53 protein-coding genes and 1 riboswitch (2 of these 54 cut by a window edge) are annotated in these 55,776 nt (G+C 65.5%); of the genes, 41 read left to right on the top strand and 12 right to left on the bottom strand.

The window, feature by feature from the left end:
* Both ACODSM_RS15235 and ACODSM_RS15240 read right to left on the bottom strand, forming a co-directional pair.
* Positions 1-28 carry the start of a dioxygenase family protein gene (locus ACODSM_RS15235; RefSeq protein ID WP_488805868.1) on the bottom strand. 887 nt of this gene lie to the left of the window's left edge, so 28 of the gene's 915 nt are visible here — the first part of the coding sequence; it begins with the start codon at positions 26-28; the stop codon falls past the left edge of the window.
* 211 nt (positions 29-239) lie between these two features.
* Positions 240-839, bottom strand: coding sequence for a TIGR00645 family protein (locus ACODSM_RS15240; RefSeq protein ID WP_060984978.1), 600 nt, complete (start codon positions 837-839; stop codon positions 240-242).
* 258 nt (positions 840-1,097) lie between these two features.
* On the opposite strand from ACODSM_RS15240, the gene acs reads away from it, so the two are divergent.
* Together acs and ACODSM_RS15250 are read left to right on the top strand one after the other, a co-directional pair.
* Entirely contained in the window at positions 1,098-3,092 is a 1,995-nt protein-coding gene (gene acs, locus ACODSM_RS15245; RefSeq protein ID WP_488805869.1) for an acetate--CoA ligase, read from the top strand.
* A 279-nt stretch (positions 3,093-3,371) separates the two neighbouring features.
* Positions 3,372-3,845, top strand: coding sequence for a LapA family protein (locus tag ACODSM_RS15250; RefSeq protein ID WP_488805870.1), 474 nt, complete (start codon positions 3,372-3,374; stop codon positions 3,843-3,845).
* 138 nt (positions 3,846-3,983) lie between these two features.
* On the opposite strand, the gene ACODSM_RS15255 is transcribed toward ACODSM_RS15250, so the two are convergent.
* A complete protein-coding gene (locus ACODSM_RS15255; protein ID WP_015014827.1) occupies positions 3,984-4,289 on the bottom strand; it encodes a c-type cytochrome in 306 nt (101 codons plus the stop codon).
* Positions 4,290-4,404: 115 nt separating this feature from the next.
* Here ACODSM_RS15255 and ACODSM_RS15260 point away from each other — a divergent pair, with 115 nt between their 5' ends.
* Positions 4,405-4,647 carry a TIGR04438 family Trp-rich protein gene (locus ACODSM_RS15260; RefSeq protein ID WP_488805871.1) on the top strand — a complete coding sequence of 81 codons (243 nt, stop codon included), beginning with the start codon at positions 4,405-4,407 and terminating at the stop codon, positions 4,645-4,647.
* A gap of 194 nt (positions 4,648-4,841) precedes the next feature.
* On the opposite strand, the gene ilvD (ACODSM_RS15265) is transcribed toward ACODSM_RS15260, so the two are convergent.
* Entirely contained in the window at positions 4,842-6,545 is a 1,704-nt protein-coding gene (gene ilvD, locus ACODSM_RS15265; protein WP_015014825.1) for a dihydroxy-acid dehydratase, read from the bottom strand.
* Positions 6,546-6,956: 411 nt separating this feature from the next.
* Between ilvD (ACODSM_RS15265) and ilvD (ACODSM_RS15270) the strand changes: the two genes are divergently transcribed.
* Both ilvD (ACODSM_RS15270) and lgt read left to right on the top strand, forming a co-directional pair.
* Positions 6,957-8,816 carry a dihydroxy-acid dehydratase gene (gene ilvD, locus ACODSM_RS15270; RefSeq protein ID WP_488805872.1) on the top strand — a complete coding sequence of 620 codons (1,860 nt, stop codon included), beginning with the start codon at positions 6,957-6,959 and terminating at the stop codon, positions 8,814-8,816.
* Between the two features lie 256 nt (positions 8,817-9,072).
* The gene (gene lgt / locus ACODSM_RS15275) at positions 9,073-9,900 is read left to right on the top strand and encodes a prolipoprotein diacylglyceryl transferase (RefSeq protein WP_488805873.1); all 828 of its coding nucleotides are present in this window, start codon (positions 9,073-9,075) and stop codon (positions 9,898-9,900) included.
* 81 nt (positions 9,901-9,981) lie between these two features.
* On the opposite strand, the gene ACODSM_RS15280 is transcribed toward lgt, so the two are convergent.
* On the bottom strand, positions 9,982-10,899 hold the full coding sequence (locus tag ACODSM_RS15280) for a DMT family transporter (RefSeq protein WP_343734290.1): 918 nt from the start codon (positions 10,897-10,899) through the stop codon (positions 9,982-9,984).
* Positions 10,900-11,018: 119 nt separating this feature from the next.
* Between ACODSM_RS15280 and ACODSM_RS15285 the strand changes: the two genes are divergently transcribed.
* The 6 genes from ACODSM_RS15285 to ACODSM_RS15310 all read left to right on the top strand — a co-directional run bounded on the left by ACODSM_RS15285 (position 11,019) and on the right by ACODSM_RS15310 (position 18,127).
* Entirely contained in the window at positions 11,019-11,936 is a 918-nt protein-coding gene (locus tag ACODSM_RS15285; protein ID WP_488805874.1) for a LysR family transcriptional regulator, read from the top strand.
* A 371-nt stretch (positions 11,937-12,307) separates the two neighbouring features.
* Complete coding sequence (locus tag ACODSM_RS15290) at positions 12,308-12,976, top strand: GntR family transcriptional regulator (protein ID WP_110961114.1); 669 nt, start codon at positions 12,308-12,310, stop codon at positions 12,974-12,976.
* Positions 12,973-14,460 carry a malonyl-CoA decarboxylase gene (locus ACODSM_RS15295; RefSeq protein WP_488805875.1) on the top strand — a complete coding sequence of 496 codons (1,488 nt, stop codon included), beginning with the start codon at positions 12,973-12,975 and terminating at the stop codon, positions 14,458-14,460. Before ACODSM_RS15290 ends, ACODSM_RS15295 begins: the two co-directional genes overlap by 4 nt.
* A 67-nt stretch (positions 14,461-14,527) precedes the next feature.
* Positions 14,528-15,517 carry a Bug family tripartite tricarboxylate transporter substrate binding protein gene (locus ACODSM_RS15300; protein ID WP_108625126.1) on the top strand — a complete coding sequence of 330 codons (990 nt, stop codon included), beginning with the start codon at positions 14,528-14,530 and terminating at the stop codon, positions 15,515-15,517.
* Between the two features lie 149 nt (positions 15,518-15,666).
* Positions 15,667-16,470, top strand: coding sequence for an enoyl-CoA hydratase/isomerase family protein (locus ACODSM_RS15305; protein ID WP_488805876.1), 804 nt, complete (start codon positions 15,667-15,669; stop codon positions 16,468-16,470).
* 82 nt (positions 16,471-16,552) lie between these two features.
* Complete coding sequence (locus ACODSM_RS15310) at positions 16,553-18,127, top strand: malonate--CoA ligase (protein WP_488805877.1); 1,575 nt, start codon at positions 16,553-16,555, stop codon at positions 18,125-18,127.
* Positions 18,128-18,299: 172 nt separating this feature from the next.
* Here the strand turns inward: ACODSM_RS15310 and ACODSM_RS15315 are convergent, their stop codons facing one another.
* On the bottom strand, positions 18,300-18,743 hold the full coding sequence (locus ACODSM_RS15315; RefSeq protein WP_015014815.1) for a universal stress protein: 444 nt from the start codon (positions 18,741-18,743) through the stop codon (positions 18,300-18,302).
* A 108-nt stretch (positions 18,744-18,851) separates the two neighbouring features.
* On the opposite strand from ACODSM_RS15315, the gene ACODSM_RS15320 reads away from it, so the two are divergent.
* The 9 genes from ACODSM_RS15320 (at position 18,852) to ACODSM_RS15360 (ending at position 26,977) form a co-directional block, all read left to right on the top strand.
* Positions 18,852-21,359 (top strand): heavy metal translocating P-type ATPase, encoded by a 2,508-nt coding sequence (locus tag ACODSM_RS15320; RefSeq protein WP_488805930.1) that lies wholly within the window; start codon positions 18,852-18,854, stop codon positions 21,357-21,359.
* Positions 21,359-21,496: a cbb3-type cytochrome oxidase assembly protein CcoS gene (gene ccoS, locus ACODSM_RS15325; RefSeq protein ID WP_010460651.1), complete on the top strand. Its 138-nt coding sequence runs from the start codon at positions 21,359-21,361 to the stop codon at positions 21,494-21,496. The genes ACODSM_RS15320 and ccoS overlap by 1 nt, the downstream gene beginning before the upstream one ends.
* A gap of 64 nt (positions 21,497-21,560) precedes the next feature.
* Entirely contained in the window at positions 21,561-23,000 is a 1,440-nt protein-coding gene (gene ccoN / locus ACODSM_RS15330) for a cytochrome-c oxidase, cbb3-type subunit I (RefSeq protein WP_110961118.1), read from the top strand.
* An 18-nt stretch (positions 23,001-23,018) separates the two neighbouring features.
* On the top strand, positions 23,019-23,651 hold the full coding sequence (ccoO, locus tag ACODSM_RS15335) for a cytochrome-c oxidase, cbb3-type subunit II (RefSeq protein ID WP_060987389.1): 633 nt from the start codon (positions 23,019-23,021) through the stop codon (positions 23,649-23,651).
* Between the two features lie 16 nt (positions 23,652-23,667).
* The gene (locus ACODSM_RS15340) at positions 23,668-23,805 is read left to right on the top strand and encodes a CcoQ/FixQ family Cbb3-type cytochrome c oxidase assembly chaperone (RefSeq protein WP_015014811.1); all 138 of its coding nucleotides are present in this window, start codon (positions 23,668-23,670) and stop codon (positions 23,803-23,805) included.
* Between the two features lie 24 nt (positions 23,806-23,829).
* On the top strand, positions 23,830-24,744 hold the full coding sequence (gene ccoP / locus ACODSM_RS15345) for a cytochrome-c oxidase, cbb3-type subunit III (RefSeq protein WP_015014810.1): 915 nt from the start codon (positions 23,830-23,832) through the stop codon (positions 24,742-24,744).
* A gap of 92 nt (positions 24,745-24,836) precedes the next feature.
* Complete coding sequence (gene ccoG, locus ACODSM_RS15350) at positions 24,837-26,282, top strand: cytochrome c oxidase accessory protein CcoG (protein ID WP_488805878.1); 1,446 nt, start codon at positions 24,837-24,839, stop codon at positions 26,280-26,282.
* Between the two features lie 64 nt (positions 26,283-26,346).
* Positions 26,347-26,625 carry a FixH family protein gene (locus tag ACODSM_RS15355; RefSeq protein ID WP_488805879.1) on the top strand — a complete coding sequence of 93 codons (279 nt, stop codon included), beginning with the start codon at positions 26,347-26,349 and terminating at the stop codon, positions 26,623-26,625.
* Between the two features lie 55 nt (positions 26,626-26,680).
* Positions 26,681-26,977, top strand: coding sequence for a hypothetical protein (locus ACODSM_RS15360; protein WP_015014807.1), 297 nt, complete (start codon positions 26,681-26,683; stop codon positions 26,975-26,977).
* 101 nt (positions 26,978-27,078) lie between these two features.
* On the opposite strand, the gene fnr is transcribed toward ACODSM_RS15360, so the two are convergent.
* A complete protein-coding gene (fnr, locus tag ACODSM_RS15365; protein ID WP_015014806.1) occupies positions 27,079-27,801 on the bottom strand; it encodes a fumarate/nitrate reduction transcriptional regulator Fnr in 723 nt (240 codons plus the stop codon).
* Between the two features lie 189 nt (positions 27,802-27,990).
* Between fnr and hemN the strand changes: the two genes are divergently transcribed.
* The 4 genes from hemN (at position 27,991) to ACODSM_RS15385 (ending at position 34,071) form a co-directional block, all read left to right on the top strand.
* A complete protein-coding gene (gene hemN, locus ACODSM_RS15370; protein WP_488805880.1) occupies positions 27,991-29,373 on the top strand; it encodes an oxygen-independent coproporphyrinogen III oxidase in 1,383 nt (460 codons plus the stop codon).
* A 5-nt stretch (positions 29,374-29,378) separates the two neighbouring features.
* Positions 29,379-30,104, top strand: a complete 726-nt coding sequence (locus ACODSM_RS15375; RefSeq protein WP_488805881.1) for a sulfite exporter TauE/SafE family protein — start codon at positions 29,379-29,381, stop codon at positions 30,102-30,104.
* A 221-nt stretch (positions 30,105-30,325) separates the two neighbouring features.
* Positions 30,326-31,630 (top strand): cyclic di-GMP phosphodiesterase, encoded by a 1,305-nt coding sequence (locus ACODSM_RS15380; RefSeq protein ID WP_488805882.1) that lies wholly within the window; start codon positions 30,326-30,328, stop codon positions 31,628-31,630.
* Entirely contained in the window at positions 31,627-34,071 is a 2,445-nt protein-coding gene (locus ACODSM_RS15385; RefSeq protein WP_488805883.1) for an EAL domain-containing protein, read from the top strand. Before ACODSM_RS15380 ends, ACODSM_RS15385 begins: the two co-directional genes overlap by 4 nt.
* A gap of 60 nt (positions 34,072-34,131) precedes the next feature.
* Here ACODSM_RS15385 and ACODSM_RS15390 read toward each other — a convergent pair whose 3' ends face one another.
* The 3 genes from ACODSM_RS15390 to ACODSM_RS15400 form a co-directional block, all read right to left on the bottom strand.
* Positions 34,132-34,947: a sulfite exporter TauE/SafE family protein gene (locus ACODSM_RS15390; protein WP_015014801.1), complete on the bottom strand. Its 816-nt coding sequence runs from the start codon at positions 34,945-34,947 to the stop codon at positions 34,132-34,134.
* A 405-nt stretch (positions 34,948-35,352) separates the two neighbouring features.
* The gene (locus ACODSM_RS15395; RefSeq protein WP_488805884.1) at positions 35,353-35,730 is read right to left on the bottom strand and encodes a cell division protein ZapA; all 378 of its coding nucleotides are present in this window, start codon (positions 35,728-35,730) and stop codon (positions 35,353-35,355) included.
* Positions 35,727-35,951 carry a hypothetical protein gene (locus tag ACODSM_RS15400; protein WP_015014799.1) on the bottom strand — a complete coding sequence of 75 codons (225 nt, stop codon included), beginning with the start codon at positions 35,949-35,951 and terminating at the stop codon, positions 35,727-35,729. The genes ACODSM_RS15395 and ACODSM_RS15400 overlap by 4 nt, the downstream gene beginning before the upstream one ends.
* Positions 35,952-36,114: 163 nt before the next feature.
* Positions 36,115-36,353, top strand: a riboswitch (cobalamin riboswitch).
* An 82-nt stretch (positions 36,354-36,435) separates the two neighbouring features.
* Between ACODSM_RS15400 and ACODSM_RS15405 the strand changes: the two genes are divergently transcribed.
* The 12 genes from ACODSM_RS15405 (at position 36,436) to ACODSM_RS15460 (ending at position 48,604) form a co-directional block, all read left to right on the top strand.
* Positions 36,436-38,319, top strand: coding sequence for a TonB-dependent receptor domain-containing protein (locus ACODSM_RS15405; protein ID WP_488805885.1), 1,884 nt, complete (start codon positions 36,436-36,438; stop codon positions 38,317-38,319).
* On the top strand, positions 38,316-39,698 hold the full coding sequence (locus ACODSM_RS15410) for a cobyrinic acid a,c-diamide synthase CobB (RefSeq protein ID WP_488805886.1): 1,383 nt from the start codon (positions 38,316-38,318) through the stop codon (positions 39,696-39,698). Before ACODSM_RS15405 ends, ACODSM_RS15410 begins: the two co-directional genes overlap by 4 nt.
* Positions 39,695-40,288: a bifunctional adenosylcobinamide kinase/adenosylcobinamide-phosphate guanylyltransferase gene (locus ACODSM_RS15415; RefSeq protein WP_488805887.1), complete on the top strand. Its 594-nt coding sequence runs from the start codon at positions 39,695-39,697 to the stop codon at positions 40,286-40,288. Before ACODSM_RS15410 ends, ACODSM_RS15415 begins: the two co-directional genes overlap by 4 nt.
* A 165-nt stretch (positions 40,289-40,453) precedes the next feature.
* Positions 40,454-41,377: an ABC transporter substrate-binding protein gene (locus ACODSM_RS15420; RefSeq protein ID WP_015014795.1), complete on the top strand. Its 924-nt coding sequence runs from the start codon at positions 40,454-40,456 to the stop codon at positions 41,375-41,377.
* A complete protein-coding gene (locus tag ACODSM_RS15425) occupies positions 41,377-42,459 on the top strand; it encodes a FecCD family ABC transporter permease (protein WP_015014794.1) in 1,083 nt (360 codons plus the stop codon). The genes ACODSM_RS15420 and ACODSM_RS15425 overlap by 1 nt, the downstream gene beginning before the upstream one ends.
* Positions 42,460-43,266 (top strand): ABC transporter ATP-binding protein, encoded by an 807-nt coding sequence (locus ACODSM_RS15430; protein ID WP_015014793.1) that lies wholly within the window; start codon positions 42,460-42,462, stop codon positions 43,264-43,266.
* 21 nt (positions 43,267-43,287) lie between these two features.
* Entirely contained in the window at positions 43,288-43,857 is a 570-nt protein-coding gene (gene cobO / locus ACODSM_RS15435; RefSeq protein ID WP_015014792.1) for a cob(I)yrinic acid a,c-diamide adenosyltransferase, read from the top strand.
* A gap of 39 nt (positions 43,858-43,896) precedes the next feature.
* Entirely contained in the window at positions 43,897-44,874 is a 978-nt protein-coding gene (gene cbiB / locus ACODSM_RS15440; RefSeq protein ID WP_043566670.1) for an adenosylcobinamide-phosphate synthase CbiB, read from the top strand.
* On the top strand, positions 44,871-45,944 hold the full coding sequence (locus ACODSM_RS15445; RefSeq protein ID WP_488805888.1) for an aminotransferase class I/II-fold pyridoxal phosphate-dependent enzyme: 1,074 nt from the start codon (positions 44,871-44,873) through the stop codon (positions 45,942-45,944). Before cbiB ends, ACODSM_RS15445 begins: the two co-directional genes overlap by 4 nt.
* A complete protein-coding gene (locus ACODSM_RS15450) occupies positions 45,941-46,735 on the top strand; it encodes a HipA family kinase (protein WP_488805889.1) in 795 nt (264 codons plus the stop codon). The genes ACODSM_RS15445 and ACODSM_RS15450 overlap by 4 nt, the downstream gene beginning before the upstream one ends.
* The gene (locus ACODSM_RS15455; protein ID WP_488805890.1) at positions 46,722-47,114 is read left to right on the top strand and encodes a DUF3037 domain-containing protein; all 393 of its coding nucleotides are present in this window, start codon (positions 46,722-46,724) and stop codon (positions 47,112-47,114) included. The genes ACODSM_RS15450 and ACODSM_RS15455 overlap by 14 nt, the downstream gene beginning before the upstream one ends.
* A 35-nt stretch (positions 47,115-47,149) precedes the next feature.
* On the top strand, positions 47,150-48,604 hold the full coding sequence (locus tag ACODSM_RS15460; protein WP_488805933.1) for a cobyric acid synthase: 1,455 nt from the start codon (positions 47,150-47,152) through the stop codon (positions 48,602-48,604).
* 28 nt (positions 48,605-48,632) lie between these two features.
* On the opposite strand, the gene ACODSM_RS15465 is transcribed toward ACODSM_RS15460, so the two are convergent.
* A complete protein-coding gene (locus ACODSM_RS15465) occupies positions 48,633-49,421 on the bottom strand; it encodes a class I SAM-dependent methyltransferase (protein ID WP_488805891.1) in 789 nt (262 codons plus the stop codon).
* Here ACODSM_RS15465 and cobT point away from each other — a divergent pair.
* Positions 49,420-50,484, top strand: coding sequence for a nicotinate-nucleotide--dimethylbenzimidazole phosphoribosyltransferase (gene cobT, locus ACODSM_RS15470; protein WP_137748490.1), 1,065 nt, complete (start codon positions 49,420-49,422; stop codon positions 50,482-50,484). The genes ACODSM_RS15465 and cobT overlap by 2 nt on opposite strands.
* A 21-nt stretch (positions 50,485-50,505) precedes the next feature.
* Here the strand turns inward: cobT and ACODSM_RS15475 are convergent, their stop codons facing one another.
* Positions 50,506-51,639: a GGDEF domain-containing protein gene (locus ACODSM_RS15475; RefSeq protein ID WP_043565505.1), complete on the bottom strand. Its 1,134-nt coding sequence runs from the start codon at positions 51,637-51,639 to the stop codon at positions 50,506-50,508.
* 249 nt (positions 51,640-51,888) lie between these two features.
* On the opposite strand from ACODSM_RS15475, the gene ACODSM_RS15480 reads away from it, so the two are divergent.
* The 4 genes from ACODSM_RS15480 to ACODSM_RS15495 all read left to right on the top strand — a co-directional run.
* Positions 51,889-52,959: an ABC transporter ATP-binding protein gene (locus tag ACODSM_RS15480; protein ID WP_488805892.1), complete on the top strand. Its 1,071-nt coding sequence runs from the start codon at positions 51,889-51,891 to the stop codon at positions 52,957-52,959.
* 61 nt (positions 52,960-53,020) lie between these two features.
* The gene (locus tag ACODSM_RS15485; protein ID WP_176885539.1) at positions 53,021-54,313 is read left to right on the top strand and encodes an ABC transporter substrate-binding protein; all 1,293 of its coding nucleotides are present in this window, start codon (positions 53,021-53,023) and stop codon (positions 54,311-54,313) included.
* Between the two features lie 179 nt (positions 54,314-54,492).
* Positions 54,493-55,404, top strand: coding sequence for an ABC transporter permease (locus tag ACODSM_RS15490; protein ID WP_055395265.1), 912 nt, complete (start codon positions 54,493-54,495; stop codon positions 55,402-55,404).
* Position 55,405: 1 nt separating this feature from the next.
* Positions 55,406-55,776, top strand: the beginning of a protein-coding gene (locus tag ACODSM_RS15495) for an ABC transporter permease (RefSeq protein WP_488805893.1). Its footprint extends 517 nt past the window's final position; the window shows 371 of its 888 coding nt (coding positions 1-371); the start codon lies at positions 55,406-55,408; its stop codon lies beyond the right edge, outside the window.

Here is a 55,776-nt window from a genome sequence, read left to right on the forward strand (position 1 = left end):
TTGGGACCAGAGAGTGCAGAGGGGGCATGGATTTCTCCTTCGGGTGGGTCTGCACCGCACTGTGCCTACCGATTGAGGAGAAATCTGGGAGCGCCGCCGGGCGCTGCCTGCTGAAGTGTGTCTACTTCAAATTTAATAGCTGCCAGCGCATATTCCACTAGCGCTATGGGCAGTTTTGACTGATATTTTGCCCTGGGCAGGCGCAGCGGCGCCGGGCCGCCCAGGGACTCCCGCCGTGCTCAGTGGCTGTCGGACGAGTGCGACATCAGCCGGTCGGTCAGCGCAATCGCCAGGGCGCTGAGCAGGAACACCACATGGATGATGGTCTGCCACATCAGCACCTTGAGGTCGTAGTTGGCGGCGTTGATGAAGGTCTTGAGCAGGTGGATGGAGCTGATGCCGATGATGGCGGTGGCCAGCTTGACCTTGAGCACCGAGGCGTTTACGTGGCTCAGCCACTCGGGCTGGTCGGGGTGGTCTTCGAGGTGCAGGCGTGAGACAAAGGTCTCGTAGCCGCCCACGATCACCATGATCAGCAGGTTGGAGATCATCACCACGTCGATCAGCGCCAGCACCACCAGCATGATGATGGTCTCGTTGAGCGCGGTGACCTGGAAATCACTCTTGTAACCAATGCTGGACACCAGGCTTTGCAGGGCCGTCGTGTTGCCAAAGGCGGCTTCGATCAGGTGCACCAGCTCCACCCAGAAATGGAACACATACACCGCCTGCGCCAGGATCAGGCCCAGATACAGCGGCAATTGCAGCCACCGGCTGGCGAAGATCATCGAAGGCAGGGGGCGCAGTGGCGCTGGGGGCTTGTGTTGGGGTGAGGACATGGCACTCGCAAATGGTTGCAGGAGGCGCGATTTTAGGGGGCGCGCATGTCTTCGCGATGGCATGCTGGGCGGAGCCTGTCGTGCCCGGGCCCGTCGCCGGGAACGACCTCACCGCTGGCGTGGGGGAGGCCGCGCAGCCTGCGCCCGGCGGGCCGCGATGGCGTACTCTGTAAGCTTCGCGCCAGTCAGTGGCCTGTAAGTGCCGCGCCCGACAGTACCGCCCAATTCCAATTCCCATTAGATCCAGGAGACAACACCATGAGTGCGCCCACATCCGCCATCGAGTCCGTGCTGGTTGAGAACCGCGTGTTCCCGCCCTCGGACGCCATTGTCAAAGCCGCGCGCGTGTCCGGCATGGCGGGCTATGAGGCGCTGTGTGCCGAAGCCGAGAACGACTTCGAGGGCTTCTGGGCGCGCCAGGCACAGGCCAACCTGCAGTGGACCAAGCCCTTCACGCGTACGCTGGACGGGTCCAACGCGCCGTTCTTTCAGTGGTTTGCCGATGGTGAACTCAACGCATCGGCCAACTGCCTCGACCGCCACATCGGCACCCTCACCGAAAACAAGACCGCCGTCATCTTCGAAGCCGACGATGGCACCGTCACCAAGATCACCTACAAAGAGCTGCTGGCCCGCGTGAGCCAGTTTGCCAACGCGCTCAAGGCCCACGGTGTGGCCAAGGGCGACCGCGTGCTGATCTACATGCCCATGACCATCGAAGGCGTGGTGGCGATGCAGGCCTGCGCGCGCATTGGCGCCACGCACAGCGTGGTGTTTGGCGGCTTCAGTGCCAAGGCCGTGCACGAACGCATCATCGACGCTGGTGCCGTGGCCGTGATCACCGCCAACTACCAGATGCGCGGCGGCAAGGAGCTGCCGCTCAAGGCCATCATTGATGAAGCCTTGGCCATGGGCGGTTGCGACACCATCCGCAACGTGTTCGTCTACCAGCGTACGGCCACGGCCTGCAACATGGTGGCCGGGCGCGACAAGACCTTTGCCGAAGCACTGGCAGGCCAAAGCACCGAATGCGCCCCGGTGGCCGTGGGTGCCGAGCACCCGCTGTTCATCCTGTACACCAGCGGCTCCACCGGCAAGCCCAAGGGCGTGCAGCACAGCACCGGCGGCTATCTGCTGTGGGCCAAGATGACCATGGACTGGACGTTCGACCTGCGCGCAGACGACGTGTTCTGGTGCACGGCCGACATCGGCTGGATCACGGGCCACACCTACGTGGCCTATGGCCCGCTGGCGGCAGGCGCCACGCAGATCATCTTTGAAGGCATCCCCACCTTCCCGAACGCAGGTCGCTTCTGGCAGATGATCGAGCGCCACAAGTGCACCATCTTCTACACCGCTCCCACGGCCATCCGCTCGCTCATCAAGGCCGCCGAGTCCGACGAGGCGGTGCACCCTGCACGCTCCGACCTGTCGAGCCTGCGCATCCTGGGCAGCGTGGGTGAGCCTATCAACCCCGAAGCCTGGATGTGGTACCACAAGAACGTGGGTGGCGAGCGTTGCCCTATCGTGGACACCTTCTGGCAGACCGAGACCGGTGGCCACGTCATCACCCCATTGCCCGGCGCCACACCGCTGGTGCCAGGCAGCTGCACGCTGCCCCTGCCAGGCATCACGGCCGCCATCGTCGATGAGATGGGTAACGACGTGCCCAACGGTTCGGGTGGCATTTTGGTCATCAAGCGCCCCTGGCCTAGCATGATCCGCACGATCTGGAATGATCCCGAGCGCTTCAAGAAGAGCTACTTCCCCGAAGAACTCAAGGGCTACTACCTGGCGGGTGACGGCGCGGTGCGCAGTGCCGACCGGGGCTACTTCCGCATCACGGGCCGCATCGACGACGTGCTCAACGTGTCGGGCCACCGCATGGGCACGATGGAGATCGAGTCCGCCCTGGTCGCCAAGACCGACCTCGTGGCCGAGGCCGCTGTGGTGGGCCGCCCTGATGACGTGACCGGCGAGGCCATCTGCGCGTTTGTGGTGCTCAAGCGCTCCCGCCCCACCGGCGAGGAAGCCAAGCAGATCGCCAACGAGCTGCGCAACTGGGTGGCCAAGGAAATCGGCCCCATTGCCAAGCCCAAGGACATCCGCTTTGGCGACAACCTGCCTAAGACCCGCAGCGGCAAGATCATGCGCCGCCTGCTGCGCAGCATTGCCAAGGGTGAGGCCATCACCCAGGACACCAGCACGCTGGAGAATCCGGCAATTCTGGATCAGTTGGCCCAGACCAACTGATCCAGAAGGCGCCGTGCAACGGCGCCAGCGCGCAGCGCTTGCCGGATTCGGGGACACTCATATCGCGCAGCGATGTGATGTGGCCCCAAAACCCGTTGACCATCACCCCGGTACGTGACCGAAGCTGCGGGCCCGCTCACCCGGCGGGCCCGCAGTGCGCTTTGTAGGACGCAATCTCCAATTACTCCTTGGGAGCTGGTGAATCCCTGCGCATGCGTTACAACGGCAGCATGGCGTGGCCGGTCATCGTGGCCGGGCGCCGCTGACCGGAGATTTCACATGCAACTGCGTTCCTTCGTTTTGCTGCTGACCGTGCTGGCCATCGCCGCACTGGCCGCCCTGAACTGGCCCACGCTGGCGGCTCCCTCGCTCGTATCGCTGGGCGTGGTGTCGTTTGAGGCACCCCTTGGCCTGCTGATGCTGGCCCTCACCACGTTGTTGGGCATCTTCTTTTTGGCGTACGTCTTGTCGCTGCAGGGATCGGTGCTGCTCGAAACCCGTCGCCACACCAAAGAGCTGCAGGCGCAACGCGAGCTGGCCGACAAGGCCGAGGCGTCTCGCTTCACGGAGCTGCGTGCCTTTCTGGAGGCCCAGCACAGCCAAGCCCATGCAGCCGTGCTGGCGCGTCTGGACCACCTGGAAGCCCGGCTCGTCGCGCGCGCCGAGGAATCTGACAACACAACGGCGGCTTATGTCGGGCAGCTGGAGCAGCAGCTGCGCTCCCGCCATGCGCTGGGGACGCCTGTCGTTTAGTCCTGCTCTACTGCAGGAGCCGGCGCAGGTTCCACCGCTGCAAAGCGTCCGGGCACAAAAAAGCCGCGTCACATGGTGCGCGGCTTTTTTCATGGGTTCTATCGGGCGTCAAACCCGGAACCCTTGGGCTTCAGCCAATTACTTCTGCGTCAGCACCCAGGCGGCCAGCTTCTTGGCTTCGGCGTCATTCACTTGGGCGTTGGCCGGCATGGGCACTGGGCCCCACACGCCAGAGCCACCCTTGATGATCTTGGCTGCCAGCTTGTCCACAGCGTCCTTCTGACCCGCGTATTTGGCTGCCACGTCCTTGTAGGCGGGGCCCACCAATTTCTTGTCCACTGCGTGGCAAGCCATGCAGTTCTTGGAGGTGGCCAAGGCCAGGTCGGCCATCGCGGGTGCCGCAACCGACAGCGTCAAGGCGAGAGTGATCAGGGAACGCTTCATGGTGGGAATTCCTGTGGTTGAGTTACAGTGCTTTTAATGCGATTGTAGTGACTTGGGTTGACACGCAGTTGTCCTTGGTCAATCCCGCTTTTCGCGGCATTTTTTGGAGAGAGCGATGTATCTGCTGGGTCTGTCCCTTCTCATTCTGACACTCAAGTATTTCGAGATCGGCCCTGTGGCCACATGGTCCTGGTGGTGGGTGCTGGCCCCCTTTGCCGCCACGGCGCTGTGGTGGGCCTGGGCTGATTCCACCGGCTACACCAAGCGCAAGGCCATGGAAAAGATGGACCAGCGCAAAAAGGACCGCATCAACAAACACAAGGAAGCGTTGGGCATTCGCCCACGCAAGCCGCGCTGACACTGGCGCTGGCCCCGCAGCAAGGGGCTGACGGTGGCTTGAGCGATGACTTGTTCTCGTCGTCTATTCAACAAAAAGCCCGCAGTACATCGCGTACTGCGGGCTTTTTGTTGTGAGCCGACCACCTGGAGAAAGACGCCTGCCGGAGCCTCAACCGTCTTCTCGCCACCGGCCGGTGCGCAGCCGCAGCGCCATCAATAGGCGTCCAGCACCGCCCCCTTGCTCGCGCTCGACGCGTTGAACGCAAACTTGGCTTGCACACCCCGGGTGTAACGCGGGGCAGGTGCCGTCCAGGCGGCGCGGCGCTTGGCGATCTCTTCGTCGGGCACATTCAGTTGCAACAGCAGCTGGCGCGCGTCAATGGTGATGCTGTCACCCTCGTTGACGAAGGCAATGGTGCCGCCCGCCGCCGCTTCAGGCGCTACGTGGCCCACCACCATGCCCCAGGTGCCGCCGGAGAAGCGGCCGTCGGTGATCAGGCCCACGCTCTCGCCCAGGCCCGCTCCGATCAGTGCGCCGGTGGGCGCCAGCATCTCGGGCATGCCGGGGCCGCCCTTGGGTCCCAGGTAGCGCAGCACCATCACGTCACCGGCCTTGATCTTGCCTGCCAGGATGGCTTCCAGCGCCGACTGCTCATCGTCAAACACGCGGGCCGGGCCGGTGATGACAGGGTTCTTCAAGCCGGTGATCTTGGCCACCGACCCCTCAGGGCTCAAGTTGCCCTTCAAGATGGCCAGGTGACCCTGCGCGTACATGGGGTTGCTGATGGGGCGGATCACGTCCTGGTCGGCGCGCGGCTGGTCGGGCACGTCCTTCAGCACTTCGGCAATGGTCTTGCCCTCGATGGTGAGGCAGTCGCCATGCAGCAGGCCTGCATTCAGCAAGATCTTCATGACCTGCGGGATACCGCCTGCGCGGTGCAGGTCCACAGCCAAGTACTTGCCGCTGGGCTTCAAGTCGCACAGCACGGGGGTCTTCACGCGCACGCGCTCGAAGTCGTCAATGCTCCACTCCACACCCGCTGCATGGGCAATCGCCAGAAAGTGCAGCACGGCATTGGTCGAGCCGCCGGTGGCCATGATCACGGCCACGGCGTTCTCGATGGACTTTTTGGTCACGATGTCGCGCGGCTTGATGTCCTTCTTGATGGCCTCGATCAGCACCTTGGCCGACTCCTTGGCCGAGTTCATCTTCTCGTCGTGCGGGTTGGCCATGGTGGACGAATAGGGCAGGCTGATGCCCAGGGCCTCGAACGCGCTGCTCATGGTGTTGGCCGTGTACATGCCGCCGCACGAACCCGTGCCGGGGATGGCGCGCTTCTCGATCTCCTTGAGGTCGAAGTCGCTCAGCTTGCCCGCCGCGTTTTCGCCCACCGCCTCGAACACGCTCACGATGTTCAGGTCCTTGCCCTGGTAGTGGCCGGGCAGGATGGTGCCGCCGTACACATAGATGGCGGGCACGTTAGCGCGCAGCATGCCCATCAGGCCGCCGGGCATGTTCTTGTCGCAGCCGCCGACCACCAGCACGCCGTCCATCCACTGGCCGCCCACGCAGGTTTCGATGCAGTCGCTGATGACTTCACGGCTCACCAGGCTGTACTTCATGCCTTCGGTGCCCATGGCCATGCCGTCGCTGATGGTGGGGGTGCCGAACACCTGGGCGTTGCCACCGGCTTCTTCGATACCTGCAATCGCCGCATCGGCCAGCTTCTGCAGGCCGCTGTTGCAGGGCGTGATGGTGCTGTGGCCGTTGGCCACGCCCACCATGGGTTTCACGAAGTCGCCTTCCTCGTAGCCCATGGCGTAGTACATGGAGCGGTTGGGTGCGCGCGACTTGCCCTGGGTGATGTTGGCGCTGCGGCGGTTGATGGGCGCGGAGGGCTTGCTGGAGTCGGTCATCGTGGGGCGTCCTGGTGTCGGGGTTGGTGGGGCTGGAGCGGAATGGGTCATTCTGCCAGCGCCGTCGCAGTGCGTGGGGGCTGCCCCCGCAATCCCCAACGCCGCCGCCCCGTGCGGGCCCAAAGGGCTGGGCGATAATTGACGGGTTTGCCCCCGGCACGGCTCAAGAGGTTGGTTGCACGGGAGCGAGGGGTGCTCTTCAAGAATCGAGCGGAAAGTGAGCACTGCGGATCGGGATGGGCTGCAAGGCGCAAAGCGCAGCAATAGCCGGTGCTATTGCGAGCATTTGCAACGCTGCAGACCGCCCGAGGCCGCAGATGCACACGGCGCGATGATGCGTGACGAGCATCCCAAGGGGCCTTTATTCCTGCGGCCCGCTTCCTTTTCAGCGATTTTCCAGAAGCCAGCACGATGCCCATCTACCGTTCCAAAACCTCCACCGCCGGTCGCAATATGGCAGGCGCGCGTTCCCTGTGGCGCGCCACCGGCATGAAAGACGATGACTTCAGCAAGCCGATCATCGCGGTGGTCAATTCGTTCACCCAGTTCGTGCCTGGTCACGTACACCTGAAGGACCTGGGCCAGCTGGTGGCCCGCGAGATCGAAGCCGCTGGCGGCGTGGCCAAGGAGTTCAACACCATCGCCGTGGACGACGGCATCGCCATGGGCCACGACGGCATGCTGTATTCGCTGCCCAGCCGCGACATCATTGCCGACTCGGTCGAATACATGGTCAACGCGCACTGCGCCGACGCCATGGTCTGCATCTCCAACTGCGACAAGATCACCCCCGGCATGCTGATGGCTGCCATGCGTCTGAACATCCCGGTGATCTTCGTCTCGGGCGGCCCGATGGAAGCGGGCAAGACCCGCCTGGCCAACCCGGTCACCAAGGTCATGGAGTTTAAGAAGCTTGACCTGGTGGACGCGATGGTGATCGCCGCCGACACCAACTACTCCGACGCCGACGTGGCCGAGGTCGAGCGCTCGGCCTGCCCCACCTGCGGATCGTGCTCGGGCATGTTCACCGCCAATTCCATGAACTGCCTGACCGAGGCGCTGGGCCTGTCGCTGCCCGGCAACGGCACGGTGGTGGCCACCCATGCCGACCGCGAACAGCTTTTCAAGCGCGCGGGCCGCCGCATCGTGGATCTGGCGAAGCAATACTATGAGCAGGACGACGAACGCGTGCTGCCCCGCTCGGTGGGCTTCAAGGCGTTTGAAAACGCCATGACGCTGGACATCGCCATGGGCGGCTCCACCAACACCATCCTGCACCTGCTGGCGATTGCCAAGGAGGCCGAGATCCCCTTCACCATGGCCGATATCGACCGCCTCTCGCGCGTCGTGCCGCAGCTGTGCAAGGTGGCGCCCAACACCAACAAATACCACATCGAAGACGTGCACCGCGCGGGCGGCATCATGGCCATCCTGGGCGAGCTGGACCGCGCAGGCAAGCTGCACACCGACGTGCCCACCGTGCACGCCCCCACGCTCAAAGACGCGCTGGACCAATGGGACATCGTGCGCACGCAGGACGACGCCGTGCGCACCTTCTACATGGCCGGCCCCGCCGGTATCCCCACGCAGGTGGCATTCAGCCAGAACACCCGCTGGCCCAGCCTGGACCTGGACCGCGCCGAGGGCTGCATCCGCTCGTACGACCACGCCTTCAGCAAGGAAGGCGGCTTGGCCGTGCTGACCGGCAACCTCGCAGTGGACGGCTGCGTGGTCAAGTCGGCCGGTGTGGACGAAAGCATCTTGGTGTTTGAAGGCACGGCCCACGTGACCGAGTCGCAGGACGAGGCCGTGGCCAACATCCTGGCCGACAAGGTGAAGGCCGGTGACGTGGTCATCGTGCGCTACGAAGGCCCCAAGGGCGGCCCCGGCATGCAAGAGATGCTCTACCCCACCAGCTACATCAAGTCCAAAGGCCTGGGCAAAGCCTGTGCGTTGCTGACGGACGGGCGCTTCTCGGGCGGCACCTCGGGCCTGTCGATCGGTCACTGCTCGCCCGAAGCGGCCGCCGGTGGCGCGATCGGGCTGGTGCAGAACGGCGACCGCATCCGCATCGACATCCCCAACCGCACGATCAATGTGCTGGTGAGCGATGAAGAACTGGCCAAGCGCCGCGAAGCGCAAAACGCCAAGGGCTGGAAGCCTGCCCAGCCACGCCCGCGCAAGGTGTCGGCTGCGCTCAAGGCCTATGCCAAGCTGGTGATGTCTGCCGACAAGGGCGCCGTGCGCGACTTGTCGCTGCTGGACGACTGAGGGGGGTTTTGCGGGGCCGGGTGCCCTGCTGCCGCTTGGAAGCCGCGCCCAAAGGGCGCGGCTTTTTTATCGGCGCTCTACTTTTGATAGCTGTCAGCGTATGATGGACTAGCACTTCCTCGGCTTTTTATTCAAAAACGGGTTGTGTGGGTCCAGCGGATCGTTCCGGCGCGGCAGCGGCCACCCGGCGGTCTTGCCCGAGGCGGTAGGTCCTGACTGCGGGGTCATCCCCAGCGCGGGCACAATACCCGCCACCATGTTGACCTATCCCCACATCGACCCCGTCGCCCTGCAGATCGGCCCGCTGGCTGTGCACTGGTATGGCCTGACCTATCTTGCGGCCTTTGGCCTGTTCATGCTGCTGGGCATCCGGCGCCTGCAGCACCCGCCCTTTGCCTCTATCACGGGGCCCGGCGCCTGGACCCGCAAGGATGTCGAAGACATCCTCTTCCTGGGGGTGGCGGGTGTGGTCATTGGCGGGCGACTGGGCTACTGCCTGTTCTACAAGCCGGGCTACTACCTGAGCCACCCGCTGGAGATTTTTGCCGTGTGGCAGGGCGGCATGGCCTTTCACGGCGGGCTGCTGGGTGTGGTGGCGGCCATGCTGTGGTTTGCCCATTCGCGCCAACGCCCCTGGCTACAGGTTGCCGACTTTGTGGCGCCCTGCGTACCCACGGGTCTCGCGGCCGGGCGTGTGGGCAACTTCATCAACGGCGAGCTGTGGGGCCGCTTTGCTAGTCCCGACCTGCCCTGGGGCATGGTGTTTGCGCACAGCGGCTCCATGCAGCCGCGCCACCCGTCGCAGGTCTACCAGTTCCTGATGGAAGGGTTGTTGCTGTTCATCCTGCTGTGGTTGTATGCGCGCAAGGAGCGCCGTCCCGGCCAGGTGGCTGCCGCCTTCCTGTTTGGCTACGGCGTGTTCCGCTTCATTGCCGAATACTTCCGCGAGCCCGATGCCTTCCTGGGCATCCTGTCGCTGGGCATGAGCATGGGGCAATGGCTGTGCGTGCCCATGATCGTGGGGGGCGCAGCGATGTGGCTGTGGGCACAGCAGCGGCCGGTGGGGGCGCTGGTTTCGAAGTAAAAAGGCGATAGCGTCGGTACCATATGCCCAAGCAGCTATCAAAATGGTAGTGCCTGGGGCGAGGGGCGGGTGGGCAGTCGGTCAGTGCTGCGCATCCCCCCGCCGCGCCATCGTCCACAGGGCGGCGCCCACGATGAGCGCACCGCCCACCCAGCCCGTAACGCTGAGCTGCTCGCCCAGCCAGAACACCGCAAACAGCGCCCCAAAGGCGGGCTCACTGCTGGTCAGCAAGCCCACCCGCGTGGGCGAGCTGTGGCGCAGTGCCCAGTTCTGGGCCACAAACGCAAACACCGTGCAGCCCGCCACCAGGTAAATGCAGGCCCACCAGAAAGCGCTGGCCTGGGTGAGCGACGGCAGCGGGGGCAGCTTGCCCGGCAAAGCCAGCGCCAGCAGCAGGCAGCCCACCCCAATGACGCCCGACTGCACCGCCGTGAGGGCCAGCACCGGCGCATTGCGGCTGCGGGTGAGCCGCGTGGTTTGGCACACCGTGATGGCGCGCAGCACAGCCGCCGCCAGCATCAGCGCGTCGCCCCAGCCCCACCGGCCCGTGTAACCCCCACTGAGCAGTGCCGCGCCGAGGAGCGACACGGCGGCAAAAGCAAACATCGCGCGCTCGGGCCGCTGGCGCAGCAGCCACCACTCGGCAAACGGCGTGAACACCACACACAGGCTGATCAGAAACGCGGCGTTACTGGCCTGCGTGAGCGCCAAGCCAAAGGTCTCGCACAAAAAAATGCCCAGCATCAGCACACCCAGTGGCAGGCCGGCCACCAGCGCATCGTGCCGCTCGGGCGCGGTGGCGCGCAGCAGGGCAGGGAGCAGCACGGCAAAGGTTAGGAGGAAGCGCACGGCCAAAAAGCCCAGCACCGGGTAGAACACCAGGGCCCCCTTGGCCATGCCGTAGCTCGTGCCCCACACCACGGCCACCAGCAGCAAGGCCAGGTCAGACAGGCGCGGGGCCAGCGGGGAGGGGGCAGACAGGGGCAGGGTGTGTGACATGGGATGCAGACTGGGGTGGAAGCAGTGGGGCGCCGCTGCTTGGCGACGATGGGCTTGGGAAATTATCAATTTGCGTCGCTGGATTGATAATCGCTGCCAAAGAACTGCACTTGTTCCCCATGCGCATCAATCAACCCCTGGACAGCCTCTCCGACATGGCGGTGTTTGCCCGCGTAGTGGACGCAGGCAGCTTCTCGGCTGCCGCCCGGCAGCTAGGCATCACCCCCTCAGCGGTCAGCCGCCAGGTGGCCCGGCTGGAGGGGGCGCTGCGCGTGCGCCTGCTGGAGCGCACCACCCGCAAGCTGCGGCTGACCGATGCGGGCACGGCGGTCTACAGCCGTTGTCAGGATATGGTGTCTGCCGCGCGCGAGGTATGGGCGCTGAGCGACACGCACTCTGCCGAGCCTTCTGGCATGGTGCGCATGAGCATGGCCAAGGCGGTGGGGCGCCAGCTGGTGCACCCGCTGGTGCTGCCGTTTTTGCAGAAATACCCCCAGGTCGATGTGCAGCTCCTGATCACCGACCGCACGGTGGACCTGTTCGAGGAGCCCATCGACCTGGCCCTGCGCGTGACCGACACCCCGCCCCCGGGCTTGGCCGGACGGCCGCTGGCCACGTTGCGCCATTTGGTCTGCGCCAGCCCGCGCTACCTGGCCGAACGGGGCCACCCCCAGCACCCGCGCGACCTGGAGCACCACGCCTGCATTACCCTGGGCGAGGACGAGCGCGACAGGCACTGGCGCTTTGAGCGCGCGGGCGAAGCCGCCACGGTGGCCGTGCGCGGCCGCTATGTGGCCAACCACAGCGAGGTGCGGCTGGAGGCCGCGCTGAGCCATCTGGGCATCGCCAGCCTGCCGGGCTTTACCGCGCGCGCTGCGTTGGAGCGGGGCGACCTGGTGACCGTGCTGCCCGACTGGGAGCACAAGACCTCGTACGCGGGCACGGCCTGGGTGCTGTACCCGTCTCACCGCTTTCTGCCCGCCAAGCTGCGGGTGTGGATTGACCATCTGGTGGAAGGTTTTGCGGGCGTGGAGTGAAGCGGGAGAGGGGGGCGCAGGGCGAGCCTGCGGTGGGCTCTGCGGGTGCTGCACCCTCGACAGCTCGTCTGGCCCGGGGCGGATCAACAAATGACCGCGCCTTCGGGCCAACAGCGGGTTCGCCACCCTGGCCGTTCTCTGGCACGTGGCGTTGCGCAAGCACTGCAGTTGCCATCTTTTGTGTAACCAAAGCCTGCAAATCAGGGTTTTCATCTTGTCATTTCGCGTAATTATGAGAAATTACACACATGGCGAGGCAATCGCCACTGTTGTCAGCTGATAGAGGGGCGTTGCAGGCATTCGACCTGCGCAATCCACTAGGAGTTGGCTGCTGATGCCTCGCGGGTTGGTGCTCTGGAGCCTTGTTTCACATGCGTCCTGTCCCGAATTCACTGCACGACGAAGTCGCCTCCCGGCTGCGGGAGCAGATTTTTGCGGGCACCTTGCCGCCCGGCAGCTTTCTGGATGAGGCCGCCCTGTGCGAGCGGCTGGAGATTTCGCGCACCCCGCTGCGCGAGGCACTCAAGGTGCTGGTGGCCGAGGGGCTGCTGCGCCACGAGCCGCGCCGGGGTTGTTTTGTGGCCGAGGTCACAGAGAGCGACCTGGACGAAATCTTCCCGGTCATTGCGCTGTTGGAAGGCCGTGCCGCACACGAGGCCACGCGCAAGGCCGTGGCAGCCGACATTGCCGCACTGGAGCTGCTGCACGAACGCCTGCAGCAATGCGCGGCCGACGGGCTGGTCACCGACTACTACGAAGCCAACTACGCCATCCACGAGGCCTTCATCACGCTGGCCGATAACCGCTGGCTGGCCCAGGTGATTGGCGACCTGCGCAAGATCCTGCGGCTGGCACGCCACAAGTCGCTGCACGCCCCCGGGCGCATGCAGCAAAGCCTGGCGGAGCACTTGGCCGTGTTTGCTGCCCTCAAGGCCCGCGACTGCGATGCCGCCGAAGAAGCCATGCGCACCCATTTGTTGCGCCAGCGCGATGCGCTGCGCGACGTAGCCCGCAACCAGCAATCGAGGTTGACCCCATGATCAGCAGCACCCCCGAATGGATCGCCCGCAGCGTGTCACGCCTGCGCACTGCCGCACCCGCCGCCGACAAGGCGGGGGACAAGCTCGCCAAGGCCGCGCTCGACAAAACCGTGACCGACGTGGTCGCCAAGGTGGCGGTGCCGCGTTCCACCCACGAGCGCCTGCAGGCCACCCTGCGTCGCGGCCAGGAGGCGCTGTCTCCCCGCGCGCTGCGCCGCCTGCTGGCCGACCTGCAGGAGGTGGTGGCGCCGCAGGTGAGCGAGATCGAAGGTGGCCGCCGCGCCCAGGTGGTGGCCGAGTGGTATGCCAAGGCCGAGCCCGAGGAGCGGCGCGACATGTGGCTGCTGATGTGCGATCAGTTTGCGCCCGACGCCACACGCTTCAAATCCGCCCGCCAGCGCTACGAGGCCGCAGCGGGCACGGCCGAAGAAGGACAGGCCGAGATCAGCCTGCGCCGCGCTTTGGTGTCGCCCCGCACGCGGCTGCTGCAGCGGTTTTCGGCGTTCCCCGAAGGCATGCGCTTTCTGGTGGACATGCGCGCAGAGATCCTGCCGCTGCTCAAGGCCGACAAGCGCCTGCTGCCGCTCGATGCCGAGCTGGAACACCTGTTCTCGACCTGGTTCGATGTGGCGTTTTTGGAGCTGCGCCGCCTGTCGTGGGACTCGCCTGCATCCCTGCTCGAAAAGCTCATCAAGTACGAGGCCGTGCACGACATCCGCAGCTGGGCCGACCTGAAGAACCGGCTGGACAGCGACCGCCGCTGCTACGGCTTCTTCCACCCGCGCCTGCCCAACGAGCCGTTGATCTTTGTGGAGGTGGCGTTGCTCGACAAAATCTCGTCCAGCATCACGCCGCTGCTGGACGAGGCCGCTGCGCCCGTGGACATCACGCGGGCCACCACGGCCATCTTCTACTCCATCAGCAACACGCAAACCGGCCTGCGTGGCGTGAGCTTTGGCGACTCGCTCATCAAGCATGTGGTGGAGACGCTTACGGCCGAGTTTCCGCGTTTGCGCACCTTTGCCACGCTGTCGCCCATCCCGGGTTTCCGCGCTTGGCTGGGCAAGCATGCAGGGGCCATGCTGGATCGCCTGGACGATAAGCGCCGCAGCGAACTGGGCCGTGCGGTGGGCTTCGAGCCGCCGCAGGCCACGCATTTCCTCGGCGCGTTGGACAAGGCGCTGGAGCTGGACGCTAAATCCCCCGTGCGCCAGATGCTGCTGGAATGCGCCGCGTACTATCTGGGCCGCGAGCTGCAAGAAGGCAAGCCGGCAGATCCCGTGGCCCGCTTTCACCTGGGCAACGGCGCGCGGGTAGAGCGTCTGAACTGGGCGGGCGATCCGTCCAGCAAGGGGCAGAAACAATCGTACGGGCTCATGGTGAACTACCTGTACGACTTGAAGCGCATCGACAAGCACCGCAGCTTGCTTGCGCAGGGCAAAGTGCCAGTGTCGGGGGACATCGACAGCCTTTGCCGCGACTGACGGGGCGCCCGGCATGATGCCGGGTGCACCAGTGACAGGGTATTTTTACAACGACAGGAGACAAGGAATGATTGAATCGCGAATCCAACGCCGGGATGTGTTGCTCGGCGCAGCGGCTGCAGGTTTGGGCCTGGCCAGTGGCAGCAGCTGGGCCGACAGCAACTGGCCGACCAAGCCGGTGACGGTGGTGGTACCTTTCCCCGCCGGTGGCGGCACCGATGCCTTTGCCCGGCCGCTGGCCGCGCAGTTTTCCAAAAGCACGGGCAAGACGCTGGTGATCGACAACCGGGGGGGCGCCGGTGGCACGCTGGGCGCCAGCATTGCCTCCAAGGCTGCGCCGGACGGCTACACCCTGTTCATGGGGGCGGTGCACCACGCCATTGCACCGTCGATGTACCCCAAGCTCGACTACGACATCGAAAAAGACTTCATTCCGCTGGCGCTGCTGGCCAACGTGCCGCAGGTGGTGGTGGTCAACCCCAAGACGCCATCGGCCAACTTCAAGCAGTTTCTGGACTACGTCAAGCGCAACCCCGCCAAGCTCAACTACGGCTCGGCCGGAGCCGGCACCTCGCACCACCTGGCGGGCGAGCTGTTCAAGCAGCAGACGGGCACCTTCATCACCCACATTCCGTACCGGGGCGCAGGCCCGGCGCTGCAAGACCTGATCGGCGGCAATGTCGACATGATGTTCGACGGCCTGGGCTCCTCGGCCAACCACATCAAGAGCGGCCGCATCAAGGCGCTGATGGTGTCGGGCCCCAAGCGCAACCCCGCGTTCCCGGACGTGCCCTGCGCCTCCGAAGTGGGCCTGCCCGACTACACCGTGACCACGTGGTACGGCCTGTGGGCGCCCAAAGGCACGCCGGCTGATGTGCAGGCCCGCATCGTGGACGAAATCAAGCGCCTGGGCACGGCTGAAGAGCTCAAGGCCGTGTGGGCCAGCAACGGCGCGGACTACGGCGGCATGACGCAGCAACAGTTTGGCGCGTTTGTGAGCAGTGAGGTCAAGCGCTGGGCGGCGGTGGTGAAGGCGTCTGGCGCGAAGCTAGATTAACCCCCCTGAGGCGCTTTGCGCCTTCCCCCCTGAAGGGGGACGCCACCCGTGGCCTGGCAAAGCCAGCTCCACGGTGGCCCTGGCGATGGCGCTGCGCGGGTTTCGAGGGCTGCAAGTGTTGAGCAGTGCAGGACGGGATGGATACCAAGATGTCTGGTGAAGTGTTGATGAATGCCGGTGAAGGCGGAGTGGTGCATGTCACCCTGCGCCACACCGGGCGGCTGAACGCCATGTCGCGGCCCATGTGGCGGCAGTTGCGTGCGGTGTTTGAAGACCTGCAGCGCCGTGCCGATGCGCGCTGCGTGCTCATTGCGGGCGAGGGCGGGGCGTTTTGTGCGGGCGGAGACATTTCAGAGTACCCCGGCTTCCGTTTTGATGCGGCAGCCCTGCGCGACTTTCATGAAAACGACGTGTGGGGCGGGCTCAACGCCATGCTCCAGTGCGACGTGCCCATCGTGGCCCAGATCAGCGGCGCCTGCATGGGCGCCGGGGTGGAGATAGCCAGCTGCTGCGACATCCGCGTGGCGGGCAATGGCGCGCGGTTTGGCGCGCCGATTGCCAAGCTGGGCTTTCCGATGGCCCCGCGCGAGGCGCAACTGGTGGCTGGTGCGGTGGGTGATGTGACCGCACGCCAGATGCTGCTGGAGGCCGCCACCTTCAGCGCCCCCGACATGCTGGCCCGTGGCTTTCTGAGCCGCGTGGTGGCTGACGACATGGTGGCCACCGAAGCCCTGGGCAGTGCCCAGCGCATTGCTGCGCTGGCGCCCCAGGCCGCCCGCATGAACAAACAGACGTTTCGGGCACTGAAAGCGCCTGTAGCGCAAGAAAATCATGCCCAGCCTGCTATCGAAAACATAGTAAATGGCCCCGCTGACCCCTATGCTTATGCCGCCAGTGCCGAGCACCGCGAAGGGATCGCTGCCTTTCTGGACAAGCGCGCGCCGGTGTTTTGACCGGCGCCGTCGTCCCCGGCTTCTCCCATTCAGTCCGTCCCAAACTCTCAACCCAGCTACCCAGCCCATCGAAGTCTGAGCCATGAGCCAACACAACCTCTTCAGCGCCCTGCGCGCCGCGTTCCCGTCTGACCTGGACAGCACCGCCGTCGAGACCACGGCGGCGGACGGTACCCCGCTGTACTACACCTGGCGCGACCTGGACCGCGCCAGCGCCCGCATCGCCAACCTGCTCGCATCGCTCAAGCTGCCCGAAGGCAGCCGCGTGGCCGTGCAGGTCGAAAAGTCGGTCGAAGCCATGGCCCTGTACCTGGCCACGCTGCGTGCGGGCTACGTGTTCTTGCCGCTCAACACCGCCTACCAAAGCGCCGAGATCGAATACTTCATCGGCAACGCCGAGCCCGCCGTGGTGGTATGTAGCCCCGGTAACTTCGGCTGGGTCAGCAAAATCGCCTTCACCCTGGGCACGCAGCATGTGTTCACCCTGGGTGACGACCGCACCGGCAGCCTGCTCGATCGCGCTGCCCACCACAGCGACGAGCACCAGGCCGTGCCCCGCAGCGCCGACGACCTGGCTGCCATCCTCTACACCAGCGGCACCACCGGCCGCAGCAAGGGCGCCATGCTCACGCACGGCAACATGCTCAGCAACGCGGTCATGCTCAAGGACTACTGGGGCTGGACGGCTACCGGAGGGCCTGATGGCCGGGGCGATGTGCTCATCCACGCGCTGCCCATCTTCCATGTGCACGGCCTGTTCGTCGCCATCCACGGCGCGCTCATCAACGGCAGCAAGATGATCTGGATGGCCAAGTTCGACCCCAAGGCCGTCATCGCCGCCATGCCGCGCGCCACAGTGTTCATGGGCGTGCCCACGTTGTATGTGCGCATGCTGGCCGAGGCGGGTTTGACCAAAGAGGCCGTGAAGAACATGCGCCTGTTCATCGCAGGCTCCGCACCGCTGCTCATCGAAACCTTCAAGGAATGGCAGCAACGCACCGGCCACACCATTTTGGAGCGCTACGGCATGAGCGAAACCATCATGCTCACCAGCAACCCCTACAGCGCCGACAAGCGCTACCAAGGCCAGGATGAACGCCGGGGCGGCACCGTGGGCTTCCCCCTGCCGGGCGTGAGCCTGCGCGTCCAGGGCGAAGACGGCAAAGACCTGCCCGTGGGCGAGATCGGTGGCATCCAGGTCAAGGGCCCCAACGTATTCAAGGGCTACTGGCGCATGCCCGAAAAGACGGCGGAAGAGTTCACCAAAGACGGCTACTTCAAGACCGGCGACGTGGGCAAGGTGGACGAGCGCGGCTACGTGCACATCGTGGGCCGCAGCAAAGACCTGATCATCAGCGGCGGCTACAACGTCTACCCCGCAGAGATCGAGGGCTACATCAACGACATGCCCGGCGTGGCCGAAAGCGCCCTGGTCGGCGTGCCCCACCCCGACTTTGGCGAAGTGGGTGTGGCTGTGGTGATTGCCAAGCCCGGCGCCCAACTGGATGCCGATGCCATCGTGGCCCAGCTCAAGTCGCAGCTGGCCAACTTCAAGATTCCGAAGAAGTGCTTTTTGGTGGCGGAGCTGCCGCGCAATACGATGGGTAAAGTGCAGAAGAATCTGCTGCGGGATCAGTACAAGGGGTTGTTTGCCTGAGCAACTGCGCGGCGCGATGCGCACAAAGACAAAAAGGGGCAAGTTGCCCCTTTTTTGTTGGCGGACGCAGACGCAAACTCAGGCGCTGCGTTTGCTCTGATTTTGATAGCTGAAGGCGCCTTTCAATCAAGCGTCATCAGCATATTTGGGTCTGCTTGAGCAGGTGGTCTCTTCAGCGCAGCACCAGCACGGGGATGTGCGAATGCGTCAGCACATGCTGCGTTTCGCTGCCCAGCAACAGGCGCTTGAGGCCCTTGCGGCCGTGCGATGCCATCACGATCAGGTCGCACTTGTGCTTCTTGGCGGCTGCAATCACGGCTTCGGCCACCAGGTCGGACTTGGCGACGACGGCCTTTACGGTCACGCCTTGCGCGCCGCCCTGGGCTTTCACGCCGTCGACCATGGCCTGTGCGGCATCGCCCCACTGGGCTTCGATGCGTTTGACGTCGTTCATGTCCACCGGCATGCCGCCTTCAAAGTAGCTGCGGGGGTAGCGGGGCACCACCTTGAGGGCGACCACGGTGGCGCCTGACAGGGCGGCCAGGGACAGGCCATGTTCCACCGCTTTGTCCGACAGAGGGGATCCGTCTGTAGCGATCAGGATGCGTTTGTACATAAAAGGGCTCCTCAAAGTGATGGAACAAGCTTAGGATGAATCATGTTCCGGGGCTTGATCCAGGTCAATGTAGTTGTCATGCCCCACAGATAGGCTTGAACCATGTCCATGTTTCAACCCGGTGCGCCGGCTTCCTCTGCGGTGCATCCTTCTGACAGCGTGGCAGATCCGTTGCCGCCGCAGCGGGTAGAGCTGCTGGATGACCCCCAGGAATGGCTGGCGTTTGGCCGACCCTGCACCCCTGCAGGCAGCCCCCTGCCAGGGGGCGCCACCGACCCTGCAGTGGCCGACGCCGCCGCCACCGCGTGGGACTCCCATGTGGTGCTGGAGGGCATGCACTGCGCGGCCTGTGCCCTCACGATCGAAGACGCCCTGCGGGCCGTGCCGGGCGTGTTGCAGGCCGATGTGAGCGCCGCCACGCGCCGGGCCCGCGTGGTGTGGCAGCCTGGCCAAGTGAAGCCGTCGCAGTGGATGGAAGCCGTGCGCCACGCGGGTTACCGCGCCATGCCCGCCATGGATGCGTTTGCGCGCGACCAGCGCCTGCGCGAGAGCCGCCGCGCGCTGTGGCGCTGGCTGGTGGCGGGCTTTTGCATGATGCAGGTGATGATGTACGCGTGGCCCGCCTACGTGGCGCAGCCGGGCGACCTGTCAGGCGAGATGGAGCAGCTGTTGCGCTGGGCCTCCTGGGTCATCACGCTGCCCATGGTGGTGTTTTCTTGTGGCCCCTTTTTTACCAGCGCGCTGCGTGACATTCGCCTGCGCCGCGTCAGCATGGACCTGCCCGTGGCGTTGGGCATGGCCATCACGTTCGTGGTCAGCACGGCCGGCACTTTTGACCCTGCAGGCATCTTTGGCAAGGAGGTGTACTACGACTCCTTGACCATGTTTGTTTTCTTTCTGCTCACCGGCCGATGGTTGGAGCTGCGCCTGCGCGACCGCACGGCGGGTGCGCTGGAGGCCGTGATGAACCGCCTGCCCGACAGCGTGGAGCGGCGCGCGGCGGATGGCAGCTTCGCCCGCGTGGCCACGCGGCGCATTGTGGTGGGGGACACCGTCCGCGTGCTGCCCGGCGAGGCGTTTCCGGCCGATGGCCGCATCACGGCAGGCAACACCCATGCTGACGAGGCTTTGCTGACGGGCGAATCCACACCCGTTGCGCGCCCCGTGGGCAGCAGCGTGACGGCGGGCAGCTACAACCTGCAGGCGCCGGTCGAGGTGCTGGTGGAAGGCACGGGCGGGCAGACCCGCTTTGCGCAAATCGTGGCGCTGATGGAAAGCGCTTCACTGCAAAAGCCCCGGCTGGCGCAGCTGGCAGACCGCATTGCGCGGCCTTTTCTGGTTGCCGTTTTGCTGGCGGCGGCGCTGGCCGCTGCCTACTGGTGGCCGTCGGACCCAGGGCATGCGCTGATGGTGGCGGTGGCGGTGCTCATCGTGACCTGCCCATGCGCGCTGTCGCTGGCCACCCCGGTGGCCATGCTCACCGCCGCGGGCACGCTGGCGCGCCATGGCGTGTTGGTGCGCAACCTTCAGGGGCTGGAGGCGCTGGCGCAGGTGGACACCATGGTGTTTGACAAGACCGGTACGCTGACCCGCGACGGCATGGCGCTGCAAGCGGTGCACCCTGCGGCCGGTTGCAGTGCACAAGAGGCGCTGGACCTGGCGGCAGCGCTCGCGCGCCAATCGATGCACCCGGCTTCGCGGGCGCTGGCTGCGGCGGCTTCTGCACAGCCGCTGCCGTCGGGGCGTTGGCAGGTGACAGGCCTGCAAGAGGATGCAGGGCAGGGGCTGACCGCGACGGTAGAGGACGCCACCGGGGCGGTGGCTGCTCGCACGATCCGCCTGGGCTCTGCCCGCCACGCGGGCGTTGCCAACGATGCGGGCGGTGCTGCGCTGCAAGTCGTGCTCTCTGAACAAGCGTCTGATGGAGCCCTGATTGAGCTGGCCCGCTTCGACCTGGTGGAGGACCTGCGGGCCGAGGCGTCGGCCGTGGTGCGGGCCTTGCAGCAGGACGGCGTGGCTGTGCAATTGCTGTCGGGTGACCGCCGGGGCGCGGTGCAACGGGTGGCCACGCAGGCGGGCATTGCCCATGCCCAGGGCGAGTGCACTCCGCAAGGCAAGCTGGAAGCGCTTCAGGCGTTGCAGTTGCAGGGCCATCACGTAGCCATGGTGGGCGACGGCCTTAATGATGGCCCGGTGCTTGCGGGTGCCCATGTCTCTTTTGCCTTCGGCCGTGCCGTCCCGCTGGCGCAGTCCCGGGCGGACTTTGTGGTGTTGGGTGACAGCCTGACGCTGGTGCCGCAAACCGTGCTGCTGGCGCGCCGCACCCTGCGCGTGGTACGGCAGAACCTGTGGTGGGCCGCCGCCTACAACGCGCTGTGTGTGCCGCTGGCGGTGGTCGGCTGGATGCCGGCCTGGCTGGCGGGACTGGGCATGGCGCTGAGTTCGCTGCTGGTGGTGCTCAATGCCGCGCGCCTGGCGCGCGACCTGCCTTCCTTGCCAGGCTCGCACAGCGCGCCGTTGCCAACAGCTGCTTTGCCTGCGCGCCCCGACATCACGGCCAGCGGCACGTCGCAGCCGCCCCTTGATCTTTCGAAGACCCCACTGGAGCCCGTCTGATGGACATCCTTTATTTGTTGATTCCTCTGTCCGTAATGCTGGTGCTCTTGATTCTGGGAGGCCTGTGGTGGGCGGTGTACCACGGGCAGTTCGAGAGCGTCGAACAAGAGGGGGAGCGCATTCTCCGAGACGGTTGACTTGTGTCAATGCCCGATAGCCGCGACTGCAACAAACTCTTACTGCAATACAAAGAGGTGCCCGATGGATTTTCCAAAAACAAATGCTGCGCACTACAACGATACGGTAGTGCGGCAGTTCTCTATCCTGGCCGTGGTGGTGGGGGTGGTCGGCATGCTGGTGGGCGTCATCATCGCCGCCCAGTTGGCCTGGCCAGAACTCAACTTTGGCATTCCGTGGCTGAGTTATGGCCGCTTGCGACCTTTGCACACCAATGCGGTGATCTTTGGTTTTGGCGGTAGCGCGCTGTTTGCTACCAGCTACTACGTGGTGCAGCGCACCTGCCAGGTCCGGCTTTTTGCGGGTCCTCTGGCCGCATTCACCTTCTGGGGTTGGGTGCTGGTCATTGCGGCTGCGGTGGTCAGCCTGCCCATGGGCTACACCCAGGGCAAGGAATACGCTGAACTCGAATGGCCCATCGACATCCTGATCACGCTGGTTTGGGTGTCCTATGCCATCGTGTTCTTCGGCACCATTGGAACCCGCAAGGTCAAGCACATTTATGTGGCCAACTGGTTCTTTGGTGCGTTCATCCTGGCCGTGGCACTGCTGCACCTGGTGAACAGCGCAGCCATCCCAGCGGGCATGATGAAGAGCTACTCGGCCTACGCCGGTGTGCAGGACGCCATGGTGCAATGGTGGTACGGCCACAATGCCGTGGGCTTCTTCCTGACCGCTGGTTTCCTGGGCATGATGTACTACTTCATCCCCAAGCAGGCAGGTCGTCCTGTGTACTCGTATCGCCTGTCGATCGTGCACTTCTGGGCGCTGATCTTCACCTACATGTGGGCCGGCCCACACCACCTGCACTACACCGCGCTGCCTGACTGGACGCAATCGGTGGGCATGGTGTTCTCGCTCATCCTGCTGGCTCCCAGCTGGGGCGGCATGATCAACGGCATCATGACCCTGTCGGGTGCATGGCACAAGCTGCGTGACGACCCTATCCTGCGCTTCCTGATCGTGTCGCTGTCGTTCTACGGCATGTCCACGTTCGAGGGCCCGATGATGTCCATCAAGACCGTCAATGCCCTGAGCCACTACACCGACTGGACCATCGGCCACGTGCACTCCGGCGCCCTGGGCTGGGTGGGCCTGATTTCGATGGGTTCGCTGTACTACCTGGTGCCCCGTCTGTTCGGCAAGGACAAGATGCACTCCGTCAAGGCGATCGAGCTGCACTTCTGGATGGCCACCATCGGCATCGTGCTGTACATCGCTGCCATGTGGATTGCCGGCGTGATGCAAGGCCTGATGTGGCGCGCGGTCAACCCCGACGGCACGCTCACCTACACCTTCGTGGAAAGCGTGAAGGCGACCTATCCCTTCTATGTGATCCGCGTGGCCGGTGGTCTGCTGTACCTGGGCGGCATGCTGGTCATGGCCTGGAACGTGTGGCTGACTGCCATCTCGGGCCGTTCGGTCAAGGTGGCCATTCCTGCAGTGAACACGGCCCACGCCTGAGTCTGAAGGAGATCATTCATGTCCAATAACAACACATCTGCTTCGACCGGTTTCACCCATGAAAAGGTGGAGACCAACAACTTTCTGATGATCGTGCTGATCCTGATCGTGATCGCCATTGGCGGTCTGGTCGAGATCGTGCCCCTGTTCTTCCAGAAGTCCACGACCGAGGCGGTCAAGGGTGTCGAGCCTTACAACGCTTTGCAGCTGGCAGGCCGCGACATCTACATCCGCGAGGGTTGCTACAACTGCCACTCGCAGATGATCCGCCCCTTCCGCGCAGAGACGCTGCGCTATGGCCACTACTCGGTGGCGGGCGAGTTTGTGTATGACCACCCCTTCCAGTGGGGTAGCAAGCGCACGGGTCCCGACCTGCACCGCGTGGGTGGCAAGTACAGCGACGAATGGCATCGCATCCACCTGAACAACCCCCGCGATGTGGTGCCCGAGTCCAACATGCCCGCATACCCCTGGCTTGAAAAGAACCAGGTGGACCCCGCAGTGATGGCGCCCCGCATGAAGGCCCTGCGCACCGTGGGCGTGCCTTACACCGACGAGCAGATCACGGCTGCGGCGGGCGAGGTCAAGGGCAAGACGGAGCAGGATGCGCTCATCGCCTACCTGCAAGTCATGGGCCGTGCGCTCAAGTAAGCAAAGGAGATATCCCATGGACATCACCACCATGCGCATCGTCGCCACCCTGGCATCGATGGCCTGCTTCATTGGCATCTGGGTCTGGGCCTACCGAGGCCGCAACAAGGCCCGGTTCGACGAGGCAGCCCAGCTGCCTTTCGAGACAGATTGACCTTCACCAGAACGAGAACACCCCATGAGTGACTTCACCAGCAATTTCTGGTCGGTCTTTGTGACCACGCTGACCCTGGTCGGCATCATCGCCTGCGGCATCCTGCTTTGGATGGCGGGCCGCAAGAAGGTGGTGGCCACCTCCGACAACACCACCGGCCACGTTTGGGATGAGGACCTGGTCGAGATGAACAACCCCCTGCCGCGCTGGTGGGTGTGGCTGTTTGTCATCACCATCGTCTTTGGTCTGGGCTACCTGGCCGCCTATCCAGGCCTGGGCAGCTTCACCGGCAAGCTCAACTGGACGCAGAAGGGCGAGTACGAAGCCGAAATGGCCAAGGCCAAGACGGAGCTGGAGCCGCTATACGCACGCTTTGCCTCCATGAAGCCTGAAGACGTAGCCGCCGACCCCCAGGCCCACGCGATAGGCGAGCGTTTGTTCATGAACAACTGCGCACAGTGCCACGGCTCGGATGCGCGAGGCAGCAAGGGCTTTCCAAACCTGACGGACAACGACTGGCTGCACGGCGGCACGCCCGAGAAGATCCGCGAGACGCTGGAGAAGGGCCGCATCGGCAACATGCCTCCCATGGCAGCCGCAGTGGGCTCCCCGGAAGACGTGCGTAACCTGTCGCACTACGTGCTGAGCCTGTCGGGCAGCCCCCATGACTCGCTGCGCGCATCGCTGGGCAAGGCCAAGTTTGCTGCCTGCGCAGCCTGCCACGGCATGGACGGCAAGGGCAACCAGGCGCTGGGCGCGCCTAACCTGACCGATGACATCTGGCTGCATGGCTGGGGCGAGGCCGCCATCACCGCCATGATCAACAACGGCAAGGTCAACCAGATGCCTGCACAGGCCGAAAAGTTGACCGAGGCGCAGATCGGCGTACTCTCTGCCTATGTGTGGGGCCTGTCGAACAAGCAGGTGGCTGCACGCTGACCTGGCTGCCGGGCGGTGCGTGAGACGCACTGCCCGGGTTTCCGTTTGAAGGCACCCCTTTTACGCCTTAATTCCGTTCACAAAGCGACACCATGAGCACACCCAGCGAGCCGGCTCGCAAGGTCATCCCGATTACGCCAGTCGCGGCAGATGCGTCGTCTGCGGGCGAGATCATCTCGCTGTACGAAGCGCAAAAGAAGATCTACCCGCGTTCCATCAGCGGCCTGTTTGCGCGCTGGCGCTGGGGCATGGTGTTTCTTACGCAGCTGGTGTTTTACGGGTTGCCGTGGTTTGAGTGGGGCCAGCGCCAGATGGTGCTGTTTGACCTGGGGGCTCGCAGGTTCTACATCTTTGGTCTGGTGCTGTATCCGCAGGATTTCATCTACCTCACCGGCCTTCTGATCATTTCGGCGTTGTCACTGTTCCTGTTCACCGCAGTGGCCGGGCGTCTGTGGTGTGGCTTTGCGTGCCCGCAGACGGTGTACACCGAAATGTTCATGTGGATCGAGCACAAGATCGAAGGCGATCGCAGTGCCCGGCTCCGCCTGGACAACGGCCCCTGGACGTTCGAGAAGATCCGCAAGAAGTTTTTCAAGCAAGTGGTGTGGATCGCGGTGGCCCTGTGGACCGGGTTCACTTTTGTGGGGTACTTCGTCCCCATTCGCGAGCTGGGCAGCGAGCTGCTGGCGTTCCAGGGCAGCTGGCAGATTTTCTGGGTGCTGTTCTACGGTTTTGCCACCTATGGCAATGCGGGCTTCATGCGCGAGCAGGTCTGCAAGTACATGTGCCCTTATGCGCGTTTTCAAAGCGCGATGTTTGACAAGGACACTTTGATCGTTACCTACGACCCTGAACGTGGCGAGCAGCGTGGCCCACGCAAGAAGAACATCGACTACAAAGCCCAGGGCTTGGGTGACTGCATCGATTGCTCGCTGTGTGTGCAGGTCTGTCCCGTGGGCATCGACATCCGCAAGGGTTTGCAGTACGAATGCATCGGCTGCGGCTTGTGCGTGGACGCCTGCAATACCGTGATGGACAAGATGCAGTACCCGCGTGGGCTCATCCGCTATTCGACCCAGAACGGCGTTGCCAAGCACTGGACGCAGTCGCAGATGTTGCGCCGCGTGCTGCGCCCCCGCGTGCTGATCTACAGCGCCGTGCTGGTAAGCCTTTGCGTGGCCATGTTGGCCAGCCTGGTGGTGCGCACACCGCTGAAGGTGGATGTGGTGCGGGACCGCGCTGCGCTCTCGCGCATCGTGGCGGGTGGCAAGCTGGAGAACATTTACCGGCTGCAGATCATGAATGCCACCGAGGGCGAGCAGCGTTATCGCATCAGTGCGCGGGGCCTGGAGGGTCTCGAAGTGGCTTCCGAGGCTGAAGTGGACATTGGCGCGGCAGAGTCTCGCTGGGTGGCCGTGCGTTTGCAGATTCCCTATGGTTCCGCTACGCCCGGGTCGCATGCCGTTCAGTTTGATGTGCAGGCCGTAGGAGCAGCGGCCCATGTCACGGAGAAATCCGTGTTCCTTGTACCGCGCTGAGCGGTATTCCGGTGGGGCCCTTCGGGGCCGCACTTTGACCGATATTGTTGAGGAGTAAAGCACCATGTCTTCAAACCCTGCCATTGCAACCCAGGCGGTAACCGTACCCTGGTGGAAGTTTGGCCATGTGTGGCTGGTGATTGCCGGGCCTCTGATCGTGATCGTGGCGGGCTTTGTGACGCTGTGGCTAGCGATTTCGCGGCCCGACCCCGTGGTGGCGGAGGACTACTACCGCCAAGGCATCGAAATCAACAAGACACTGGTGGCGCCGGAAAAGAGTCTGGCGCCGGCCCTCAAGGCCCGCAACCATGCGGCCACCCCTGTGCAAGACCAACCACGCTGAAACCCCAGGGTCGCACACCCTGGCGACCCCGGCAGCACCAGGAGACAGAACCTATATGTGGACGCAACGCCTGATGTGGATTGCATGGCCCGCCTTTTTGATGGCGGGTGTGCTGGAGATGCTGGTTTTTGCCATGGTGGACCCCCAGGACCTGCACTGGTTCGGGCAGCCTCTGGCGCTGTCGAGGCAGGGGGTGTACACCCTCGCATTTTTTGTGTTCTGGGCCATCACCATGGCCACCAGCGCATTGACCACGCTACTGTCCATGTCCCCGTTTGAGGTCAACCGCTGTCCCGTGCCCGACGGGGAGCGCCCTGACGATTGCCGCAAGACATCGTCGTCTTGCTCCTGAGCCTTTTTCGCCGGTTCATGCGGGCATGCGCTGCATGCCGTTTTAGAAGGGACCGTAGGGCTTTTGTACCGCCCAGACCCTCAGCCGACGAGGGGCCGTACTCAGTGGCAGGTCTGCTGGCTGTTCACAATGCGTCGCAGGGCATCGGTGTCAAGGATGCGCACATGGCGCTGTTTGACTTCCACGATGCCTTCTTCCACAAATTTGGAGAAGGTGCGGCTCACTGTTTCAAGTTTGAGGCCCAGGTAGCTGCCGATCTCTTCGCGCGTCATGCGCAACACCAGTTCTGATTGCGAGAAGCCCCGTGCATGCAGGCGCTGCACCAGGTTGAGCAAGAAGGCCGCCAGGCGCTCCTCGGCACGCATGCTGCCCAGCAGCAGCATCACACCATGTTCGCGCACGATCTCGCGGCTCATGATCTTGTGCACGTGGTGCTGCAGGGCCGTGACTTCGCGGGACAGTTCTTCGATGCGGTCGAAAGGCATGACGCAGACCTCGGCATCTTCCAGGGCCACCGCGTCACAGGTGTGGTGGTCATTCACGATGCCGTCCAGCCCGATGATCTCCCCCGCCATCTGAAAGCCCGTGACCTGGTCGCGACCGTCTTCGGTGGCCACACAGGTCTTGAAAAAACCGGTGCGGATGGCGTACAAGGACGTGAAGGACTCGCCATTGCGAAACAGCGTGCCGCCGCGCTTGACCTTGCGGCGGACAGCAACGACCTCGTCAATGCGCTGCAGTTGCTCTTCGTTCAAGCCCACGGGCATGCACAGCTCGCGGAGGTTGCAGTTGGAGCAGGCGACTTTGATGGTGAGCGGGTTCATAGACACATGGGCTTGGGTTAGCGGTCAAGCATATCGCGCTTGCCGTACACGAACCTGAATACAGAGCGCGGGCAAGCGGCTGACCTTCATCAAATTGTCGCCGTATCGCTTGCGGGTTCACTTGATGCAGGTCAAGGACATGTCCCAGAGCCTACGGCACAGTCAAGGTGTACGCAAGGAAATTTCCCCATGACTGCTGTTTCGCCAGACCTTCTGCGCCGCTTTGACGTGCCAGGGCCCCGCTATACATCCTATCCAACGGCCGACCGTTTCGTGGAGGCGTTTGGTCAGGAAGACTATGTGCTGGCGCTGCAACAGCGCCGCTCGGGCACGCTGGCCAAGGCCATGCCGCTGTCCCTGTACGTGCACATCCCGTTTTGCGAATCCCTGTGCTACTACTGCGCCTGCAACAAGATCATCACCAAGCACCATGACCGCGCCGAGGTCTACTTGCGCTACTTGAGCCGCGAGATCGACCTGCACACGGCGCACTGTGGCGTAGGACAGGTGGTGAGTCAACTGCACCTGGGGGGAGGCACACCCACCTTCCTCTCCGATGCGGGCCTGCGGGAGCTGATGGCCATGCTCAAGCGCAGCTTCACGCTGGCGCCTGGGGGGGAATACTCGATCGAGGTGGACCCTCGCACCGTCAATGCAGAGCGTCTTGCACTGTTGGCTGAACTGGGTTTTAACCGGCTGAGTTTTGGCGTGCAGGACTTTGATGCCGAAGTGCAGAAGGCTGTGCACCGCATCCAGCCTGCCGAACAGGTGTTTGCGCTGGTTGAGTCTGCGCGTTCGTTGGGCTTTGACTCGGTGAACGTGGATCTGATCTACGGCCTGCCGCGCCAGACGCCCGAGTCTTTTGACCGCACGCTGGCCCAGGTGGCGCAACTGCGGCCTGACCGCATCGCCCTGTATGCCTATGCGCACCTGCCAGAGCGTTTCAAGCCACAGCGTCGCATCATCTCTGCGGAGTTGCCCACGGGCGGGAGCAAGCTCTCCATGTTGTCGCGCTCGCTCGATGCCTTCATGGATGCTGGCTACGTGTACGTGGGCATGGACCACTTTGCGCTGCCCACCGACGCCCTGGCCGTGGCCAAGCGCCAGGGGCGCCTGCACCGCAATTTCCAGGGCTACAGCACGCAGCCGGACTGCGATTTGATCGGCCTGGGCGTATCGGCCATTGGCCGTGTGGGGGCAACCTACAGCCAGAACTCCAAGACGCTGGATGAGTACTACGACTTTCTGGACCAGGGGCGGTTGCCCGTGGTGCGGGGGCTGGCGCTCACGCGCGACGACCTGGTGCGCCGTGCGGCCATCATGGCCCTGATGTGCCAGGGGGAACTGCTGTTCGAGCCGATGGAGCAGGCATGGCTGATCGACTTCCGCCAGTATTTCGCGGCGGAGTTGGCCCAATTGGAGGGCATGCAGGAGCAAGGGCTGGTGCGCGTTGGGCCAGAGGGCATTGAAGTGACTGCGACCGGTTGGTTCTTCGTGCGGGGCATCGCCATGGTTTTTGACCGCTATCTGCAGGCAGACCGCAACCGCGCCCGGTTTTCGCGCATCATCTGATACCTATGCTTGCCACGGTCGGCTGGACTGCTCTGCTCATGGGACTCGCTGGCGGGTCCCACTGCCTGGCCATGTGCTCCGCGCCCTGTGGAGCGCTCGTGGGGCAGGGCGGCGCGCCACTGGCGGAGGGCAGTGCCGAGCGGGTGGTGCGCTGGGCGCCGCGTGGCGGCGTACTGCAGCGCACCGTGGCCTTTCATGCGGGGCGCCTGGTGGGCTATGCCAGCGCCGGGGCACTGGCAGCCATGGCCATGGACAGTCTGGCATGGCTGACCCAGCAGACCACTGCGTTGCGTCCCGCCTGGACGCTGATGCACGTGGCAGTGATGGCCTGGGGGCTCATGATGATGGTGCAGTCGCGCCAGCCCGCCTGGGTGGAACAGGCTGGCCGCTCCGTGTGGGCGCGTGTTCGACCGCTGGTCGGAGCGCCAGGCGGCGTGATGGCGGCGGGGGTCCTGTGGGCCCTGATGCCTTGCGGGTTGCTCTACTCGGCCCTGTTGGTCGCGGCGCTCAGTGGAGGGCCACTGGAGGGGGCCCTGACCATGGCCCTGTTTGCCGTGGGCAGCGGGGTCTGGCTGGTGGGCGGCCCCTGGGCTTGGAGCAGCCTTCGCAATCGCCTGAATCTTGCGCGAGCTCAGTGGGGCACGAGGGCCGCAGGCGCCATGCTGTGCGCGGTCGCTGCCTGGGCATTGTGGATGGATCTCATTTACAAGCCATCGCTCTGGTGTCGCTGAGCGGGCGGCGCTGATTTGTCCTGTCACCCTTAATCGCCCGGTGGTTCCAAGCGGGGCGATGCCTCAGCCCAGGGGGCTGCAGTGCTCCAGTCAGGCCCGATTTCTGCCAAGTGTTGCCGGATCGCTGCGCGGTCTGCCGGTTCTTCGCCACGTCACTGGAACTGGTGATAATCTGCGTAACTATTGGTGGCATTGATGTCGCCATGTATCGTGCGCCTGACGTGAACTCATCCATCCTCATCGACATCAGCCAACTGCGTGTCGGCATGTACATCCAGCTCGACGTGGGCTGGATGCACCATCCGTTCCCGACCAGCAGTTTCCGGGTGGCGTCGTCGGAACAGATCGCCACCTTGCGCGAGCTGGGGTTGACCGAGGTACGTTACGTCCCCAAAAAGAGCGATCCAGAACTGCAGGAGCTGGTGCCTGCTGCCTGGAGCGTGCCCGAGATGACAGCCCCACCGCCCAACGGCCTGGATGCGCCCGGGCCTGGGACGGCCACTGTCGTGGACCCCGAGGCGCAGCGTCGCCGTGAGCTGCTGGAAGCACAAAACCGGGCCTTGGCCGCCTGCAATCAGCGTTTCTCAGAAGCCACCCGTCAGTACCAGTCCATGGAGCGCACGGTTTCCGAGCACCCCGACCAGGCCAGGGCCAAGGGGGAAGCGCTGGTTTCGGGGTGTGTTACCGAACTGCTGGAAAACGGCGACTCTGTCATTCGGCTGCTGTCCGAGGGCGTGGGCGAGCGCAACGGATTGCATCCGATCAATGTGATGGTGATTTCGCTGCTGCTGGGGCGATCCCTGGGCATGAAGAGCGAGGAGCTGCACGATCTGGGTGTGGCCGCATTGATCCACGACATCGGCAAGCTCAAGCTGCCGCCCAATCTGCGCCAGCCCACCCCGTCCATGATCCCGATGGAGCGCACACGCTACGAGACCCACGTGGCGGAATCCGTTGCCCTGGCCAAACGCATGGGGTTTGCGGATGCCGTGCTGACGGCCGTGGCGCGTCACCACGAAATGTGCGATGGCAGTGGTTTTCCGCAGCGTCTGAAGGGGCCCGATCTGGGGCGCATGAGCCAGGTCCTGGCGCTGGTCAACCAGTACGACCGTATGTGCAACCCGGCGATGGGGGTGACGGCGCTGACGCCCCACGAGGCGCTTTCCGTCATCTTTGCCCAGCTCAAGGCCCGTTTTGATTCGGTGGTCCTGGGGGCTTTCATTCGCATGATGGGGGTCTACCCGCCCGGTTCCATCGTGCAATTGGTCAATGACCGGTATGCCATCGTGGCCTCGGTCAACTCGTCGCGGCCGTTGCGGCCCAAGGTCATCGTGCACGACCCGCGCGTACCCAAGGATGAAGCGCCGATCCTGGATCTGGAAACTGTCCCTGAACTGGGCATACGGCGCAGCCTTAAGCCCGCACAACTGCCGCGTGACGCGCTGGACTACCTGTCACCCCGACAGCGGATCTGTTACTTTTTTGAGCGAGCGGTCAGTCCCGGCCCTGACGAGGCTGCGGCGTGAACGATCTCCAATCGCTCGGGTGGCTGGATGGCCTGCAGGAGGCCGTGTGGCTCCTGGATGAGGCCAGCCAACACATCCTGCAAGCCAACGCAGGCGCCGCGCGCCTCACCGGGTTGTCTGCCGCCGCCATGCGAGGGCGGTCTGTGCTGGACTTGGCCAGCACGCCCCAGGAGCTGGCGTTCTGGTCGGAGCCAGTCGATGTGATTGCGCAGGGCGTGACTGCCCATACCAGTTTGCTGCGTGCTGATGGCAGCTTGGTGCCGGTGCAACGTTGTGTCCGGCGTGTGCCTTGGGGGGAGGGTGGTAGTACGGTGCTGCTGCTGACCATGCTGGACCGCAGCCTCCAGGAGACCACTGAGCGTGAACTGGAGACACTGTTGTCCGAGCTGCGTGCCACGCTGGATTCTGCCGCTGATGGCATGCTGGTGTGTGGACTGGATCGCCGTGTGCGCGCATTCAACCAGCGTCTGGCCCAGCTGTGGAACCTGCCGCGCCAGTTGCTGGTGGAGCGCGACGATGCGGCGGTGTACGCCTTCATGGCGGACCAGGTGTCGGACCCCCGCTTCTATGCCGAGCGCCTGGCAGCCATCGACCGCGAACCCATGCAGGAGAGCACCGACATTGTCGAGCTGCGCAACGGCGTGGTGCTGGAGATGCGCACGGTGCCGCAGTTCAGCCAGGGCCGTGCGGTGGGCCGTGTGTATTCGTTCCGGGACATCACCCGGCAGACTGAGACACAAGCCAGCCTGCGCTTGGCCGCGCGCGTGTTTGAGTCCAGCCTGGATGCGATCTTCATCGCCGACAGTCAGCACCGCATCATGCGGATGAACCCCGGGTGTGAGCGGCTGGTCGGCCCTACGGCCAAGGGTTTTGAAGGCTGTGTGGCTGCCTCGCTTTTTGGAGGAGGCTCGGACGCCTCCTTCATGGAGCAGGTGCTGCAGGGCTGGGCCAAGGATGGCTTCTGGGAGGGGGAGTTGTGGCTGCCCCGTGACAACGGCGCTTACTGCGCGGTGCAGCTGTCGTGGGTGGCCCTGCGTGATGACGAAGGGCGGCTGGTGCAGAGCATCGGCTTCATGCGCGACCTGACGCTGCAGCATGCCGCGCAAAAGCGCATTGAAGAGCTGGCCTACAGCGACGCACTGACAGGTCTTCCCAACCGTTTGCTGCTCTCGCAACGCGTGGATACCGCCATCCAGGGGGCGCGCCAGAGCGACACCGGCTTTGCGATCCTGTTCCTGGACATGGACCGCTTCAAGATCATCAATGACTCCCTGGGCCACCCTTTTGGAGACCGGGTGCTGCAGCTGGTGGCTGAACGCCTGCAGACCTGCTTGCGGCAAACCGACATGCTGTGCCGTCTGGGCGGGGATGAATTTGTCATCTACCTGCATGGGGGGGATGCATCGGTGGCCGAAAGTGTGGCGCGCCGGATTCTGGACGACATGCTCAAGCCCTTCATGCTCGACAGCATGGGCTTCTCGATCCAGTGCAGTATCGGCATTGCGCTGTACCCGCAGGATGGCGCTACGTTGGACGACCTGATCAAGCAGTCCGACACCGCGATGTACCGGGTCAAGGAGCGTGGGCGCGGCAGCTACGGCTTTTACCAGCCGCAGATGAACGCCAACCTGCTCGCGCGCATGCAGATGGAGCACGCCATGCGCCAGGCGCTGGGTTTGCAGCGCATGGCCGTGCACTACCAGCCCCAGGTCAATATGGCGACCGGGCGCATCACCGGGGCCGAGGCGCTGCTGCGCTGGACGGACCCCGAGTTTGGCGCGGTATCCCCTGCAGTGTTCATTCCGCTGGCGGAAGAATCGGGCTACATCGTGACACTGGGCGCCTGGGTGATGGAGCAGGCGGTGCGCGAGGCCGCACTCTGGATGCACAGCGGCTCGCCCATCATGATTTCTGTGAACGTTTCAGCGCTGGAGTTTCGCCAGCCCGACTTTGTGGACCGCATCACGCGCCTCTTGGCGGTGCACCAGTTGCCACCCACCTTGCTGGAACTGGAGCTGACGGAAACCATCCTGCTGCAGGACGCGCAGGAGATGGAGCAGCGTCTGCGCGTGTTGGCGGACCTGGGCATCGGCCTGGCGATCGACGATTTCGGCACCGGCTATTCGAGCCTGGCCTATTTGAAAAAACTCCCCATCCACAAGCTCAAGATCGACCAGTCTTTTGTGCGTGGTCTGCCCGACGACGACGGCGACCGGGCCATTGTCAGCGCCATCATCAGCATGGGCCGTGCCATGCACATCGAAGTGGTGGCTGAAGGGGTGGAGACTGAAACCCAGCAGGCGGTGCTGCAGCAAATGCAGTGCGAGCACTACCAGGGCTTTTTGTGCGCGCCCGGGCTGCCGGCCGACCGGTTCCGCGCCCTGCTGAGCAAGCCCTTGCCGCTCAAGGCCCAGGGGCGCCACCGGCCTTTGAACACCTGACGCCGAGCGCGCAGATGTTGCGACGCGGCGGACTGCGGAGAGTCCGCCTCTGTATCGGCCTCAGGCGGCCGAAACGCCTTTCCACAGCATGTAAGCCGCCAGGCCAAACAGCAACGACGCAAACACGCGCTTGAGTTGCTTGACGGGCAGGTTGTGGGCCGCTTTGGCGCCTAGCGGGGCCGTCAGCACGCTACAGCTCGCAATCACGCCCAGTGCTGGCAGCCAGATGTAGCCCAGGGAGGCTGGAGGCAGGCCGCTCACGTTCTGTCCGCCAATGGCGTAGCCGATCACGTTGGCCAGCGCGATGGGAAACCCCAGCGCAGCGCTGGTGGCCACCGCGTTGTGGATGGGCACATTGCACCAGGTCATGAAGGGCACGCTGACAAATCCGCCGCCCGCGCCGACCAGGCCCGACAGAAATCCGATCACGCCGCCCGCCGCCACCTGACCCGCGCCACCCGGCATCTGGCGCGTGGGCGCAGGCTTCTTGTCCAGAAACATCTGCGTGGCCGAGAAGCTCACAAACAGTGCGAAGAAGATCGCCAGAAACGAGCCCTTGAGCAGCGCAAACACACCCAGGCTGGCGATGAACCCGCCCAGCACGATGCCAGGCGCCAGGCGCGTGACGATATCCCACCGCACTGCGCCGCGCCGGTGGTGGGCGCGCACGCTGGAGATGGAGGTGAACATGATGGTGGCCATGGAGGTGGCAATCGCCATCTTCACCGCCAAGTCGGGGGACACCTGACGCGCGCCCAGGATGTAGGTCAGGAACGGCACCAGCAGCATGCCCCCGCCGATGCCCAGGAGTCCCGCGAGAAAGCCTGTGGCCAGGCCGAGCACACCGAGTTCAACAATCAGCAGGGGATCGAGCATGGCGGGATGTCAGTCAAGAAAGCACCACAGAGCACGCGGGGAGCCGCGAGAAAATGCCCTGTCACGGAAGCACCAGCGGGTGCTTGCGATAACAGGGCATGGGGAAGAGGGTGTCTGCGAATGCCACCGAACTCTCATCCTGAACCGGGGGTTCAGGTGGGCGAGGGCAGCCTGGCGTTGGGTTCATCTGACGCGAGATGATCACGCTCACCGGACGATGTACCAAGCCCGAGCTCAATGAGCATTGGTTCAAGGAAATATAAAGCCCGACAGCTTCGCAGACCCGTCCATTGTAGGTGCTGCCAGCGGACGCTGTGCGCTCGGGGGCATGTAAAGCCCGCAAGCGGCTGTGACGAACGGGTAAGAGGACGGGTGTAGCTCAGCACACCCACAACACGCAGGCGTCTAGAGCAGGCGCCCGTCATCGCCCAAAGCGTCGTCCAGGCGCTGGACCAGGCTTTGCAGGCGCTGCTGGTCGGTATCTGGCAACAGGCTTTCCTGGTGTCCCGCCATGGGTACGTTGGGGCTGGGGCTTGCGGGCGGGGTGGCCACTGGCTGGGTTGCGGCCGCAAGGTCTGCCGCTTCGCGGTCGGCGATCTCGAAAGCCAGGTTCAGGGCCGCCAGCACGGCGATGCGCTCGCGTGCGCGGACCTTGCCTGCATCGCGGATGCGCGTCATGGCGGTGTCCACGCGTTCCACGGCGTCGAGCAGGCGACTTTCGTGGCCCTCGGGGCAGGACAGCAGATAGCTTTGCTGCAGGATCTGCACCTCGATTTGCTTCATTCGGCTTCTTTCGTGAGCGGCGCGGCAGCGGGCAGGCGTTCGAGCAGGGCATCCACCCGGGCGCGTGCGGCGCTCAAGCGGGATTTGAGCGAATCGCGCTCCTGCGTCAGTGCCGCAACTTGATCAGCCAACAGGGCGTTGGTGCGCTGCAACTCTGCATGTCGCAGCAGCAGGCGTTCCACGCGCTCGGCGATCTGGTCGGTGGGGGACGGTATTGCCATACAGCCCCGGATTGTAGGCTGTGTGGCACCGAGCGGACCTTGGCCCCGTTCTGCAGTGGTGTGCAACACGCAACACAGAAGAGCTCACCGCGCATCACTGGCCGCGCGGGTGTTCTGATGGGTTGTTTACCTGTTCTGCCGCAAAAAGGACGCTTGTAAACGGTCGTAAAATCCCGCTGTTGGTGCTCGCGGCGTGGTTCACATGCCGCAGTTCAACGGGAAGCAGGGAGGCGCCGTACCACCGGTACCCGCCCAGCCTGCGCTGCCCCCGCAACGGTCAGCGGACGAATCACCCGATTCTCTCTCCATCCATAAGCCACTGGGCGCCTTGAACAAGCGCCTGGGAAGGCATTGGGGGGGTGTTCCGCCAGCCCGGATACCGGCCAACACGGTGGCTGCGTGCGCCCTTTTTTGGCGCTGCGCGGCTGTATCACCCACATGCTGGCGGGAGGCCGGCCCGGGTTGTTTGTTGACCTTGATCCCCATGAAAATCCGTACCCTTCGTGCGCGCCCTGTGGCGACGTTGCGCCTGCCCGCCCCACGCCTGGCACTGCTGTCACTGTTGGCTGGCAGCGCCTGCGCCGCTTTCGCACAGACCGCCCCGGCCACCGGCGAGCTGCTGGCGCAAAACCTGCGCGCACCGTCGTTGTCTGAAACGGTGGTGGCAGCCACGCGCACCCCGCAGCCGCTGGCCGACCTGGTGGCCGACATCTCCATCGTGGACCGCGAAACCATCGAAAGCAGTGGCGCCACCGGTCTGGCCGACTTGCTGGCCCGTCTGCCCGGTGTGGAGTTCTCGCGCAACGGTGGCCCTGGCACCACCACTGGCGTGTTTCTGCGCGGCGCGGAATCGCGCTTTACTGCGGTGTACATCGATGGGGTGCGCATCGACTCGCAATCCACCGGTGGCGCGCCCTGGGAGAGCATTCCGCTGGGCCTCATCGACCGCATTGAAGTGCTGCGCGGTCCGGCGGGTGCTGTCTATGGCTCGGACGCCCTGGGCGGCGTGGTGCAGATCTTCACCAAGCGCGGTGAAAACGGCACGGCGCCTTACGTGGGCGTGGGCGTTGGCAGCCACAACACCACCAAGCTCGAGGCAGGGATCAGTGGTGCCAGCGGCACGCTGGACTACGCCCTGGGACTGGCGCGTGATGACAGCAAGGGCTTCAACGCGCGCCCCATCGTTGGACAGAACCCCGACCGTGACGGCTACCGCAGCACGGCAGGCCACGCGCGGGTAGGCCTGCAGGTGAACGCAGTGCATCGCCTCGAAGGCACCCTCATGCTGAACGACACCAACAGCGGCTACGACAGCGGCCTGGGCAAGGACGACCGCAACCTGCACACCATGCACGCGTTGGGCCTCAACTGGATCGCGCAGTGGAGCAGTGCCTACAAGACGCGCTTTTCCATCACCGACTCGCGCGACGAATACGAAACCCGCCCCTCGCCGTACCTGAGCGACACGCGCCTGCGTGGCTACTACTTCCAGAACGAATGGCGCCAGGGAGCGCACCTGGTCACGGCGGCCCTGGAGCGCCGTGAAGATCGGCTGGAGAACAAACCCATCGACGCCAAACGCTCGCAAGACGCGCTGGCGCTGGGCTACGGCTACAACGCTGCAGGCCACACGGTGCAGCTCAATCTGCGTCACGACTCGGACAGCGAGTTCGGTGGCAAGAGCACTGGCAGCGTGGCCTACGGCTACGCCATCACCCCGCAGTGGCGCGCCACGGCGTCGGTGGGCACGGCCTTCCGTGCGCCCACGCTGTACCACCGCTTCAGCGAATATGGCGTGGCCACGCTGCGCCCCGAAAGCAGCCGCAATGCCGAAGTGGCGCTGCGCTACGCCCAGGGCAACAGCACCTTCTCGGCCACACTGTTCCGCAACCGCGTGAGCAATCTGATCTCCTTTGGTGGCGCGGGCACCTGTGCCTCCAGTTTTGGTTGCTATGCCAACACCGCCCGGGCCGAATACAAGGGCGTGACCTTTGCCGGTTCGCACCGGGTGGGCGACGTGCAGTTGCACGGCTCCATCGACCTGCAGCGCCCGCGCGACCTGGACACCGGCAAGCAGCTGGCACGCCGCGCCAAGCAGCACGCCACCTTTGGCGCCGACACGCGCCTGGCAGGCTGGACCGTGGGCGCCGAAGTGCAGGCCTCGGGCCGCCGCTTCGACACCGTGGCCAACACCAACGTGCTGGGCGGCTACACGCTGGTCAACCTGTATGCCAGCACCCGCCTTGCGCGCGACTACACGCTGCTGGCCCGCATCGATAACCTGGCCGACAAGGACTACCAACTGGCCCGCACCTACGCCACCGCAGGCCGTACGGTCTACGTCGGTGTGAAGTGGGCGCCGCAGTGACCCTGGCGACGACCACCGCTGCCCGCTGCCCGGCGCTGCTGATCGCGGCCCCGGCCTCCGGGCAGGGCAAGACCACCGTCACCGCCGCCCTGGCACGCCTGCATGCGCGCCAGGGGCGGCGTGTGCGGGTGTTCAAGTGCGGGCCGGACTTTCTGGACCCGCACTGGCATCAGCTGGCCAGCGGCGCACCCGTGCACCAGCTCGACCTGTGGATGAATGGCGCGGCCGACTGCGCGCAGCGCCTGCACGATGCTGCGCGTGATTCGGACCTGATCCTTATCGAAGGCGTGATGGGTCTGTTTGACGGCAGCCCCAGCGCGGCCGACCTGGCCCGGCACTTTGGGATGCCGGTGCTGGCGGTGGTCGATGCCTCGGCCATGGCGGGCACCTTTGGCGCGCTTGCCTATGGCCTGCGCCACTACCGGCCGGGCTTGCCCTGGGCCGGTGTGCTGGCCAACCGTGTGGGCAGCGCGCGCCATGCCGACATGCTGCGGGACGGCCTGCACGATGCCGATGACTGGATGGGTGCGCTGATGCGGGTGCAGCCCGGCAACGCTCCGGCAACTGCCAAGGCCGGTGCCGCACTGCTGCCCGAACGCCACCTGGGCCTCGTGGCCGCGCACGAGCTGGACGACAGCCTCCAGCGGCTGGATGCAGCGGCCGATGCGCTGGCCGCCACGCCGCTGGGCCAGATGACGCTGGAAGATCTGCAGGGCTGGGCCGTGGACTTCCCTGCGCCCGCGTCGAAGATTGCAGTGCCTGCGCTGCTCGCAGGCCGCACAGTGGCTGTGGGGCGCGATGCGGCTTTCTGCTTCGTCTACGCCGCCAACGTGCAGTGCCTGGAGCAGATGGGCGCGCGCGTGGTGTTCTTCTCGCCGCTGCACGATGCCGCATTGCCTGATTGCGACGCCGTGTGGCTGCCCGGCGGCTACCCCGAGCTGCACACTGCGCAGATCGCGGCCAACACCACCATGCAGGCCAGCCTGCGCGCCCATGCGGAGGCGGGCAAGCCGCTGTGGGCCGAGTGTGGCGGCATGATGGCGCTGTTTGAATCCATCACCCTCGCGGACGGCAGCACGGCCCCGCTGTGGGGCCTGCTGCCCGGCCGCGTGACCATGCAAAAGCGCCTGGCAGCGCTGGGGCCGCAGCACCTGACGGTGGCTGCGCACACCCTGCGCGGCCACACCTTTCACTATTCGACCAGCGCCAGCAGCGCCCCCGTGGTGGCCCGCACGGCGCGCCCCCACGAGGCCGTGGCGCCCGACGCGGGCGAAGCGCTGTACCAGCAAGGCAGCATCCATGCCAGCTACTTCCATGCGTGGTTCCCGTCCAGCCCCGAGGCGGTGGCGCACCTGCTGGGCGGTGGGGGCAACGCATGACTTCGGCCCCGCATTCCATCACCACCGAGCTGATCCTGGGTGGCCAGAAGAGCGGCAAATCCCGCCGCGCCGAACTGCTGGCGCGCGACTGGCTGGCGCAGTCTGCCGACCACCGCGCCGTGCTGATCGCCACCGGCCAGGCCTGGGACGACGAGATGCGCGAGCGCATCGCCCGCCACCAGCACGACCGCGCCGAGCGTGTGCCCGGCCTACAGACGGTGGAAGAGCCGCGCGACGTGGCTGCGGCCCTCACGCGGCTGAGCACGCCGCACACCCTGGTGGTGGTGGACTGCCTCACGCTGTGGCTGACCCAGTGGACCATGCCGCTGGGGTTCGAAACCATGAATTCACAGCAAAAACAGGCGCAAGCGCTAGAGTGGCATGCCCAAGCTGCTATGTTTTTGGAAGCGATTCGGCAATCCCCCGGGCCCGTTGTTCTGGTGGGCAACGAAATAGGCCTGGGGGTCATCCCGATGGGGCGCGAAGTGCGCGCCTTTGTGGATGCGCTGGGCACCCTCAACCAGCAGGTGGCGCAGGTCTGCCCCCGCGTTACGCTCATGGCCGCAGGCCTGCCTCTCAAACTGAAATGAATCTCCCCCTGAGTCGCTTCGCGCCTTCCCCCTCTCTCGCTTCGCGGGAGGGGAACGCCGTCTGTGCGGCGGGGCGGCCCTTGCACGACGGCCCTGGTCTGGATCGCGCCAGTTTCGAGCGCGGTGGATTGCTCTGTGCGGCAACGAATTCACTGAGATAGAACTATGAAACCCACCCCCGTGCGCCGCATCCTCTGGGTGATCGCCATCCTCATCGTGCTGGGCCTGCTCATGGCCGGGCTGGCGCGGGCGCAGCCGGTGCAGGTCACCGACGACCGGGGCCGCGCGGTGACGCTGCCGCGCCCGCCACAGCGCATCGTGAGCCTGCTGCCTTCGCTCACCGAAACGATCTGCGCGCTGGACCAATGCCACCGCCTGGTGGGCGTGGACCGCTATTCCAACTGGCCCGAGTCCGTCACCCGCTTGCCGCAAGTGGGCGGTGGGCTGGACCCCAACATCGAGGCCATCGTGGCCCTGCGGCCCGACGTGGTGCTGATGGCCACATCGTCCCGCGCATCGGCCCGGCTGGAGCAGCTGGGCCTGGCTGTGGTGGCGCTGGAGCCCAAGACCCACGCCGACGTGCAGCGCGTGATGGGCAAGCTGGGCCAGGTGCTGGCCGTGCCCGATGCCCAGCGCGTCTGGCGCCATATCGACGCAGCGGTCGAGGCCGCCGCACAGTCCGTGCCGCCAGCGGCACGGGGCGTGCGCGTGTACTTCGAGGTGAACCGGGGGCCGTACGGGGCAGGGGCCTCGTCGTTCATTGGCGAGACGCTGACCCGGCTGGGCGCGCGCAACATCCTGCCCGCGTCGCTCGGGCCGTTTCCCAAGCTCAACCCCGAGTTTGTGGTGCGGGCCGACCCCGACCTCATCATGGTGGGCGCGCGCAGCGTGGAGGGCCTGACCGAGCGGCCGGGCTGGAGCAGCCTGCGCGCCCTGCGCGAGCAGCGGCTGTGCGTGTTCCCGCCCGAAGACGCCGATGTGCTGGTGCGGCCCGGCCCGCGCATGGCTGAAGGCGCGCGCATCATGGCCCGCTGCCTGGCCAGCAAGGCCGCGCCCGGTGCCAAGGCGCCTGCGGCGGTGCGCCCATGATGGGATCGGTGGTGCTGCGCGGTCGCTGGCTGGCGGGCCTGCTGCTGCTGGTCAGCGCGCTGATGGTGCCGCTGGGCACCGGCGTGGGCAGCGTGGGGCTGGAGAATCTGTGGCCCGCGCTGTGGGATCACAGCACCGACCCCGCCGGCCACGCCGCACGGGACATGGCCTGGCAGATCGTGTGGGAGATCCGGCTGCCACGCACGCTGGGCGCGTGGTGCGCCGGTGCGCTGCTGGGGTTGGCCGGTGCCGTGGCGCAGGGCCTGTTCCGCAACCCGCTGGCCGACCCGTACCTGCTGGGCAGCGCCTCGGGCGCCTCTCTGGGCGTGGCCACGGCGCTGGCGATGATGGGCGGCGCTGCGGGCATGGTGGGCAGCGCCAAGGGCGCGGCGGTGGCCATGGTGTTCTCGGGCCACTGGCTGGTGCGCCTGGGCCTGACCGGCGCGGCGTTTGCCGGGGCCGTGCTGGCGGTGCTGCTCACGCTCGCGCTGGCGCGCGGCGTGCAGCACACATTGCGCCTGCTGCTGGCCGGGGTCATCGTGGGCGTGGTGCTCGGCGCCTTCACCTCACTCATCCTGCTGCTGTCGCCCGATTCCTTGCAGGCCATGCAGGCGTTTTTGCTGGGCTCCACCGGCTTTGTGGGCTGGACCTCGTGTCTGCTGATGGCCGGGGTGTGGCTGCTGTGTGTGGTGGCCGCCTGGGCGCTGTCGCGGGTGCTGGATGGGCTGGCGCTGGGCGAATCCACGGCCCACAGCCTGGGCTTGCCGCTGGCACCGCTGCGCGCCGCGCTGGTGGCGGTGCTGGCCCTGGCCACCGGCACGGCCGTGGCGCAGACGGGGCTGATTGCTTTTGTGGGCCTGGCCGCGCCCCACCTGGTGCGGGCCGTGGTCAAGGTGCCGCACGGCCGCCTGATGGGGCTGGCCAGCCTGATGGGTGGTGTGCTGCTGGCCGGCGCAGACCTGCTGGCGCGGGGGCTCATCGCGCCGCAAGAGCTGCCCGTGGGCGTGCTCACCGCCGTGCTGGGTGGCGGCTACCTGCTGTGGCTGATGCACCGGCGCACCGGACCAGGAGGCGTGCTGTAAATGCGCAATGCTCCTGAAAACATAGCTGTCAGCGCAGAGGGAATCAGCGCCAGCATCGGAAAACACCCCATATTGCACGGCATCACGCTGCACCTGGCGGCGGGCCGCTGGACGAGCATCGTCGGCCCCAACGGCGCCGGCAAGTCCACGCTGCTGCGGGCGCTGGCGGGCCTGCTGCCTTGCACGGGCAGCGTGCAGTTGCTGGGCCGCCCGCTGGCCGCCTGGCACCGCAGCGACCGGGCGCGGGCGCTGTCGTGGCTGGGGCAGAACGAGGTGGCCGCTGATGACCTGCTGGTGTACGACGTGGCCATGCTGGGCCGCCTGCCGCACCAGCCCTGGCTGTCGCCCCCCAGCGAGGCCGACCACGCCGCCGTGGAGCAAGCCCTGCGCGCTACGCAGGCCTGGGACTGGCGCCACCGCGCGCTCTCGCAACTCTCCGGCGGCGAGCGCCAGCGCGTGTTGCTGGCCCGCGCGCTGGCCGTGCAGGCCCAGGTGCTGTTGATGGACGAGCCGTTGGCCAACCTGGACCCGCCCCACCAGTCCGACTGGCTGCTGCTGGTGCGCGAGCTGGTGGCCCAAGGCAAGACGGTGGTCAGCGTGCTGCACGAAGTCTCGTTTGCGCTGCAGGCGGACGATGTGGCTATCGTTGCAGCCGGCCGCCTGTGCCACCATGGCTCCACCCAGGACACGCACACCCACCGCGCGCTGGAGCAGGTGTTTGACGACCGCATTGCCATCCACCCGGTGGAGGGCCAGTGGCTGGCCTTACCCCGTTTGCTGCCCCGCCGCACCCCGGCGGAGCAATGACCTCTGATTGAAAGACAAGCTATGCAGATCGAAGCCGCCCCCACCGAAAAACGCTACGAGAAGGCCGAAGGCGAACGCCGGGGCCTCATCATCGTCAACACCGGCGACGGCAAGGGCAAAAGCACAGCCGCCTTTGGCTTGGCGCTGCGCGCCCATGGCCGGGGCAAGGCCGTGAAGATTTTCCAGTTCATGAAGGTGCCCACCGCGCGCTTTGGCGAGCACCGCATGTTCGAGCAGATCGGCCTGCCCATCGAGGGCCTGGGTGATGGCTTCAGCTGGAAGAGCAAGGACCTGGAGCACTCGGCCCAGCTCGCGCGCGACGGCTGGGAAAAGGCGCGCGCCGCCATCCTGTCGGGCGAGCATTTTCTGGTGGTGCTGGACGAGATCACCTATCCGCTGATCTACGGCTGGCTGCCGCTCGACGGCGTGCTGCAGACGCTGCGCGAGCGGCCCCGAGACGTGCACGTGTGCCTCACCGGCCGCCGCTGCCCGCCCGAGATCATCGAGCTGGCCGATACCGTGACCGAGATGCAGATGGTCAAGCACGCGTTCAAGGCTGGCATTCCTGCGCAGCGCGGCATTGAAGACTAGGGCCCGGCCCTCGTGTCCACCCCCTGGCTTTTCCTGCTGATGCCCACCTGGGCCTGGCCCGCTGCGGCCGTGGGCCTGGGCGTGCCGTTGCTGGCGCTGGCCATCGACTGGTGGCTGGGTGAGCCGCCAGCGCGCTGGCATCCGGTGGTGTGGATGGGCTCGGCCTTGCACCGGGGGGGCGAGTGGGTGGCCCCGCTACAGCCTGTGGCACGGGACTTTCGGCGTTTTTGGCTGGGGGCGCTAGTGTGGATTGCCCTGGCTGCTATTGTTTTGATAGTTTCCTGGTGGCTGCAGCATGCGGCCTTGATGCTGCTGGCCTGGCTGGCTGTGGTGATGCTGGCGTTTTTGCTCAAGCCCCTGCTGGCCTGGCGCATGCTGCACGACGAGGTGCTGGCGGTGGAGGTAGCGCTGGGCCAGTCACTGCCCGCCGGGCGCGCGCAACTGGCGCGCTTGGTGAGCCGGGACGTGAGCGCACTCACCGCCGTGCAGGTGCGCGAGTCGGCCATCGAGTCGCTGGCCGAGAACCTCAACGACTCGGTGGTGGCGCCGCTGTTCTGGTTTGCGCTGCTGGGCCTGCCCGGCGCTGCGCTGTACCGCTTTGCAAATACGGCCGATGCCATGTGGGGCTACCCCGGCATGCGCAGCGGGCGCTACTGGCAATGGGCGGGCAAGTGGGCGGCGCGGGCGGACGATGTGCTGTCGTGGGTGCCTGCGCGCATCACCGCCTTGTTGCTGGCCGTGGTGGCCAAGGGCCTGCCGTTTTCTGCCCTGGCCCGCCAGGCGCGCAAGACGCCATCCCCCAACAGCGGCTGGCCCATGGCGGCCATGGCGCTGGCGTTGAATGTGCGCCTGGCCAAGCCCGGTGTGTACACGCTGCACAGCAAGGGCCGCAGGGCGGGGCCGCTGGATACGCGGCGCGCTGCGCGTCTGGGCACGCAGGTGGTGCTGGCCATGGTGCCGGTGGTGGCGGCCTTGCAGCTTTTGGTGTTGGTGGTGGTTGCCTGGGCGCACACATGACGTCTCCCCGTTGTTCCTCCGCACCTGTGCATGGCGGCCCCGACGCTGCGGGCGTCCCTCTGTTTGATTTCTCGACCAACAGCAATGCCTGCGGGCCATGTCCCGAGGCGCTGCACGCCGTGCAGGCGGCCGACGCGACGCGTTACCCCGACCCGGCCTACACGGCGCTGCGCGAGGCCCTGGGCTCCTTCCACGGCGTATCGCCAGGGCGCATCGTGCTGGCGGCCAGTGCCAGCGAGTTCATCCACCGCATCACCGCGCTGGCCGCACAGCAGGGCGCGGTGCAGGTAGCCGTGCCGCCATACAGCTATGGCGACTACGCCCAGGCCGCGCAGGTGCGCGGGCTGGAGGTGCTGCGGGGCGGCGGCGCCGCAGCGGGCCTGCAATGGGCGTGCGAGCCCTCCAGCCCTCTGGGTGTGGAAGATCCCTCGTTGCGCGGTTGGCGACAAAGCGATGCCGACGTTGCCTGGCGTGTGCTCGACTGCGCGTATGTCCCCCTGCGGCTCGGCGCGGAGGGCGCATGGGCCGGCGCGCCGTCGCCGCTCATGCCTTCGGCCTGCTGGCAGCTCTGGACCCCCAACAAGGCCCTGGGGCTGACGGGTGTACGTGCCGCCTATGCGATTGCGCCGCCAGACTGTGAAGAGCAGGCGCTGGGGCTGACGGCCCTGGCGTCTTCCTGGCCTGTGGGCGCCCACGGCGTGGCACTGCTGCAGGCGTGGATGCAAGCCAGCGTGCAGCAATGGCTGGTGCACAGCCTGCGCACTCTGGGCGATTGGAAGGCGCGCCAGTTGGCCTTGTGCACCGACCTGGGCTGGGCTGTGCACGCGGGCAGCCTGGCCAACTATTTCTGCGTGCAGCCTGCTACCCACGCCTTGCAAAGCGATCTGGCTGCGCTGCGCGCCAGTGGCATCAAGCTGCGCGATGCGGCGTCATTCGGCCTGCCCGGCACCGTGCGCCTGGGGGTGCTGGCGCCCGCCGCGCAAGACGCGCTGCGGGCCGCATGGCAGGCCATCTTGGGCAATGCGGGCCGTACCATCCCGCATTCCATCGGATCGAGGGAGACCTTGTGAGAACCATCACCGTCAACCGCTACGTCACGCCGCTGCGTGAAGGTGGCTCCATGCCCGCCATCGTCGAGGGCGATGACCTGGGCACCTATGTGCTCAAGTTCCGTGGCGCAGGACAGGGCGTGCGCGCGCTGCTGGCCGAGATGATCGCGGGCGGCATCGCCCGTGCGCTGGGCCTGCCCGTGCCCGAGATCGTGCTAGCCCAGCTCGACCCCGCGCTGGCGCAGACCGAGCCCGACCCCGAGATCCAGGACCTGGTGCGCGCCAGCGGCGGCTTGAACGTGGGGCTGGACTACCTCTCGGGTGCGCTCAACTTCGACCCGGCGGTGGATGTGGTGTCGGATGACTTTGCCTCGCGCCTGGTGTGGTTCGACGCCCTGGTGGGCAATGTGGACCGCACCGCGCGCAACACCAATCTGCTGATGTGGCACCGCCAGCCCTGGCTCATCGACCATGGCGCCGCGCTGACCTTTCACCATGCGTGGAACGGCACGGTGGCGCAGCCCGCCAAGCCCTTTGCGCCGATTGCCGACCATGTGCTGCTGGCCCGCGCCACCCGGCTCGGTCAAGTGGATGTCGAACTGGCCGCGCGCCTCGCACCCGAGGTGGTGGCCGACATTCTGGCCGAGGTGCCCGACGAGTTCTTGTTGCTGGCCGGTGCCGACCACGAAGAAGGCCTGCTGACCGCCGCCGCCACCCACCGCCAGGCCTATGTGGACTATTTCTGCGCCCGCCTGGCTGGGCGCGCCACCTGGGTGAATGCGTTGAAGGAGGCCGTCGATGCACACGCCTGAGGTGTATGACTACGCCATCGTGCGCGTGGTGCCGCGCGTGGAGCGCGAGGAATTCATCAACGTGGGCGTGATCCTGTCGTGCCAGCGCACCGGCTTTTTGCAGGCTGCCATCGCGCTCGATGAAGCGCGGCTGCTGGCCATGGACCCGCATGCCGACATCGACACCGTGCGCCGCCACCTGGCCGCCATCGTGGCCATCTGTGCGGGCGACGAAGCCTGTGGCCCCATTGCCCGCCTGCCGTACCGCCAGCGCTTTCACTGGCTCACCGCCAAACGCAGCGCCATCATCCAGACCTCGCCCGTGCACACCGGCCGCTGCACCGATGCGGCGGCAGCACTCGAACACATCATGGACCGCATGGTCCGCCCATTGCCTTGACTGAAAACTCTGCTCCCACATTGGCCCGTTGTGTGATGGTGCTGGGTACCACCAGCGGCGCCGGCAAAAGCTGGCTCACCACGGCGCTGTGCCGCTACTACAGCAACCTGGGCCTCAAGGTGGCGCCGTTCAAGGCGCAGAACATGAGCAACAACGCGCGTGTGGTGTCGGGCCCTGCGGGTGTGATGGGTGAAATCGGCAGCGCCCAGTATTTCCAGGCCCTCGCGGCCCGTGCCGAGCCTGAGGTGCGCATGAACCCGCTGCTGCTCAAGCCCGAGGCCGACACGCACAGCCAGGTCGTGCTGATGGGGCAGGTGAGCGCCGAGCTGACGGCCATGCCCTGGCGCGGCCGCAGCGAAAAGGTGTGGCCGCAGATCGCCGCAGCGCTGGATGCACTGCGTGCCGAGAACGACGTGGTGGTGATCGAGGGCGCTGGTTCGCCCGCCGAAATCAACCTGCACGCGAGCGACATCGTGAACATGCGCGTGGCCCGCCATGCCGATGCGCGCTGCCTGCTGGTGACCGACATCGACCGGGGCGGCGCGTTCGCCCACCTGTACGGCACCTGGGCGCTGCTGCCCGAGGACGAGCGCGCGCTGATCCAAGGCTTTGTGCTCAACAAGTTTCGCGGCGATGCCAGCCTGCTGGCGCCTGCGCCGCAGATGCTGCAAGACCTCACGGGTGTGCCCACCGTGGCCACCATCCCCATGCAATGGCGCCATGGCCTGCCCGAGGAGGACGGCGTGTTTGATGACCGCACGTTGTCAGCGGGCGCGGTGCACACCACCGTGGCCGTCATCGCCTACCCGCGCATCAGCAACCTCGACGAGTTCCAGCCACTCAAGAACGTGCCCGGCGTGCGCCTGCTCTGGGCGCGCAGCCCGGCCGACCTGGCGGGCCTCAAGCCCACCGACTGGGTGGTGCTGCCGGGCTCCAAGGCCACCGCTGCCGACCTGGCCTGGCTGCGCGCGCAAGGGCTGGACCAGGCCATTGCCCAGCACGCGGGGCAGGGCGGCAGGGTGCTGGGCGTGTGTGGTGGCCTGCAGATGCTGGGCGAGGCGCTGATCGACACCGCAGGCATCGACGGCAATGCGCCGGGCCTGGGCCTGCTGCCGCTGGTCACCACCTTTGAGGTTGCCAAGACCGTGCAACGCACGCAGGCGCAGTTTGGGGCGGTGCAGGGCGCCTGGGCCGCGTTGGCCGGTGTGGCCGCCACCGGCTACGAAATCCACCACGGCCAGACGGCCCAGCACCCGGCCATGGCCGCTAAGGGCGATGTGGCGCGCGAGGTCATCCCTGGCATCGCCTGGCAGAACCCGGCGGGCAATGTGCTGGGGGTGTACCTGCACGGCCTGTTCGAGGACGCGGCGGTGCTGCACGCGCTGTTTGGCGCGCAGGTGCCCACGCTGGACAGCGTGTTTGACGGCCTTGCAGGCTTCCTGGGCAGCAGCTTTGCACCGGGCGTGCTGGATGCGCTGGTGGCGAGGTAGGAAGCCGGTCACCGTGCGTCTCAATGCCTCACACCCGTTCGCAGTGGCAGGCGAGGGTGGTGTACGGAAAGCGCACGGTGTCCTGCCCGCGCAGCGCGGGGTGTCGGGCTATCAAAGCCTCGATCTGGGCACGCACCTTGGCGCGTTCAGCATCTGGCAGGGCCGCGATAAAACTGATCGACATGAATCGGTCCACGATGACCTGCTGGGGCGGCCCCGCATGCTCGTGGGTCAGCCGGGTCTCGACCAATGGGCTGAAGCCGGGGTGCGGAAAGGGCTTGCGCCAGTCGCCCTTGTAGAAGCGCGGGGCATCGCCTCCGTAAGGCGTGATGATGGAGGTGAGTTCGGCCACCCAGTCCACCGATTCATCGCGCACGTTCCACACCAGGCCGAGCTTGCCGCCCGGGCGCAGCACGCGGTGAAATTCGTCCAGGGCGTCGCGGGTGGCAAACCAGTGGAAGGCCTGCGCACAGACCACGGCATCGAGTGTGCCGGAGGGCAGTGGAACGGCCTGCGCTGTGCCCGCCACGGCGCGCACCGTGGGCAGTTGCAGGGCGTCGATCTTGGCGCGCATCGCGTCCACGGGCTCCACGCCCACCACCGTGGCCCCAGTGGTTGCGAGCAGCGCGGTGAACTTGCCGGTGCCCGCGCCCACATCGGCTACCTCGCGGCCGGGGCCCAGGCCCAAGGCCTGTGCCAGCCAGGCCGACAGCGCCGCCGGGTAGTCCGGCCTGCCGCGCGCATAGGCCTGCGCCTCTTTTTCAAAACCTTGCTGTGCCGCTTTGTGCACGGCGTTCTTTGTGTTTTCCATCACCATGACCTCACCTTTCGTACTTCCATCCGTTGCTGACTTGCATGATGCCGCGTTGGCCAACCGCCTGCAGCACGTCATTGACCACAAGACCAAGCCCCTGGGCTCGCTGGGCCTGCTGGAGCGCCTGGCGCTGCGCCTGGGTGTGATCCTGGGCACCGAATCCCCTGTGCTGCACGCCCCCCAGATGCTGGTGTGCGCTGGTGACCACGGCCTGGCCGCGCGGGGTGTCTCGGCGTTCCCGAGCGATGTGACCTGGCAGATGGTGGAGAACTTTTTGGCGGGTGGCGCGGCCGTGAGCGTGCTGGCCCGCCAGCATGGCCTGGGCCTCACGGTGGTGGACTGTGGCGTGGCCAAGCCCATTGCTGCGCGCGATGCAGCACCCGGCCAGCCGCGCCTGTTGCTGCGCAAGGTGGCACCGGGTACGCAAGACGCCTCCGTCGGCCCGGCCATGAGCGCCGAGCAATGTGCACAGGCGCTGGCCAACGGGGTGGAGGTGGTGCGTGGGCTGCCGGGTAACGCCTTGCTGCTGGGCGAGATGGGCATTGCCAACACCTCGGTGGCATCGCTGCTGCTGGCGCGCCTGGCAGGGCTGCCGCTGGCCGAGGTGACGGGCGCGGGAACCGGGCTGGATGCCGCAGGCATCGAACGCAAGCGCGCGGTGTTGCAGCAGGCGCTGGACGCCAATGCCGGCGCCACCAGCCCGCTGGATGCCCTGGCCGCGCTGGGCGGCTATGAAGTGGCCACGCTGGTGGGCGCGGTGCTGCAGGCAGCGGCCGAGCGGCGCGTGATTGTGGTGGACGGTTTTATCACCAGCGCGGCCGTGCTGGTGGCCAGCCGCATCGCGCCGCAGGTGCTGCAGCGCTGTGTGTTCGCCCACCGCTCGGGCGAGCGGGGCCACAGCCTGATGCTGGAACAGATGCAGGCCGAGCCTCTGCTGGACCTGGGCTTGCGCTTGGGCGAGGGCTCGGGCGCGGCGCTGGCCTGGCCGTTGCTGCAATCGGCCTGTGCCGTGCTGCGCGAGATGGCGAGTTTTGAATCGGCCGGTGTGGCCACGCAGACGGCCTGAGTCGCCTTACTGGAAGAGATTTCAGCCCACCACAGTGCGGTTGCGGCCTTCTTCCTTGGCGCGGTAGAGGGCGGCATCGGCTCGGGAGAGCATGGCGTCCAGGGTTTCTTGTGGCCCGGTCCAGCTGGTCAGCCCGATGCTCACCTCGCAGTCCAGCGGGTGGCCCGTGGCCAGCGTGGCGTGGATGCGCTGGGCCACACCCAGGGCTGCCTCGGCGTCGGCTCCCGGCAGCAGCACCAGGAATTCCTCACCCCCATAGCGGCCCAGGCGGTCGGCGCGGCGCAGCACCTGGCGGGTGCGCTCGGCAAAGTGCACCAGCACCGCATCGCCATGCTGGTGGCCGCGTGTGTCGTTGACTGCTTTGAAGTTGTCCAGGTCCACCATCATGATGGACGGCCCGTTGCCGTAGCGCTGCGCGCGCTCCAGCTCGTCCGCGCAGCGTTGCAGCAAGGCTCGGCGGTTGAGGGCCTGGGTCAGCGAATCGTAGGTGGCCAGGTGTTCCAGCTCGGTGCGCAGGCGGTCCGTGGCCATCAGCACCGCGCCGATGGACAGCATCAGGACGGTGAGCGCATAGGCCCCGATGTACAGGGTCTGGAACAGCGATGGCTCCATCAGGTCATTGCCTGCATGCCCAGCCAGAATAGATCCCAGCCGCATCCCCAGCACCAGCATGTGCAGGCCCAGCATCACCTCCACCAGCCGTACTGGGAAGTTGCGCCCGCCGTGGCGCAGCATGAAGCGCAGTTGCGCGGCATACAACGCCCCCATCACCACGGTGAAAAACCCCACCCGCACCGCATAGTTGGGCCACCCGTAGGTCAGCCAGGCAAACACGACCGTGGTGCCCGCCATCACCCAGTTCCAGGTGCGCCAGGTGGCGGGCTGGCCCATGAACTGTCGCGTGCCCATGTAGTAGGTGACCGAGCCCAGCACCAGCAGCTGGTTGGCCAGCACCAGGCCCAGCCAGTCAGGGATGGCGCCGCGCGCGCCAAACAGCACGGTGGACAGCAGCCATAGCAGCGGCGCCGCTGCCCAGCCCCCCACACCGCGAATGCTGGGCGGGTAGTGCCGCCGCATGAACAGCAGCACCATGGCCATGACGGCAGACATGAAGCCCGCCAGGGCGATCATGGAGCGCGGGTCGAGGTTCGTCATGCGGCAGGCAGGAGAAGGGGGAGGAACGCGCTGACGTAATAAATTGTTTCAGATGCGAAGCCAGTATAGCCACGCACCTGAAAGGCAAAGCGCTGTTTCGGTGCATGGTTTGCCCGGGGTGGAGGCGGAGGCAGGACGGGTGTGGGCCGGTATGGGGCGGCAATCTGCGCCGTGTTGGTGCATTTTGTATGCAATGTGAATAAAACATTGTGTACAAAGTTGGCATGGGCTTTGCGTAGGGCATACCCCATGCAAAGCACCCACCCTGCGCCTACCCCCGCCGCCATCGAAATCATCGCGCTCACCAAGCGCTATGCCAGCGGCAAGCCTGCCGTGGATGCCATCAACCTGCGCATCGCCAATGGCAGCTACTGCTGCCTGCTGGGGCCCTCGGGCTGCGGCAAGAGCACCACCTTGCGCATGATTGCGGGGCACGAGTCGGTGACCAGCGGCGACATCCTGCTGGAGAACCGCAACATCACCGACCTGCCCGCCGCTGCGCGCGGCACGGCCATGATGTTCCAGAGCTTTGCGCTGTTCCCGCACCTCTCGGCGCTCGATAACGTGGCCTTCAGTCTCAAGATGAAAGGCGTGGCCAAGGCCGAGCGCCAGGCCAAGGCGCGCGACCTGCTGGAGCGCGTGGCGCTGGGCCATTTGGCCGAACGCAAACCGGCAGAACTCTCAGGCGGGCAGCAGCAGCGCGTGGCGCTGGCACGGGCTCTCATCACGCAGCCGCGCGTGCTGCTGCTGGATGAGCCACTGTCCGCCCTCGACCCCTTCCTGCGCATCCAGATGCGTGCCGAACTGCGCCGCTGGCAAAAGGAGCTGGGCCTGACCTTTATCCATGTGACCCACAGCCAGGAAGAGGCCATGGCCCTGGCCGACACCATGGTGGTGATGAACCACGGCGTGATCGAGCAGGTGGGCAGCCCGCACGAGGTCTATAACCGGCCCGCCAGCGAATTCGTGGCGCGCTTCATGGGTGGCCACAACGTGATTGACACGCCCGAAGGCAAGGTGGGAGTGCGCACCGACCACCTGCAGATTGCCCCCGCCAGTGCCGAGCTGACCTGGGGTGCCCAGCGCATGCAGGCCGTGGTGACCGATGTGGAGTACCAGGGCACTTATGTGCTGCTGGGCCTGCAAAAGCAGGGCGTGGCCTTGTCGGCCAACGCCACGGCGGCGTACTCGGTGATGGTGTCCGAGGCCGCGTTTGCCGCGCAGCCTTACCAGGTGGGGCAGGGCGTGCAACTGCATTGGACGCCCGACCAGGCGCACCCGCTGTCTGTGCCCACTCCCGCAATGGCCGTAGCCGCCTGACCGCCTCGCAACGCCTCCTCTTTTTTCACCCGTCCCCTTCCGCAACCCAAGGAGTTTTCCCATGTCCGATGCTTCCCGTGCTGATTCCCCTGTTGTTGTCCCTGAAGCCACTGGTGTGGCGCGCCGCTCGCTGCTCAAGGGCACGGCGGGCATCCTGGCCGCTGGCATGTTCCCGGCCGTGCATGCGCAAGAGAAGATCGTGCTGCGCTACCTGGGCACAGCGGTGAACCAGGACAAGGCGATTGCCGAGAAGTTCAAGGCCGACACCGGCATCGAGATCCAGTACGTGGCCGTGACCACGGACGACGTGACCAAGCGCGCCGTCACCGCGCCCAACAGCTTTGACCTGATCGACACCGAGTACTTCTCGCTCAAGAAGATCGTGCCCACGGGCAACCTCAAGGGCATCGATACCAAGAAGATCAAGAACGCCGACAAGATCACCACGCTGTTCACCACCGGCATGGTGGCGGGCAAGGCCGTGGGCGACCAGGGCACCGCGCCCAAGAAAGTGATCTACCTGGAAGGTGAGAAGTCCAAGAAATTCGCGACTGCGCCCACGCAGTTCATGAGCCTGATCCCCACCGTGTACAACGCCGACACCCTGGGCATCCGCCCCGACCTGATCAAGCGCCCCATCAACTCCTGGGCCGAGCTGCTCAACCCCGAGTTCAAGGGCAAGACCGCGATCCTGAATATTCCTTCGATCGGCATCATGGACGCCGCCATGGTGGTCGAGGCCATGGGCATCTACAAGTACCCCGACAAGGGCAACATGACCAAGAAGGAGATTGATCTCACGATCAAGACCCTGATCGAAGCCAAGAAGCAGGGCCAGTTCCGCGCGCTGTGGAAGGACTTCAACGAGTCGGTGAACCTGATGGCTTCGGGCGAAGTGGTGATCCAGTCGATGTGGAGCCCGGCCGTCACCGCCGTGCGCACCAAGGGCATCGCCTGCAACTTCCAGCCCTTGAAGGAAGGCTATCGCGCCTGGGCTGCAGGGTTTGGCCTGCCCGCCACGCTGAGCGGCCGCAAGCTCGATGGCGCTTACGAGTTCATCAACTGGTTCCTCGATGGCTGGGCCGGTGCCTACCTGAACCGCCAGGGCTACTACAGCGCTGTGCTGGAGACCGCCAAGTCCAAGATGGAAGCCTACGAGTGGGCCTACTGGATGGAAGGCAAGCCCGCCACGCAGGACATCAAGAGCCCCAATGGCGATGTGCTCGCCAAGGCCGGTGCAGTGCGCGACGGCGGCAGTTATGAGTCGCGCATGGGCGGCATCGCTTGCTGGAACGCGTTGATGGACGAGAACAACTACATGGTGCAGAAGTGGAACGAATTCGTCGCGGCATAGGAAGCTCCCCCTGAGGCGCTGCGCGCCTTCACCCCTCTCTCGAACCGCTGCGCGGTTCGGGAGGGGGACGCTCCCGGCGCGGCGGGGCGGCCCTTGCGCGGGAGCACTGGCATTGGGCCGCGACGGTTTCAACAGCTGGCTGCGAAGCACAGCCCGCTAGATATTTGATTGCAAACACCATGAGCACGACCACACAGTCCTTACCTGCTGCAGCTGTCCCCGGCCGCAGCATTGCCGCCTGGTGGCAGGCTGCGCCGTTCACGCTGGTGTTTGCGCTGTTTTTCCTGATTCCGCTGACGTTGATCGTGATGGTCAGCTTCTGGGACTTCAATGAGTACGAGTTGCTGCCGGGCTTCACGTTCAAGAACTACGTGTCCATCTTTGACGGCTGCAGTGACGTGTCCGACGGGCTGTGCGTCACGCTCAAGACGTATTGGTCCACGCTCAAGTTCAGTTTTCTGGTGTGGCTGATCACGCTGGTGATCGGCTTCACCGTGGCCTATTTTTTGGCCTTCCATGTGCGCTCTTCGGGCATGCAGACGCTGCTGTTCGTGCTGTGCACCATTCCGTTCTGGACATCGAACGTGATCCGCATGATCTCCTGGGTGCCGCTGCTGGGACGCAATGGGCTGGTCAACCAGACGCTGATGGGCATGAACCTCATCGAAACACCTGTGGAGTGGCTGCTGTTCTCGGACTTTTCGGTGGTGCTGGCCTTTGTGCACCTCTACACCATGTTCATGATCGTGCCCATCTTCAACAGCATGATGCGCATCGACCGCAGCCTCATCGAGGCCGCCAGCGACAGCGGTGCGAGTGGCTGGCAGACGCTGTGGAACGTGATCGTGCCGCTGTCGCGCACCGGCATCATCATCGGGTCCATCTTTGTGATCACCATCGTCATGGGCGACTTCGTCACCATCGGCGTGATGGGCGGCCAGCAGATCGCCTCCATCGGCAAGATCATCCAGGTGCAGACGTCCTACCTGCAGTTCCCGCTGGCGGCGGCCAATGCGGTGATTTTGCTGGCGGTGGTGCTGATGATCATCTGGGGCCTCACGCGCCTCGTCGATATCCGCAAGGAGCTGTGAGATGAAAGTGCGCGATTCCCGCCCCGCCAGCTTCTGGCCCCTGGCCATTGTCTTTGTGCTGTTCGTGCTGTTCATGTACGGGCCGATGTTCGTCATCTTCATCCTGAGCTTTCAGGGCCCCGACGGCGGGCTCACCTTTCCGATGCGCGGCGTATCGCTGCACTGGTTCGCCAAGCTGGCCGAAGGCCTGGGCGTGGTGGACATTGGCGCGGCGCTGTGGCGCTCGCTGGGCCTGGGCGTGGCCGTGATGCTGTGCACGGTGGTGCTGTCGGTGCTGGCCGGGCTGGCTTTCCGCAAGCGGCTGGCGGGCGGTAACACCTTGTTCTTCATCGTGGTGGCCAGCCTCATCATGCCGTCCATCATTGTGTCGCT

It is taken from the genome of Acidovorax sp. FG42 (assembly GCF_057809195.1).

What these genes read in the sequence shown, in the direction of transcription:
- ACODSM_RS15240 (WP_060984978.1), bottom strand. Translation starts at nt 839, where the DNA reads ATGTCCTCACCCCAACACAAGCCCCCAGCGCCACTGCGCCCCCTGCCT.
- acs (WP_488805869.1), top strand. Translation starts at nt 1,098, where the DNA reads ATGAGTGCGCCCACATCCGCCATCGAGTCCGTGCTGGTTGAGAACCGC.
- ACODSM_RS15250 (WP_488805870.1), top strand. Translation starts at nt 3,372, where the DNA reads ATGCAACTGCGTTCCTTCGTTTTGCTGCTGACCGTGCTGGCCATCGCC.
- ACODSM_RS15255 (WP_015014827.1), bottom strand. Translation starts at nt 4,289, where the DNA reads ATGAAGCGTTCCCTGATCACTCTCGCCTTGACGCTGTCGGTTGCGGCA.
- ACODSM_RS15260 (WP_488805871.1), top strand. Translation starts at nt 4,405, where the DNA reads ATGTATCTGCTGGGTCTGTCCCTTCTCATTCTGACACTCAAGTATTTC.
- ilvD (WP_015014825.1), bottom strand. Translation starts at nt 6,545, where the DNA reads ATGACCGACTCCAGCAAGCCCTCCGCGCCCATCAACCGCCGCAGCGCC.
- ilvD (WP_488805872.1), top strand. Translation starts at nt 6,957, where the DNA reads ATGCCCATCTACCGTTCCAAAACCTCCACCGCCGGTCGCAATATGGCA.
- lgt (WP_488805873.1), top strand. Translation starts at nt 9,073, where the DNA reads ATGTTGACCTATCCCCACATCGACCCCGTCGCCCTGCAGATCGGCCCG.
- ACODSM_RS15280 (WP_343734290.1), bottom strand. Translation starts at nt 10,899, where the DNA reads ATGTCACACACCCTGCCCCTGTCTGCCCCCTCCCCGCTGGCCCCGCGC.
- ACODSM_RS15285 (WP_488805874.1), top strand. Translation starts at nt 11,019, where the DNA reads ATGCGCATCAATCAACCCCTGGACAGCCTCTCCGACATGGCGGTGTTT.
- ACODSM_RS15290 (WP_110961114.1), top strand. Translation starts at nt 12,308, where the DNA reads ATGCGTCCTGTCCCGAATTCACTGCACGACGAAGTCGCCTCCCGGCTG.
- ACODSM_RS15295 (WP_488805875.1), top strand. Translation starts at nt 12,973, where the DNA reads ATGATCAGCAGCACCCCCGAATGGATCGCCCGCAGCGTGTCACGCCTG.
- ACODSM_RS15300 (WP_108625126.1), top strand. Translation starts at nt 14,528, where the DNA reads ATGATTGAATCGCGAATCCAACGCCGGGATGTGTTGCTCGGCGCAGCG.
- ACODSM_RS15305 (WP_488805876.1), top strand. Translation starts at nt 15,667, where the DNA reads ATGTCTGGTGAAGTGTTGATGAATGCCGGTGAAGGCGGAGTGGTGCAT.
- ACODSM_RS15310 (WP_488805877.1), top strand. Translation starts at nt 16,553, where the DNA reads ATGAGCCAACACAACCTCTTCAGCGCCCTGCGCGCCGCGTTCCCGTCT.
- ACODSM_RS15315 (WP_015014815.1), bottom strand. Translation starts at nt 18,743, where the DNA reads ATGTACAAACGCATCCTGATCGCTACAGACGGATCCCCTCTGTCGGAC.
- ACODSM_RS15320 (WP_488805930.1), top strand. Translation starts at nt 18,852, where the DNA reads ATGTTTCAACCCGGTGCGCCGGCTTCCTCTGCGGTGCATCCTTCTGAC.
- ccoS (WP_010460651.1), top strand. Translation starts at nt 21,359, where the DNA reads ATGGACATCCTTTATTTGTTGATTCCTCTGTCCGTAATGCTGGTGCTC.
- ccoN (WP_110961118.1), top strand. Translation starts at nt 21,561, where the DNA reads ATGGATTTTCCAAAAACAAATGCTGCGCACTACAACGATACGGTAGTG.
- ccoO (WP_060987389.1), top strand. Translation starts at nt 23,019, where the DNA reads ATGTCCAATAACAACACATCTGCTTCGACCGGTTTCACCCATGAAAAG.
- ACODSM_RS15340 (WP_015014811.1), top strand. Translation starts at nt 23,668, where the DNA reads ATGGACATCACCACCATGCGCATCGTCGCCACCCTGGCATCGATGGCC.
- ccoP (WP_015014810.1), top strand. Translation starts at nt 23,830, where the DNA reads ATGAGTGACTTCACCAGCAATTTCTGGTCGGTCTTTGTGACCACGCTG.
- ccoG (WP_488805878.1), top strand. Translation starts at nt 24,837, where the DNA reads ATGAGCACACCCAGCGAGCCGGCTCGCAAGGTCATCCCGATTACGCCA.
- ACODSM_RS15355 (WP_488805879.1), top strand. Translation starts at nt 26,347, where the DNA reads ATGTCTTCAAACCCTGCCATTGCAACCCAGGCGGTAACCGTACCCTGG.
- ACODSM_RS15360 (WP_015014807.1), top strand. Translation starts at nt 26,681, where the DNA reads ATGTGGACGCAACGCCTGATGTGGATTGCATGGCCCGCCTTTTTGATG.
- fnr (WP_015014806.1), bottom strand. Translation starts at nt 27,801, where the DNA reads ATGAACCCGCTCACCATCAAAGTCGCCTGCTCCAACTGCAACCTCCGC.
- hemN (WP_488805880.1), top strand. Translation starts at nt 27,991, where the DNA reads ATGACTGCTGTTTCGCCAGACCTTCTGCGCCGCTTTGACGTGCCAGGG.
- ACODSM_RS15375 (WP_488805881.1), top strand. Translation starts at nt 29,379, where the DNA reads ATGCTTGCCACGGTCGGCTGGACTGCTCTGCTCATGGGACTCGCTGGC.
- ACODSM_RS15390 (WP_015014801.1), bottom strand. Translation starts at nt 34,947, where the DNA reads ATGCTCGATCCCCTGCTGATTGTTGAACTCGGTGTGCTCGGCCTGGCC.
- ACODSM_RS15395 (WP_488805884.1), bottom strand. Translation starts at nt 35,730, where the DNA reads ATGAAGCAAATCGAGGTGCAGATCCTGCAGCAAAGCTATCTGCTGTCC.
- ACODSM_RS15400 (WP_015014799.1), bottom strand. Translation starts at nt 35,951, where the DNA reads ATGGCAATACCGTCCCCCACCGACCAGATCGCCGAGCGCGTGGAACGC.
- ACODSM_RS15405 (WP_488805885.1), top strand. Translation starts at nt 36,436, where the DNA reads ATGAAAATCCGTACCCTTCGTGCGCGCCCTGTGGCGACGTTGCGCCTG.
- ACODSM_RS15415 (WP_488805887.1), top strand. Translation starts at nt 39,695, where the DNA reads ATGACTTCGGCCCCGCATTCCATCACCACCGAGCTGATCCTGGGTGGC.
- ACODSM_RS15420 (WP_015014795.1), top strand. Translation starts at nt 40,454, where the DNA reads ATGAAACCCACCCCCGTGCGCCGCATCCTCTGGGTGATCGCCATCCTC.
- ACODSM_RS15425 (WP_015014794.1), top strand. Translation starts at nt 41,377, where the DNA reads ATGGGATCGGTGGTGCTGCGCGGTCGCTGGCTGGCGGGCCTGCTGCTG.
- ACODSM_RS15430 (WP_015014793.1), top strand. Translation starts at nt 42,460, where the DNA reads ATGCGCAATGCTCCTGAAAACATAGCTGTCAGCGCAGAGGGAATCAGC.
- cobO (WP_015014792.1), top strand. Translation starts at nt 43,288, where the DNA reads ATGCAGATCGAAGCCGCCCCCACCGAAAAACGCTACGAGAAGGCCGAA.
- cbiB (WP_043566670.1), top strand. Translation starts at nt 43,897, where the DNA reads ATGCCCACCTGGGCCTGGCCCGCTGCGGCCGTGGGCCTGGGCGTGCCG.
- ACODSM_RS15445 (WP_488805888.1), top strand. Translation starts at nt 44,871, where the DNA reads ATGACGTCTCCCCGTTGTTCCTCCGCACCTGTGCATGGCGGCCCCGAC.
- ACODSM_RS15455 (WP_488805890.1), top strand. Translation starts at nt 46,722, where the DNA reads ATGCACACGCCTGAGGTGTATGACTACGCCATCGTGCGCGTGGTGCCG.
- ACODSM_RS15460 (WP_488805933.1), top strand. Translation starts at nt 47,150, where the DNA reads ATGGTGCTGGGTACCACCAGCGGCGCCGGCAAAAGCTGGCTCACCACG.
- cobT (WP_137748490.1), top strand. Translation starts at nt 49,420, where the DNA reads ATGACCTCACCTTTCGTACTTCCATCCGTTGCTGACTTGCATGATGCC.
- ACODSM_RS15465 (WP_488805891.1), bottom strand. Translation starts at nt 49,421, where the DNA reads ATGGTGATGGAAAACACAAAGAACGCCGTGCACAAAGCGGCACAGCAA.
- ACODSM_RS15475 (WP_043565505.1), bottom strand. Translation starts at nt 51,639, where the DNA reads ATGACGAACCTCGACCCGCGCTCCATGATCGCCCTGGCGGGCTTCATG.
- ACODSM_RS15480 (WP_488805892.1), top strand. Translation starts at nt 51,889, where the DNA reads ATGCAAAGCACCCACCCTGCGCCTACCCCCGCCGCCATCGAAATCATC.
- ACODSM_RS15485 (WP_176885539.1), top strand. Translation starts at nt 53,021, where the DNA reads ATGTCCGATGCTTCCCGTGCTGATTCCCCTGTTGTTGTCCCTGAAGCC.
- ACODSM_RS15490 (WP_055395265.1), top strand. Translation starts at nt 54,493, where the DNA reads ATGAGCACGACCACACAGTCCTTACCTGCTGCAGCTGTCCCCGGCCGC.